At 67.0% G+C, this 57,671-nt stretch carries 40 protein-coding genes (2 of these 40 only partly in view); 19 read left to right on the top strand and 21 right to left on the bottom strand.

From position 1 onward, the window contains the following. Both VER16_RS02515 and VER16_RS02510 read right to left on the bottom strand, forming a co-directional pair. A protein-coding gene (locus VER16_RS02515) for an NAD kinase (protein ID WP_324805302.1) crosses the window boundary here: on the bottom strand, window positions 1–43 show its start. The gene continues 731 nt to the left of window position 1, outside the view; 43 of the gene's 774 nt are visible here — the first part of the coding sequence; its start codon is at window positions 41–43; the stop codon falls past the left edge of the window. A 157-nt stretch (window positions 44–200) separates the two neighbouring features. Then, window positions 201–5,177, bottom strand: a complete 4,977-nt coding sequence (locus tag VER16_RS02510) for an NAD-glutamate dehydrogenase (protein WP_324805301.1) — start codon at window positions 5,175–5,177, stop codon at window positions 201–203. Between the two features lie 275 nt (window positions 5,178–5,452). Between VER16_RS02510 and VER16_RS02505 the strand changes: the two genes are divergently transcribed. The 3 genes from VER16_RS02505 to VER16_RS02495 are packed head-to-tail and all read left to right on the top strand — an operon-like array spanning window position 5,453 to window position 10,557. Then, window positions 5,453–6,109, top strand: coding sequence for a TetR/AcrR family transcriptional regulator (locus tag VER16_RS02505; protein WP_324805404.1), 657 nt, complete (start codon window positions 5,453–5,455; stop codon window positions 6,107–6,109). Continuing rightward, on the top strand, window positions 6,109–7,371 hold the full coding sequence (locus tag VER16_RS02500) for an efflux RND transporter periplasmic adaptor subunit (RefSeq protein ID WP_324805300.1): 1,263 nt from the start codon (window positions 6,109–6,111) through the stop codon (window positions 7,369–7,371). Before VER16_RS02505 ends, VER16_RS02500 begins: the two co-directional genes overlap by 1 nt. A 15-nt stretch (window positions 7,372–7,386) precedes the next feature. After that, the gene (locus VER16_RS02495; protein WP_324805299.1) at window positions 7,387–10,557 is read left to right on the top strand and encodes a multidrug efflux RND transporter permease subunit; all 3,171 of its coding nucleotides are present in this window, start codon (window positions 7,387–7,389) and stop codon (window positions 10,555–10,557) included. Window positions 10,558–10,711: 154 nt separating this feature from the next. Here the strand turns inward: VER16_RS02495 and VER16_RS02490 are convergent, their stop codons facing one another. Together VER16_RS02490 and VER16_RS02485 are read right to left on the bottom strand one after the other, a co-directional pair. Further along, window positions 10,712–10,975, bottom strand: a complete 264-nt coding sequence (locus VER16_RS02490) for a hypothetical protein (RefSeq protein ID WP_324805298.1) — start codon at window positions 10,973–10,975, stop codon at window positions 10,712–10,714. 158 nt (window positions 10,976–11,133) lie between these two features. After that, entirely contained in the window at window positions 11,134–12,447 is a 1,314-nt protein-coding gene (locus VER16_RS02485) for an acyl-CoA dehydrogenase family protein (RefSeq protein ID WP_414716008.1), read from the bottom strand. Here VER16_RS02485 and VER16_RS02480 point away from each other — a divergent pair. The 4 genes from VER16_RS02480 to VER16_RS02465 all read left to right on the top strand — a co-directional run bounded on the left by VER16_RS02480 (window position 12,446) and on the right by VER16_RS02465 (window position 18,432). Continuing rightward, window positions 12,446–13,375 (top strand): metalloregulator ArsR/SmtB family transcription factor, encoded by a 930-nt coding sequence (locus tag VER16_RS02480; protein ID WP_324805296.1) that lies wholly within the window; start codon window positions 12,446–12,448, stop codon window positions 13,373–13,375. The two genes, VER16_RS02485 and VER16_RS02480, sit on opposite strands and share 2 nt — an antisense overlap. Window positions 13,376–13,382: 7 nt before the next feature. Next, window positions 13,383–14,477, top strand: a complete 1,095-nt coding sequence (locus VER16_RS02475) for a homocysteine S-methyltransferase family protein (protein WP_324805295.1) — start codon at window positions 13,383–13,385, stop codon at window positions 14,475–14,477. Further along, entirely contained in the window at window positions 14,474–17,158 is a 2,685-nt protein-coding gene (gene metH, locus VER16_RS02470; RefSeq protein ID WP_324805294.1) for a methionine synthase, read from the top strand. Before VER16_RS02475 ends, metH begins: the two co-directional genes overlap by 4 nt. Window positions 17,159–17,244: 86 nt before the next feature. Then, the gene (locus VER16_RS02465) at window positions 17,245–18,432 is read left to right on the top strand and encodes an MFS transporter (RefSeq protein WP_324805293.1); all 1,188 of its coding nucleotides are present in this window, start codon (window positions 17,245–17,247) and stop codon (window positions 18,430–18,432) included. Window positions 18,433–18,480: 48 nt separating this feature from the next. Here the strand turns inward: VER16_RS02465 and VER16_RS02460 are convergent, their stop codons facing one another. From VER16_RS02460 to VER16_RS02440, 5 genes are all read right to left on the bottom strand, one after another. Continuing rightward, window positions 18,481–19,164, bottom strand: coding sequence for a DUF2058 domain-containing protein (locus VER16_RS02460; protein WP_324805292.1), 684 nt, complete (start codon window positions 19,162–19,164; stop codon window positions 18,481–18,483). 10 nt (window positions 19,165–19,174) lie between these two features. After that, on the bottom strand, window positions 19,175–19,414 hold the full coding sequence (locus tag VER16_RS02455; protein ID WP_108765575.1) for a SlyX family protein: 240 nt from the start codon (window positions 19,412–19,414) through the stop codon (window positions 19,175–19,177). Then, window positions 19,407–20,747, bottom strand: coding sequence for a UDP-glucose/GDP-mannose dehydrogenase family protein (locus VER16_RS02450; RefSeq protein WP_324805291.1), 1,341 nt, complete (start codon window positions 20,745–20,747; stop codon window positions 19,407–19,409). Before VER16_RS02450 ends, VER16_RS02455 begins: the two co-directional genes overlap by 8 nt. A gap of 22 nt (window positions 20,748–20,769) precedes the next feature. Further along, window positions 20,770–21,747: an FKBP-type peptidyl-prolyl cis-trans isomerase gene (locus VER16_RS02445; RefSeq protein ID WP_324805289.1), complete on the bottom strand. Its 978-nt coding sequence runs from the start codon at window positions 21,745–21,747 to the stop codon at window positions 20,770–20,772. A gap of 95 nt (window positions 21,748–21,842) precedes the next feature. Next, window positions 21,843–22,430, bottom strand: a complete 588-nt coding sequence (locus VER16_RS02440) for a glutathione peroxidase (RefSeq protein ID WP_324805288.1) — start codon at window positions 22,428–22,430, stop codon at window positions 21,843–21,845. Window positions 22,431–23,042: 612 nt separating this feature from the next. Here VER16_RS02440 and VER16_RS02435 point away from each other — a divergent pair. The 6 genes from VER16_RS02435 to VER16_RS02410 all read left to right on the top strand — a co-directional run bounded on the left by VER16_RS02435 (window position 23,043) and on the right by VER16_RS02410 (window position 27,386). Beyond that, window positions 23,043–23,402 (top strand): GntR family transcriptional regulator, encoded by a 360-nt coding sequence (locus tag VER16_RS02435; protein ID WP_150455070.1) that lies wholly within the window; start codon window positions 23,043–23,045, stop codon window positions 23,400–23,402. Beyond that, complete coding sequence (locus tag VER16_RS02430) at window positions 23,402–24,277, top strand: ABC transporter ATP-binding protein (RefSeq protein ID WP_324805285.1); 876 nt, start codon at window positions 23,402–23,404, stop codon at window positions 24,275–24,277. The genes VER16_RS02435 and VER16_RS02430 overlap by 1 nt, the downstream gene beginning before the upstream one ends. After that, complete coding sequence (locus VER16_RS02425; RefSeq protein WP_324805284.1) at window positions 24,274–25,299, top strand: hypothetical protein; 1,026 nt, start codon at window positions 24,274–24,276, stop codon at window positions 25,297–25,299. Before VER16_RS02430 ends, VER16_RS02425 begins: the two co-directional genes overlap by 4 nt. 21 nt (window positions 25,300–25,320) lie before the next feature. Beyond that, the gene (locus tag VER16_RS02420) at window positions 25,321–26,208 is read left to right on the top strand and encodes a GIN domain-containing protein (protein ID WP_324805283.1); all 888 of its coding nucleotides are present in this window, start codon (window positions 25,321–25,323) and stop codon (window positions 26,206–26,208) included. Window positions 26,209–26,239: 31 nt separating this feature from the next. Further along, complete coding sequence (locus tag VER16_RS02415; protein WP_324805281.1) at window positions 26,240–26,854, top strand: hypothetical protein; 615 nt, start codon at window positions 26,240–26,242, stop codon at window positions 26,852–26,854. A gap of 106 nt (window positions 26,855–26,960) precedes the next feature. After that, window positions 26,961–27,386 (top strand): hypothetical protein, encoded by a 426-nt coding sequence (locus VER16_RS02410; RefSeq protein WP_324805280.1) that lies wholly within the window; start codon window positions 26,961–26,963, stop codon window positions 27,384–27,386. A gap of 107 nt (window positions 27,387–27,493) precedes the next feature. Here the strand turns inward: VER16_RS02410 and VER16_RS02405 are convergent, their stop codons facing one another. Next, on the bottom strand, window positions 27,494–28,933 hold the full coding sequence (locus VER16_RS02405) for a class II fumarate hydratase (RefSeq protein ID WP_324805279.1): 1,440 nt from the start codon (window positions 28,931–28,933) through the stop codon (window positions 27,494–27,496). 232 nt (window positions 28,934–29,165) lie between these two features. On the opposite strand from VER16_RS02405, the gene purB reads away from it, so the two are divergent. The 6 genes from purB (at window position 29,166) to lpdA (ending at window position 39,246) form a co-directional block, all read left to right on the top strand. Next, complete coding sequence (purB, locus tag VER16_RS02400; RefSeq protein ID WP_324805278.1) at window positions 29,166–30,533, top strand: adenylosuccinate lyase; 1,368 nt, start codon at window positions 29,166–29,168, stop codon at window positions 30,531–30,533. Between the two features lie 629 nt (window positions 30,534–31,162). Beyond that, window positions 31,163–32,578: a cupin domain-containing protein gene (locus VER16_RS02395; protein ID WP_324805277.1), complete on the top strand. Its 1,416-nt coding sequence runs from the start codon at window positions 31,163–31,165 to the stop codon at window positions 32,576–32,578. Between the two features lie 3 nt (window positions 32,579–32,581). After that, window positions 32,582–33,484 (top strand): GNAT family N-acetyltransferase, encoded by a 903-nt coding sequence (locus VER16_RS02390; protein WP_324805276.1) that lies wholly within the window; start codon window positions 32,582–32,584, stop codon window positions 33,482–33,484. 186 nt (window positions 33,485–33,670) lie between these two features. Continuing rightward, on the top strand, window positions 33,671–36,502 hold the full coding sequence (locus VER16_RS02385) for a 2-oxoglutarate dehydrogenase E1 component (protein ID WP_324805275.1): 2,832 nt from the start codon (window positions 33,671–33,673) through the stop codon (window positions 36,500–36,502). Between the two features lie 41 nt (window positions 36,503–36,543). After that, window positions 36,544–37,746, top strand: coding sequence for a dihydrolipoyllysine-residue succinyltransferase (gene sucB / locus VER16_RS02380; RefSeq protein WP_108750050.1), 1,203 nt, complete (start codon window positions 36,544–36,546; stop codon window positions 37,744–37,746). A 63-nt stretch (window positions 37,747–37,809) separates the two neighbouring features. After that, window positions 37,810–39,246, top strand: coding sequence for a dihydrolipoyl dehydrogenase (lpdA, locus tag VER16_RS02375; protein ID WP_324805274.1), 1,437 nt, complete (start codon window positions 37,810–37,812; stop codon window positions 39,244–39,246). A gap of 252 nt (window positions 39,247–39,498) precedes the next feature. Here the strand turns inward: lpdA and VER16_RS02370 are convergent, their stop codons facing one another. The 11 genes from VER16_RS02370 to VER16_RS02320 form a co-directional block, all read right to left on the bottom strand. Next, complete coding sequence (locus VER16_RS02370; protein ID WP_324805273.1) at window positions 39,499–39,768, bottom strand: hypothetical protein; 270 nt, start codon at window positions 39,766–39,768, stop codon at window positions 39,499–39,501. Then, window positions 39,765–39,977, bottom strand: a complete 213-nt coding sequence (locus tag VER16_RS02365) for a hypothetical protein (protein ID WP_324805272.1) — start codon at window positions 39,975–39,977, stop codon at window positions 39,765–39,767. Before VER16_RS02365 ends, VER16_RS02370 begins: the two co-directional genes overlap by 4 nt. Before the next feature lie 161 nt (window positions 39,978–40,138). Next, entirely contained in the window at window positions 40,139–45,691 is a 5,553-nt protein-coding gene (locus VER16_RS02360; RefSeq protein WP_324805271.1) for a fibronectin type III domain-containing protein, read from the bottom strand. Window positions 45,692–45,890: 199 nt separating this feature from the next. Further along, window positions 45,891–47,480 (bottom strand): alkaline phosphatase D family protein, encoded by a 1,590-nt coding sequence (locus tag VER16_RS02355; protein WP_324805270.1) that lies wholly within the window; start codon window positions 47,478–47,480, stop codon window positions 45,891–45,893. After that, the gene (locus tag VER16_RS02350; protein ID WP_324805269.1) at window positions 47,480–49,723 is read right to left on the bottom strand and encodes a TonB-dependent receptor family protein; all 2,244 of its coding nucleotides are present in this window, start codon (window positions 49,721–49,723) and stop codon (window positions 47,480–47,482) included. The genes VER16_RS02355 and VER16_RS02350 overlap by 1 nt, the downstream gene beginning before the upstream one ends. 177 nt (window positions 49,724–49,900) lie before the next feature. Further along, on the bottom strand, window positions 49,901–51,331 hold the full coding sequence (locus tag VER16_RS02345; RefSeq protein WP_324805268.1) for a replicative DNA helicase: 1,431 nt from the start codon (window positions 51,329–51,331) through the stop codon (window positions 49,901–49,903). A gap of 207 nt (window positions 51,332–51,538) precedes the next feature. Continuing rightward, the gene (locus tag VER16_RS02340; RefSeq protein ID WP_200752031.1) at window positions 51,539–52,099 is read right to left on the bottom strand and encodes an NADPH-dependent FMN reductase; all 561 of its coding nucleotides are present in this window, start codon (window positions 52,097–52,099) and stop codon (window positions 51,539–51,541) included. A gap of 64 nt (window positions 52,100–52,163) precedes the next feature. Continuing rightward, window positions 52,164–54,107, bottom strand: a complete 1,944-nt coding sequence (gene asnB, locus VER16_RS02335) for an asparagine synthase (glutamine-hydrolyzing) (protein ID WP_324805267.1) — start codon at window positions 54,105–54,107, stop codon at window positions 52,164–52,166. Between the two features lie 3 nt (window positions 54,108–54,110). Then, on the bottom strand, window positions 54,111–56,390 hold the full coding sequence (locus VER16_RS02330; protein ID WP_324805266.1) for a transketolase C-terminal domain-containing protein: 2,280 nt from the start codon (window positions 56,388–56,390) through the stop codon (window positions 54,111–54,113). 134 nt (window positions 56,391–56,524) lie between these two features. Next, on the bottom strand, window positions 56,525–57,184 hold the full coding sequence (locus VER16_RS02325; RefSeq protein ID WP_324805265.1) for a glutathione S-transferase family protein: 660 nt from the start codon (window positions 57,182–57,184) through the stop codon (window positions 56,525–56,527). Window positions 57,185–57,268: 84 nt separating this feature from the next. After that, window positions 57,269–57,671, bottom strand: the 3' portion of a protein-coding gene (locus VER16_RS02320; RefSeq protein ID WP_324805264.1) for a GNAT family N-acetyltransferase. It continues 140 nt past the right edge of the window; the window shows 403 of its 543 coding nt (coding positions 141–543); the start codon falls outside the window, past its right edge; it ends in the stop codon at window positions 57,269–57,271.

Here is a 57,671-nt window from a genome sequence, read left to right as displayed (position 1 = left end):
CAGTGGTGCTGGCCAGGAAAGCGATGCGGGGGGTGTCGCTCATCGGTGGATCCGGGGAAAGGCTGATCAAGAGCATAACCGAGCGCCGCTGCGCTCGCCGGGCATGGCCCGGCGAACGGCGCCCCCCAACGCAGAACGGCCCCGCTTTCGCGGGGCCGTTCCGGTTTACCCATGCCAGGCGTGGCCTGGCACTACTTCAGTCATGCACCGTGTGCTGCGAGCTGGCCCAGGCGCTGCACCGCGACCGAGACGGTCGGGTAGTCCAGGGTTTTCTGCTCGGCCAGTTCGGCCAGCATCGACAGGGTGAAGCGCAGGCTGCTGTCGTCACGACCGATCCACGCGGCCACCTTCGCTTCTGCACTGCTGCCCTTGGTGCCCAGCACCTGGCCGGCCAGGTTGCGGTGGTGCGCGGCCAGTTCGTCACGCAGCACGCCACGGGCAACCGCGTGCCAGCGACCATTGACCTCCAGCGCGTCGATCTGCTCGAACAGCCACGGCAGCTGCAGGGCATCGCCCAGGCGGAAGTGGATCTTGGACACGTCCACCGGCTTCAGCTTGCGGGTGCGGGCCAGTTCGATGATGTCGAACGCCGGCTCCAGGAAGTGCAGCTCGGCCAGCTGCTGGGCCAGCGCGGACGGCAGGCCCTTTTCCTTCCACTCGGCCACCAGGGCTTCGTAGGTCGGACGCTGCGAATCGGGCAGCACGCCCGAAGCGATGCGGATGTCGTTGAACGGACCCTGGTAGCGGTTGACCGCCTCGGTGATGCCCGGCATCGGGCCCGGGCGCGACAGCAGCCAGCGCACGAACGAACGCTGCAGCTTCCAGATCACTTCCAGTGCATCGATCTGCACCGACTCCGGCAGGGTGCCGTCGAGGGCGTCGATCTGCGCCCACAGCGCGCGCGCATCCAGCGTTTCGCGGCTGATGGTGTAGGCCTTGGCGACCTCGGCGATGGTGCGGCCGGTGTCTTCCTGCATGCGCATCAGGAAGGTGGCGCCCATGCGGTTGATGGTCTGGTTGGTCACGGCCGTGGCGATGATTTCGCGCTTCAGGCGGTGACGCTCCATCGCGTCGGCGTACTTCTTCTGCAGCGGGGTCGGGAAGTAGCGCTGCAGTTCCTTGGACAGGTACGGATCTTCCGGAATGTCCGAATCCAGCAGCTGGGCGAACGCCACCAGCTTGGAATAGGACAGCAGCACCGACAGTTCCGGACGGGTCAGGCCCTGGCCGCGTGCCTTGCGCTGCGACAGCTCGGCATCGGACGGCAGGAACTCGATCTGGCGATCGAGCAGGCCCTGCTGTTCCAGGGTGCGGATGAAGTGCTGCTTGGAACCCAGGCGCTTGACCGCCATCCGCTCCATCAGGCTCAGGGCCTGGTTCTGGCGGTAGTTGTCGTTGAGCACCAGGTCGGCGACCTCGTCGGTCATCGAGGCCAGCAGCTTGTTGCGCTGCTCGACGGTCAGCTTCTTGGCGCGCACCACATCGTTGAGCAGGATCTTGATGTTGACTTCATGGTCGGAGGTGTCCACACCGGCCGAGTTGTCGATGAAGTCGGTGTTGAGCAGCACGCCAGCCTGGGCGGCTTCGATGCGGCCCAGCTGGGTCATGCCCAGGTTGCCGCCCTCGCCCACCACCTTGCAGCGCAGCTCGCCACCGTTCACGCGCAGGGCGTTGTTGGCGCGGTCGCCGACATCGCTGTGCTGCTCGCTGGCGGCCTTGACGTAGGTACCGATGCCGCCGTTCCACAGCAGGTCGACCGGCGCCTTCAGGATCGCGCTCATCAGGTCGTTCGGCGACAGTGCCTTGACGTTCTCGTCCAGGCCCAGCGCTTCCCGCACCTGCGGGGTGATCTCGATCGACTTCAGGCTGCGCGGGAAGATGCCGCCGCCCTTGCTGATCAGCTTCGCATCGTAGTCGGCCCAGCTCGAACGCGGCACGGTGAACATGCGCTCGCGTTCGACGAACGAGGTGGCCGCATCCGGGTTCGGGTCGAGGAAGATGTGGCGGTGGTCGAACGCGGCCAGCAGGCGGATGTGGCGCGACAGCAGCATGCCGTTGCCGAACACGTCGCCGGACATGTCGCCCACACCGACAGTGGTGAAGTCCTGGGTCTGGCTGTCACGGCCCAGCGCACGGAAGTGGCGCTTGACCGATTCCCACGCACCGCGGGCGGTAATGCCCATGCCCTTGTGGTCGTAACCCACCGAACCACCGGAGGCGAACGCATCGCCCATCCAGAAGCCGTGCGCGATGGCCAGGCCGTTGGCGATGTCGGAGAAGGTCGCGGTGCCCTTGTCGGCCGCCACCACCAGGTACGGATCGTCCATGTCGTGGCGCACGACATCCACCGGCGGCACGATCTTGTTGTTGACGATATTGTCGGTGATGTCCAGCAGGCCCTGGATGAACAGCTTGTAGCAGGCCACGCCGTTGGCGAAGACTGCATCGCGGTCACCGTTCACCGGCGGCATCTTGGCGAAGAAGCCGCCCTTCGCGCCGACCGGCACGATGACGGTGTTCTTGACCATCTGCGCCTTGACCAGGCCCAGCACCTCGGTGCGGAAGTCTTCGCGACGGTCCGACCAGCGCAGGCCGCCACGGGCCACGGCGCCGAAGCGCAGGTGGGTACCTTCAACGCGCGGGCCGTAGACGAAGATTTCGCGGTACGGGCGCGGCTTCGGCAGGTCCGGCACCAGGGCCGAATCGAACTTGAAGCTGATGACGTGGCCGTGCTGGCCGTTGCCATCGGTCTGGTAGTAGCTGGTACGCAGGGTCGCGTCGATCACGCCCATGAACGAGCGCAGGATGCGGTCCTCGTCCAGGCTGGACACGCGGTCCATCAGCTTCAGCAGCGCTTCGCGCGCGGCCTGCATCTGCGCATCGCGGTCACCCTTGCGGGCGTCGACGACGGTCTTGAGCACCTTCAGGGTGGCGTCGTCGCCAGCGGCCAGCACATCGAAGTGGGCCTTCAGCTGGGCCTGGCCAGCGGCGATGTCATCCTTGCTTTCGTGGCCGGTGGCCGGATCGAAGCGGGCTTCAAACAGTTCCACCAGCAGGCGGGCCAGCAGCGGGTAGCGCGAGAAGGTGCCTTCCACATAGGCCTGCGAGAACGGCACGCCGGTCTGCAGCAGGTACTTGCAGTAGCCACGCAGCATGGCGACCTGGCGCCAATGCAGGCCGGCGGCCAGCACCAGGCGGTTGAAGCCATCGTTCTCGGCATCGCCGTGCCAGACGCGGGCGAAGGTCTCGCCGAAGGCTTCATCGACGCGGCCGGCGTCGATGGTGCCGGCGGTCGATTCGACCTCGAAGTCCTGCACGTACACCGGGGCGTTGTCGACCGACAGGCGGTACGGACGCTCGGCGATCACGCGCAGGCCCATGTTTTCCATCATCGGCAGCGCGTCGGACAGCGGAATGTCGTCCAGCTGGCGGTACAGCTTCAGGCGCAGGCCATCACCGCTTTCGCGCGGCACGGCCTGCAGGCTCAGGCGCAGGTCGTCCGGGCCGGTCAGCGCGTCGAGCTGGCTGACATCGTTGGCGGCAACGGCGGTGCTGTTGTCTTCGATGTAGCCGGCCGGCAACGCCTTGCCGATGCGGGCGGCGATGCGCAGGCCTTCGGTCTCGCCATGGCGGGTAACCAGCGCTTCACGCAGGTCGTCCTGCCAGTTGCGCAGCACCTGGGCCAGCTTCTGCTCCAGTTCGGCGGTATCGACGTCGAGCATTTCGCCCGGCTTCGGGCGCACGATCAGGTGCACCTGGGCCAGCGGCGATTCGCCCAGCACGACCGAGCTGTCGACGTACTCACCGTGCAGCGCTTCCTTCAGCATCGCTTCGATGCGCAGGCGCACGTCGGTGTTGAAGCGTTCGCGCGGCAGGTACACCAGCGCGGAAATGAAACGGCTGTACTTGTCGCGGCGCAGGAACAGGCGGCTGCGCACACGCTCCTGCAGGCCCAGCACGCCCATGGCGGTGCGCAGCAGTTCGTCCTCGCTGGACTGGAACAGCTCTTCGCGCGGCAGGGTTTCCAGGATGTGGCGCAGGGCCTTGCCGCTGTGGCTGGCCGGGGCCAGGCCGGACTGCTTCATCACGTGTTCGTGGCGCTGGCGCACCAGCGGGATTTCCCACGGGCGACGGTTGTAGGCGCTGGAGGTGAACAGGCCCAGGAAGCGCTGCTCGCCGATGATCCTGCCCTTGGCGTCGAATTCCAGCACGCCGATGTAGTCCATGTAACCGGCGCGGTGCACGCGCGAACGGGCATTGGTCTTGGTCAGGATCAGCGCGTCCTTCAGCCCGGACGTGGTGTTCAGGCCCTGCGCGGCCAACGTCTTGACCGGGCGCGCAGCGGACTTGTCCTTGCCACGCATCAGGCCCAGGCCGGTGTCGTTCAGCGGCGCCAGCACGTCTTCCTTGCCCTGCTTCTCCACGCGGTATTCGCGGTAGCCGAAGAAGGTGAAGTGGTTGTCAGCGGCCCAGCGCAGGAAGGCCTGTGCTTCAGCGCGCGAGGTGTCGTCCACCGGCAGGGTGCGGCTGCCCAGGTCGTCGGCCAGGGCCAGGGCCTTGTCCTTCATCGGCTGCCAGTCGCGCACGATGGCGCGCACTTCGTCCAGCGCCTTGTTGATGGCCTGCTCGATGGCGGCCATGGCTTCGGCCGGCTGGCGGTCGATTTCCAGCAGCATCACCGACTCGGCATCGCCCTCGCCCACCTTGGCCAGCTTGCCGGCCTTGTCGCGGGTGAAGCGCAGCACCGGATGGCCCAGCACATGCACGCCCACGCCCTGCTCGGCCAGCGACATGGTCACGGTGTCGACCAGGAACGGCATGTCATCGTTGATGATCTGCAGCACGGTGTGCGGCGATTCCCAACCGTTGGCCTTGGCGGTGGGGTTGAACACGCGCACGTTGGCCTTGCCGGCCTTGCGTGCCCGTGCGAACTCCAGGGTGTCTGCCGCCAGCGCCGCCCATTCTTCAGCGGTGTGGTGCGGGAACTCGTCCGACTCCATGCGCTTGTAGAAATCGGCGGCAAATGCCATTGCCTCGGCCTGCGCGGCCGCGGGGTAACGCTTGCGCAAGGCCGTGTACACCGGCTCCAGGGAGAAACCAGCGGTCACTGCGACCTCCGACTCAGCTGGCTTGGTCTTGTTTTTCACGGTCTTGGCTGCGGTTTTTTGCGGTTTCATGGCAGAGCGGGGCGCTTGCTCAGTTGGGAAAATGAAATTGTAGCCCTGTTGCAGGAAAAGGCCTTGCTGCAGGACGGAATAATGAAATGCCGGGTTTGCTGCGGTTTAGACGCCTATTCAGTTCGCACGGGTATGGCGTCCGCCACCGGCATCGCGTTACCGGCAGGATCGGCAAACCGTGTTACCGGAATACGCGCGTGAGGCAACGATCGTCAGGACAGACAGGACTATTGGCACGATTCCACAATCCTGAACTGGACGGTATAGTCCACCGCGTGAACCCGGCCTACCTCCCCGCTGCCCTGGATGCGCGCGACCAACGCGTGTTCGATGCCGTGGGCGAACTGCTGGCCCAGCAGGGCATGCAGATCAGCATGGATGCGGTGGCCCAGCATGCCGGCTGCTCCAAGCAGACGCTCTATTCGCGCTACGGCAGCAAGCAGGATCTGCTGCGGCGGGTCATGCAGCGCCATGTCGGTCACGCCACCGGGGCCATGGTCCGTGCACTCCGCACTGACGACCTGCGTGCGAGCCTGATGCAGTTCGCCACCGACTTCCTGGAGCACTTCAACCAGCCGCACGTGGGACAGGCCTGCCGGGTGATTGCTGCCGATGCGGCGCAGTTCCCCGAAGAGGCGCGTACGCTGTACCGGCATGGGGCCGGCGCACTCACGCTTCACCTTGCTGAATGGATTGAAACCGTTTGCATGCGGGGCCAGCTGCGGCATGACGACCCACACTTCATGGCCGAACTGCTGCTGAGCATGATTGCCGGTCAGGATTTCGACAAACAACGCTTCCATACCCCCCACCGTGATGACGCGCAGCGGCGTCGGCGCTGGGCAGAATTCTCCGTTGACAGCTTCCTGCGCGCCTTTGCGCCACTGCCGTCGGCGGCCCCCACTACAAACCAACCCCGGAGTTCCTCCTGATGACCGCCCCACTCCGCACCCTTGCCTTGACGTGCGCCGTTGCTGTCGCGCTGGCCGCCTGCAAGAAGCCGGAACAGCAGACGCCCCCGCCGCCGGAGGTGGGCGTGATCGACGCCAAGCCGCAGACCCTGCCGCTGCAGCGTGAACTGGTCGGCCGCCTGTCGCCGTTCCGCAGCGCCGACGTGCGCGCGCGCGTGCCGGGCGTGCTGCTCAAGCGTGTCTACCAGGAAGGCAGCGAGGTCAAGCAGGGCCAGACCCTGTTCCTGATCGATCCGGCACCGCTGCGCGCCACCCTCAACGCCTCTGAAGCACAGCTGGCCTCGGCCCGCGCCACCTACGCCAATGCCAAGGTGGCCGCCGACCGCGCCCGTTCGCTGGCGCCGCAGCAGTACGTGTCCAAGTCCGACCTGGACAGCGCCGAAGCCGCCGAGCGCACCGCGCTGGCCGCGGTGAAGCAGGCCGAAGCCTCGGTCACCTCCTCGCGCATCAGCCTGGGCTATGCCGAAGTGACCGCGCCGATCAGCGGCGTGGCCAACAAGCAGCAGGTCACCGAAGGTGCGCTGGTCGGCCAGGGCGACGTGACCCTGCTGACCACCGTGGACCAGCTGGACCCGCTGTACGTGAACTTCTCGCTGAGCGTGGACGAGCTGAGCCAGCTGCGCGCGCAGCAGGCCCGTGGCGCGCTGGCCCTGTCCGGCGATGGCAAGGCCACCGTCAACGTCAAGCTGTCCGACGGCACCGCCTACGGCGAAGCCGGCACGCTGGACTTCTCCTCGACCACGGTCGACCCGACCACCGGCGCGGTCTCGCTGCGCGCGGTGCTGCCGAACCCGCAGAAGATCCTGCTGCCGGGCGCCTTCGTCAGCTTCCAGGCCAACCTGGGCGAGCGCAACAACGCCTTCCTGGTGCCGCAGCAGGCCCTGCTGCGTGACAGCGCCGGCGGCTACGTGATGGTGGTCGGCGCCGACGGCAAGGTCGTGCGCAAGAACGTGAAGACCGAAGGCGCGCAGGGCGGCAACTGGATGGTCAGCGACGGCCTGGCCGCCGGTGACAAGGTCGTGGTCGCGGGCGTGCAGAAGGTGAAGGAAGGGGCACCGGCCACGGCCAAGCCCTGGACCCCGGGCCAGGATGCCAATGGCCAGCCCGCCGCTGGCGGTGCAGCCCCGGCAGCCGCTGCTGCAGGCGGCGCCGACAAGGCGCCGGCCAAGCCCGAGGCGGCCGACAAGGCCGAGCCGGCCGCCACTGAATCGAACAAGCAGTAACGGGAACCTTCCGTCATGCCTAAATTTTTCATCGAACATCCAGTCTTCGCCTGGGTGGTGGCGATCCTGATCTCGCTCAGCGGCGTGATCGCGATCCTCAACCTCGGCGTCGAGTCCTATCCCAACATCGCCCCGCCGCAGGTGACCGTCTCGGCCACCTACCCGGGCGCGAGCGCCGACACCACTGAAAAGTCGGTCACCCAGGTGATCGAGCAGCAGCTGACCGGTATCGATCACCTGCTGTACTTCAGCTCGTCCTCGTCCTCCAACGGCCGCGCGCAGATCACCCTGACCTTCGAGACCGGTACCGATCCGGACATCGCCCAGGTGCAGGTGCAGAACAAGGTGTCGCTGGCCACGCCGCGACTGCCTTCGGAAGTGACCCAGCAGGGCGTGGTGGTGGCCAAGGCCAATGCCGGCTTCCTGATGGTGGTCGGCCTGCGCTCGGACACCGGCACCATCAGCCGCGACGCCCTGAACGACATCGTCGGTTCGCGCGTGCTCGACCAGGTCTCGCGTATCCCCGGCGTCGGCAGCACCCAGCAGTTCGGTTCCGAGTACGCCATGAACATCTGGCTGAACCCGGAAAAGATGCAGGGCTACGGCCTGTCGGCCAGCGAAGTGCTGGCAGCCGTGCGCGCGCAGAACGTGCAGTTCGCTGCCGGTTCGCTGGGTTCGGACCCCTCGCCGGATGGCCACTTCACTGCCACCGTCTCGGCGGAAGGCCGCTTCAGTTCGCCTGAAGAGTTCGAGAACATCATCCTGCGGGCCAATGCCAACGGCTCGCGCGTGCTGCTCAAGGACGTCGCCCGCGTGGCGTTCGGCGCCAACAACTACGGCTTCGATACCCAGTACAACGGCCAGGCCGCCGGTGCCTTCGCCATCCAGCTGCTGCCGGGCGCCAACGCCCTGAACGTGGCCGATGCCGTGCGCGCCAAGATGGACGAGCTGCAGCCGAGCTTCCCGGCCGGTGTCAGCTGGTTCTCGCCGTACGACAGCACCACCTTCGTCAAGATCTCCATCGAGGAAGTGGTCAAGACCCTGTTCGAAGCGGTGTTGCTGGTGTTCCTGGTGATGCTGATCTTCCTGCAGAACTTCCGCGCGACGATCATCCCCACCCTGGTCATCCCGGTCGCCCTGCTCGGTACCTTCCTGGGCATGTGGCTGATCGGCTTCACCATCAACCAGCTGACCCTGTTTGCGATGGTGCTGGCGATCGGCATCGTGGTCGATGACGCGATCGTGGTGATCGAGAACGTCGAACGCATCATGACCGAGGAAGGCCTGGCGCCGAAGCCGGCCACGCAGAAGGCGATGACCCAGATCACCGGCGCGGTGGTGGCCATCACCGTGGTGCTGGCGGCGGTGTTCATTCCCTCGGCCCTGCAGGGCGGTGCGGCCGGTGAGATCTACAAGCAGTTCGCACTGACCATCGCCATTTCGATGGCGTTCTCCGCGTTCCTGGCGCTGGGCTTCACCCCGGCCCTGTGCGCGACGTTCCTCAAGCCGACCCACAACGACAACCCGAACATCGTCTACCGTACCTTCAACAAGTACTACGACAAGATCAGCGGGACCTACGTCGGCCACATCACCTCGGCGGTGAAGCATGCGCCGCGCTGGATGATCCTGGCGGTGGTGCTGACCGCGCTGTGCGGCTTCCTGTTCACCCGCATGCCAGGCAGCTTCCTGCCGGAAGAAGACCAGGGCTACGCACTGGCCATCGTCCAGCTGCCGCCGGGTTCGACCAAGGGCCAGACCAACGAAGTCTTCGCGCAGATGCGCGGCATCCTGAAGGACCAGGAAGGCTACGAAGGCCTGATGCAGATCGCCGGCTTCAGCTTCGTCGGTTCCGGTGAGAACGTGGGCATGGGCTTCATCCGCCTCAAGCCGTGGGCCGACCGCAAGGTCACCGTGCCCGAGTTCATCCAGAACATGAACGGCGCGTTCTACGGCATCAAGGAAGCGCAGATCTTCGTGGTGAACCTGCCGACCGTGCAGGGCCTGGGCCAGTTCGGCGGCTTCGACATGTGGCTGCAGGACCGTGGTGGCCAGGGCTACGAACAGCTGACCCAGGCGCGCAACATGCTGCTGGGCAAGGCCGCGCAGGAAAGCGACAAGCTGACCGGCGTGCGTCCGAACGGCCTGGAAAACGCCCCGCAGCTGGCGCTGCATGTCGACCGCGTGCAGGCGCAGTCGATGGGCATGTCGGTGTCGGACGTGTACAGCACCATCCAGCTGATGCTGGCCCCGGTGTACGTCAACGACTTCTTCTACCAGGGCCGCATCAAGCGCGTGACCATGCAGGCCGACGCGCCGTTCCGTACCGGCCAGGAATCGCTGAAGAGCTTCTACAGCCCCTCCAGCCTGACCACCAATGCCGACGGCACCAATGCCATGATCCCGCTGAACACGGTGGTCAAGTCGGAATGGGTGTCGGCACCGCCGTCGCTGAGCCGCTACAACGGCTACTCGGCCATCAACATCGTCGGTTCGCAGGCACCGGGCAAGAGCTCGGGTGAAGCGATGACCGCGATGGAAGATATCGTCACCAACGACCTGCCGGCCGGTTACGGCTACGACTGGTCGGGCATGTCCTACCAGGAAATCCTGGCGGGCAACGCAGCAACGCTGCTGCTGGTGCTGTCGGTGGTGGTGGTGTTCCTCTGCCTGGCCGCCCTGTATGAAAGCTGGTCGATCCCGGTGGCGGTGCTGCTGGTGGTGCCGCTGGGCGTGCTGGGTGCCATCGGCCTGTCGATGCTGCGTGGCCTGCCCAACGACATCTTCTTCAAGATCGGCATGATCACCGTGATCGGCCTGGCGGCGAAGAACGCGATCCTGATCGTGGAGTTCGCCGTGGAGCAGCGTGCCGCAGGCAAGACCCTGCGCGATGCGACCATCGAAGCGGCCCGCCTGCGGTTCCGCCCGATCCTGATGACCTCGTTCGCGTTCATCATGGGCGTGATCCCGATGGCCATCTCCACCGGCGCCGGCGCCAACTCCCGCCACGCCATCGGTACCGGCGTGATCGGTGGCATGCTGTTCGCCACCCTGCTGGGCCTGCTGATGATCCCGGTGTTCTTCGTGGTCGTGCGCCGCATGCTGGGCGACAAGCTGGATGAACCCTCCAAGGAGTTCATGGAACGCCAGCGCGACGCGGAGGCCGCACACCGCCCGGATCGTTGATCCAGCGGTGAGCTGAAATGAAAAGGCCCCGGAGCGATCCGGGGCCTTTTTTTGTTGTTGCCGCGTCGCGAGGCCACGGTAGTCGCCAACCTTGGTTGGCGCCCTTGGATTCGTGCCAACCAAGGTTGGCACCTACCAGAGCAACGACCGTTCCTCAGCGCAGCAGCGCGATCACCGCACACACGGCCACGATCACCAGCGCCACCCACTGCATCGGCACGAAGAAGAAATGATGCGGCGCCGCCTCGCCCTTCTGCCGCGGCGCCCGGTTCAGCCACAGGCCCAGCAGCACGTTCACGCCAGCGCCGATGCCACCGCCCAGCAGCACCTGCTGCAGCGGGATGTTGCCCTTCGGGCCGTCATGCGGGAAGAAGTACGCCAGCAGCAGGATCACCGCGATCGGTGTCACCAGCGTCATGAATCCCCAACCGCGATAGATCATCGTGCAACTACCTGCAGAAAAACGGCCCGCATTGAAACAGATCAGACGGTCGGCGGCCAGGGGCGATGACGCCATCCACGCATGGCGTGGATCTACTGGCCGCGCCGCCGTTGCGGCGGCGCGGCCGCTCGAACTCAGCGCAGGCCGGTCTCGTTGCGGGCGATCACCAGGCGCTGGATCTCCGAGGTGCCTTCGTAGATCTCGGTGATCTTGGCATCACGGAAGTAACGCTCCAGCGGCATTTCCTTGGAGTACCCCATGCCGCCATGGATCTGCACGGCCTGGTGGGTGATCCACATCGCCGCTTCCGACGCGGTCAGCTTGGCGATGGCCGCTTCGTTGCTGAAGCGCTTGCCCTCGCCCTTCACCCACGCGGCGCGCAGGGTCAGCAGCAGCGCTGCATCCAGCTTGCACTTCATGTCGGCAATCTTGGCCTGGGTCATCTGGAAGGTACCGATGGCGGCACCGAAGGCCTTGCGGTCCTTCACGTATTCCAGGGTCGCCTCATAGGCGGCACGGGCGATGCCGATGGCCTGCGAAGCGATGCCGATGCGGCCGGCGTCGAGCACGCCCATGGCGATCTTGAAGCCCTCGCCTTCCTGGCCCAGCACGTCGTCGGCCTGTGCCACGTAGTCGTTGAACTCGATCTCGCAGGTAGCCGAGGCACGGATGCCCAGCTTCGGTTCGGTCTTGCCGCGACCGAAACCCGCCTTGTCGGTGTCGATCAGGAACGCGGTGATGCCACGTGCGCCCTTGTCCGGTTCGCTCATCGCGAACAGCACGATGTACCTGGCCACCGGGCCGGAGGTGATCCAGCTCTTCTTGCCGTTGATGACATAGGTGCCATCGGCCTGCTTCACCGCGCGGCAGCGCATGGCCGTGGCGTCCGAACCGGACTGCGGCTCGGTCAGGGCGAACGCACCGATGGCCTCGCCTTCGGCGATGGCGCGCACGTACTTCTGCTTCTGCGCCTCGCTGCCATGGGTCAGGATGCCGTTGCAGAACAGCGAATTGTTGACCGACATGATGGTCGAGTGCGCAGCATCACCGGCGGCGACCTCCACCATCGCCAGCACGTACGCAATCGGGTCCATGCCCGCGCCGCCGTACTCGGTCGGCACTTCGATGCCCATCAGGCCGTTCTCGCCCAGCAGGCGGATGTTCTCCAGGGGGAATTCGCCGGTGCGGTCATGGTGCTCCGCGCTCGGGGCGATCTTTTCCTGCGCGATGCGCCGCGCCACGTCCTGCAGCATCAACTGCTCTTCAGTAAAGCTGAAATCCACAACACCCTCCCAGGGACATGATGATCGGGATCGCGCACTGCGCGCCCGTGTAGGCCGATTGTACCGGGACCGGGCAACAGCGGCTGACCAGGGTGAGAGGGCGGCTTGACCGCAGCATGCCCTGTCGGCGAATATATCTCTATATCGCGATAGGTAGATATTAATGGATCTGGAAGACTGGTCGACCCGCCTGAAGGTGTTCGCCGACGCCACCCGGGTGCGCCTGCTGGCGCTGCTGGAGCAGGAAGAGCTGACCGTGGCCGAGCTGTCGGCGATCACCCGGCTGGCGCAGCCACGGGTGTCCACCCACCTGGCGCGCCTGAAGGAAGCCGGGCTGGTGCGCGACCGCCGCGCTGGCGTGTCGGCGTATTACCGCTTCGACGATGCCCAGCTGGACCCGGCGCAGCGCGCATTGTGGCATGCCCTGAGCAACGGAAGCGATGATCCGCTGCTGCGCCAGGATGCTGAACGCGTCGCGGCCGTAAAGGCCAGCCGCGCTGCCGACCAGAACTGGGCCGACAGCGTGGCCGGCGACATGGAACGCCACTACTCGCCGGGCCGTACCTGGGAAGCCTTGGCGCGCACCGCACTGCCACTGCTGGAAACCGGCGACGTGCTGGACATCGCCTCCGGTGACGGCGTGCTGGCCGAACTGGTCGCCCCACACGCCAGCCGCTACGTCTGCATCGACACCAGTGCGCGCGTGGTGGCCGCCGCCAGCGAACGCCTGCGTCGGCTGCCCAACGTGGAAGTGCGTGAGGGCGACATGCACGCCCTGCCCTTCAAGGACCGCACCTTCGACCTGGTGGTGCTGATGCACGCGCTGACCTACGCCAGCAAGCCGGCGCAGGCCGTGGCCGAGGCTGCGCGCGTGCTGCGCCCGGGCGGCCGCCTGCTGCTGTGCAGCCTGGCCCGGCACGAGCACAAATCCGCCGTGGAAGCCTACGGTCACGTCAACCTCGGTTTCAGCGACAAGGAACTGCGCAGATTCGTCGACAAGGCCGGCCTGCAGGTGTCCAGCCTGGAAACCGTGACCCGTGAAAAGCGCCCGCCGCATTTCGAAGTCATCTCGCTGATTGCCAACAAGCCCTGAGGTCGCCGTGTCCGCCCTGCCCTGGCTGCATCCCGAACGTGCCCATGCCCTGCTCGCCGCACTGCGCGAGCGCATCCTGATCATCGACGGTGCGATGGGCACGATGATCCAGCGCCATGGCCTGCAGGAAGCCGATTACCGTGGCGAGCGCTTCGCCGGCGGCTACGACCACAGCCACGGGCCCGGCTGCGACCATGCCACGCCGGAAGGCCACGATCTGAAGGGCAACAACGACCTGCTGCTGCTGACCCGGCCGCAGATCATCGGTGACATCCACACCGCCTACCTGCAGGCCGGCGCGGACCTGGTGGAAACCAATACGTTCAACGCCACCTCGGTCAGCCAGGCCGACTACCACCTCGAACACCTGGTGTATGAACTGAACAAGGCCGGCGCCGCGGTCGCCCGCGCGTGCTGCGATGCCGTCGAAGCGACCACACCGGACAAGCCGCGCTTCGTCATCGGGGTGATCGGGCCGACCAGCCGCACCGCCTCGATCAGCCCCGACGTGAACGATCCCGGCTTCCGCAACACCAGTTTCGATGAACTGCGCGATACCTACCGCGAAGCCATCGAAGGCCTGATCGACGGCGGCGCCGACACCTTGATGGTCGAGACCATCTTCGACACGCTCAACGCCAAGGCCGCGCTGTATGCGCTGGAAGAAGCCTTCGATGCGCGCGGCGCGCGCCTGCCGGTGATGATCTCCGGCACCATCACCGATGCCTCCGGCCGCACCCTGTCCGGGCAGACCGCCGATGCCTTCCATGCCTCGCTGGCCCACGCGCGCCCGCTGTCGATCGGACTGAACTGCGCGCTGGGTGCCGATGCCATGCGCCCGCACGTGGAAACCCTGTCCCAGGTGGCCGACTGCCATGTCAGCGCGCACCCCAACGCCGGCCTGCCCAATGCCTTCGGCGAATACGACGAGACGCCCGAGGAAATGGCGGCGACCCTGCGCGGCTTCGCCGAAGATGGCCTGCTGAACCTGGTCGGCGGCTGCTGCGGCTCCACACCGGACCATATCCGCGCCATCGCGCAGGCCGTCGCTGGCCTGCCCCCTCGCGTCCTGCCCGGCGCACAGGAGCAGCAGGCCGCATGAGCACCACGCCCCATACCCGCCTGTCCGGCCTGGAACCGCTGGTCATCACCCCGGACCTGCTGTTCGTCAACGTCGGCGAGCGCACCAACGTCACCGGCAGCGCGCAGTTCCGCAAGCTCATCAAGGAAGGCCGCTACGAGGAGGCCGTGGACGTGGCCCGCCAGCAGGTGGCCAGCGGCGCGCAGATCCTCGACGTCAACATGGACGAGGGCCTGATCGATTCGGAAGCGGCGATGACCCGCTACCTCAACCTCATCATGTCCGAGCCGGACATCGCACGCATCCCGGTGATGGTCGATTCCTCCAAGTGGAGCGTGATCGAGGCCGGCCTGAAGTGCCTGCAGGGCAAGAGCGTGGTCAATTCGATCTCGCTGAAGGAAGGCGAGGCACTGTTCCGCGAGCACGCGCGCAAGGTATTGCGCTACGGCGCGGCGGCCGTGGTGATGGCCTTCGACGAAGCCGGCCAGGCCGATACCTGCGCGCGCAAGGTCGAGATCTGTACGCGCGCCTACCGCATCCTGGTCGATGAAATCGGCTTCCCGCCGCAGGACATCATTTTCGATCCCAACATTTTCGCCGTCGCCACCGGCATCGAGGAACACGACAACTACGCGGTCGACTTCATCGAAGCGACCCGGATCATCAAGCAGACCCTGCCGCACTGCCATGTGTCCGGCGGCGTGTCCAACGTGTCGTTCTCGTTCCGCGGCAACGAGACGGTACGCCAGGCCATTCACTCGGTGTTCCTGTACCACGCCATTGCCGCCGGCATGGACATGGGCATCGTCAACGCCGGCGCGATGCCGATCTATGACGAACTGGAACCCGAGCTGCGCGAACGCGTGGAGGACGTGATCCTCAACCGCCGCAGCGACGCCACCGAGCGCCTGCTGGAGATCGCCGAGCGCTACAAGGGCAGGAAGGGCGCGGCGAAAACCGAAGACCTGGCCTGGCGCGAAAAGCCGGTGGCACAGCGCCTGGCACATGCCCTGGTGCACGGCCTGGATGCCTTCGTTGAAGAAGACACCGAACTGGCCCGGCAGGCTTCCAGCCGACCGCTGGACGTGATCGAAGGCCCGTTGATGGACGGCATGAACGTGGTCGGCGACCTGTTTGGTGCCGGCAAGATGTTCCTGCCGCAGGTGGTGAAATCCGCGCGCGTGATGAAGAAGGCCGTGGCTTACCTGCTGCCGTACATCGAGGCCGAGAAGGCACGCAGCGGCGACACCGCCAAGAGCAACGGCCGGATCATCATGGCCACGGTGAAGGGCGATGTGCACGACATCGGCAAGAACATCGTTGGCGTGGTCCTGGCCTGCAACAACTTTGAGGTGGTCGACCTGGGCGTGATGGTGCCGGCGCAGAAGATCCTCGACGCCGCGCGTGAACACAACGCCGACCTGATCGGTCTGTCCGGCCTGATCACCCCCTCGCTGGAGGAAATGAGCCATGTCGCCCGCGAGATGGAGCGGCAGGGCTTCGACCTGCCGCTGCTGATCGGTGGCGCAACCACCTCGCGCGCGCACACCGCGCTGAAGATCGACCCGCATTACAAGGCGCCGACGGTGTGGGTGAAGGACGCTTCGCGTGCCGTGGGCGTTGCCCAGTCGTTGATCTCGCGCGATCTGCGCGAGGCCTTCGTCGCCGCCAACGAGGCCGACTACGCCGAGATCCGCGCCCGTCACCGCAACCGCGGCGACGCCAAGCGGCTGGTGTCGCTGGAGCACGCACGCGGACAGAAATTCCAGGGCGACTGGACCCGCTACGCCCCGCCTGCACCGAAGCAGCCGGGCCTGCACGTCTTCGATGATTACCCGCTGGCCGAACTGGTCGACTACATCGACTGGACCCCGTTCTTCCAGGCCTGGGAGCTGGCCGGCAAGTACCCGGCCATCCTTACCGACGAGATTGTCGGCAGCCAGGCCAGCGAGCTGTACCGCGACGCACGCGCGATGCTGGCGCGCATCGTCGAAGAGAAATGGCTGCAGGCCAAGGCCGTGTTCGGCCTGTGGCCGGCCAACAGCATCGGCGATGACGTGCGTGTGCAGCACCCGCAGGGCGAAGCCACGCTGCACTTCCTGCGCCAGCAGGTGGACAAGCCGGCCGAGCGCCCCGATTTCTGCCTGGCCGACTTCATCGCCCCGGCCGACAGCGGAAAGCAGGACTGGATCGGCGCGTTCGCGGTAACGGCCGGCATCGGCATCGACGCCCACGTCGCGCGGTTCGAAGCCGAGCATGACGATTACAACGCGATCCTGCTGAAGGCCCTTGCCGATCGCTTTGCCGAGGCACTGGCCGAGCGGCTGCACCAGCGCGTGCGCACGGAATTCTGGGGTTATGACCACGCCGAGACCCTGGACAACGAGGCGCTGATCGACGAGCAGTACCGCGGCATCCGCCCGGCGCCCGGTTACCCGGCCTGCCCCGAGCACAGCGAGAAGCGCCGCCTGTTCGACCTGCTGCAGGCCGAGGCCAACGCCGGCATGTCACTGACCGAAAGCTTCGCCATGCTGCCCACCGCGGCGGTGTCCGGGTACTACTTCAGCCATCCGCAGAGCCAGTATTTCGTGGTCGGCCGCCTCAGCCGCGAACAAGTGAGCGACTACGCGCGCCGCAAGGGCGTCGACCGCGTCCAGGCAGAGCGCTGGCTGGCCTCCAACCTCGACTACGACCCCGAGTGAGACAAAAACGGGACGGAGGGGATCAAGTCGTTTGTGGCACAAACGACTTGATCCCCTCCGTCCCCTTTTTGCTTCATCATTCCGCGATGACCGTTCCTGCTGCCCGCCTGTCCAGCTTCTACCTGTTCTATTACGCGGCGCTGGGCGCATTCACGCCGTACTGGAGCCTGTTCCTGACCGCGCGCGGCATGAGCGTCACCGCCATCAGCGTGATGATGGGGCTGTGGTATGCCACCCGCGTGGTCGCACCCAGCACCTGGACATCTCTGGCAGCGGCCTCACCCCGTCCGATCCGCCTGCTGCGCGCGGGCTGCGTGCTGACGCTGCTCAGTTTCGCGGTGTTCCTGCTGCCGCTGCCGCAGCCGTGGATGTACCCGGCCATGGTGGTGTTCTGCTTCTTCTACAACGCGGTGATGCCGCAGTTCGAGTCGATCACCCTCACCCACCTGGGCAGCGACAGCCATCGCTACGGGCTGATCCGGGTCTGGGGCTCACTGGGCTTCATCGCCATCGTCACCCTGTTCGGCTGGCTCATCGAAGGCGATGGCGGCGGCAGCCGCGCCGGCCTGCTGCCGTGGATGATGCTGCCCCTGTTCGCCCTGCTGGTGGTCTCCGCTTTCAGCAACCAGTACGCGCGTGACATCAGCAAGGCCGAGGGCGATGCCAGCGGCTTCTGGCAGATCGTGCGCCGCCCACCGGTACTGGCGTTTTTCCTGGCCGCGTTCATGGAACAGCTGTCGTTCGGACCGTACTACACGTTCTTCTCGGTCTACATGGACCACCACGGCTACCGCACCTCCACCCTCGGCCTGCTGTGGACCATCGGCGTGGTGTTCGAGGTCGGCGTGTTCTTCACCATCGGCCGCTTCTTCCGCCGCCATGACGCCAGCTGGATGCTGCTGATCGCCCTGGTCAGTTCCTGCCTGCGCTGGGCGGTGACCGCGCTGCTGCCGGAAAACCTGGCGGTGATGCTGGTCGCGCAGACGGCTCACGCGCTGGGGTTTGCGGCGTTCTTTGCAGCCGCCATGCAGATGCTGGCCACCTACTTCCCGGGGCGGCTCAACGGTCACGGCCAGGGTCTGCTGTATGGCTTCTCGTCCGGCGTCGGCGGCGTGCTCGGTGCGCTCATCGCGGGCCAGCTGTGGACCATCGACAATGGCCGCACGGCATTCCTGGCCGGCAGTGGCTTTGCCCTGGTCGGCGCGCTGCTGTGCTTCTTCGCGCTCAGCCTGCCGCTGATCCGCGCACGGCGCAGCGCCACACGCACGCGGTAACGAAAACGCCGGGCACTGCCCGGCGTTTCCGTCATCCTGCACAAGCGCTTACCAGACCAGGTCGTCCGGCACCTGGTACTGCGGATCGGCGTACGGATCTTCCTCGGCCGGCGCGTTCGGATCGACCTTCAGCGCCACCGACGCGGCGAACACCGCCTCGGCCTGAGCCAGCAGCTCGGCCGTCACCAGCAGGTAGCGGCCATTGAGCTGGACCACGCCCAACTCGCCCGCATTGAGTGCGGTCAGCTGCGCGGCGGTCACGTAGATGCGCTTGATCTTGCCGCCATATGGGAAGTGGCGGGCAATATCGGCCGCTTCGTCATTGAGCCCCTTGTCCTTCAGCAGTTCTTCCAGCTTGGCCTTGGCCTCGCGGCGCTGGCGCGCTTCTTCCTGCTTCAGGCGCTCGGTCTCGATGCGCTCTTCCTTTTCCTTCTGCGCGCGGATGGCGTAGGCCTTGGCCAGGTCCATCTCTTCGGCGCTGCGCGGCTTGCGCGGGCCCTGCTGGCCCGGGCCACGCGATGGGCCGGGCTTGCCGGCTCCCCCATGGCCATGGCCACCACGGCGCTCGCCGGGCTTGTGGTCGCCCTTGCCTGCGCCCTGCGGCTTTGCGTTGCCATTGCCACCCTTGCCCTGCGGGCGGCCATCACGGCGGGGGCCATCATTCTTGCGCTCGGGCTTGGGCGCCGGCTTGAAGCCCAGGCCCATCAGCTGGTCGCGGAGGGTATCGCTCATAAGGTTCGGATCAGTAGTGCGGCGGCGGCGGTTCGCTCGCCGGATCGGAAGAATTCAATGCGTTGCGGACCTTGCCCAGATCCTCCAGCAGCACGCGCAGCACATCGGCATTGCGGGTGCCCTGCATGCGGGCATCAGCCAGCGCATCGCTCAGTTCGGCCAGCGCGTGTTCCTGGAAGGACACGCGCATCTCCAGTTCGACCAGGCGCGCTTCCAGCGCCTGCTCGCGTTCACTCGGCAACTCAGACATGCAACGAACGTCCCCGGCCAATGCCGTAGTAAGCCAGACCGGCAGCCTCGACCTCGGACGGGTCGTACAGGTTGCGGCCATCAAACACCACCGCATCCTGCAGCTGCGAACGCAGCGCCTGGAAATCGGGGCTGCGGAACTGCTTCCACTCGGTCACCACGACCACCGCGTCGGCGCCCTGCAGTGCGTCTTCGGCACTGCTGCAGAACACCAGATCATCGCGCTGGCCGAAGATGCGCTGCGCTTCGTGCGTTGCCTCCGGATCGTAGGCTCGCACCGTCGCACCGGCCTCCCACAGCTGGGCCAGCAGCCGGCGGCTGGAGGCTTCGCGCATGTCGTCGGTGTTCGGCTTGAACGCCAGGCCCCACACGGCAAAGGTGCGGCCACGCACGCCGGCCGTACCGTAATGGCGCTGGATCAGCTCGAACAGGTGGCCCTTCTGCGCCTCGTTGACCGCTTCCACCGCATCCAGCAGCTTCGGCTGCAGGCCGTACTGCTGCGCGGTGCGGGCCAGCGCCTGCACGTCCTTGGGGAAGCACGAGCCGCCATAACCGGCGCCCGGGTAGATGAAGTGCCAGCCGATGCGCGGGTCCGAGCCGATGCCCTGGCGGACCTGCTCGACGTCCGCACCCACGCGCTCGGCGATGTTGGCGATTTCATTCATGAACGAAATCTTGGTCGCCAGCATCGCGTTGGCCGCGTACTTGGTCAGCTCGGCCGAACGCACGTCCATTTCCACCACACGGTCGTGGTTGCGGTTGAACGGGGCGTAGAGGCGGCGCATCACCGCCACCGATTCGGCGCTGGAGGCACCGATGATGATGCGGTCAGGACGCATGCAGTCGGCCACCGCATCGCCTTCCTTCAGGAATTCGGGGTTGGAAACGACATCAAAAGCGATGTCCGCACCACGCGCCGCCAGTTCATCGGCAATGGCCGTGCGGACCTTGTCGGCGGTGCCCACCGGCACCGTCGACTTGTTGACCACCACGGTCGGCACGCTGATGTGGCGGCCGATGGTGCGCGCCACGGCCAGCACGTACTGCAGGTCGGCGCTGCCATCCTCGTCCGGCGGCGTGCCGACGGCGATGAACACCACCTGGCCGTGACCGATGGCCGCTGCGGCATCGGTGGTGAATGCCAGCCGCGACGCGGCATGGTTGGCCTTCACCATCGGCTCCAGGCCCGGCTCATAGATCGGGATGACGCCCTGGTTGAGGCCATCGACCTTGGCCTGGTCGATGTCCACGCAGACGACCTGGTGGCCGGCATCGGCCAGGCAGGTACCTGTCACCAGACCGACGTAGCCGGTACCGAAAATCGCAACGCGCATGTCCGTGCTGACTCCTGGGCGCTTACGGCAGAACGCCCAGCAGCTCGACGTCGAAGGTCAGCGTGGCGTTCGGGCCGATCGGGCCACCCGGGGTGCCGTTCTCGCCATAGGCCAGTTCGCCGGGAATCCAGAAGCGGTACTTGGAACCGACCGGCATCAGGGCGACGCCCTCGGTCCAGCCCTTGATGACCTGGTCCAGGCCGAATTCGGCTGGGCCGCGGCCAGCGGAGCTGTCGAACACGGTGCCGTCCAGCAGCTTGCCTTCGTAGTTCACGCGCACCTTGCTGCTCGGCAGCGGGCGCTCGCCGCTACCCGGGCGGATCACCTGGTACTGCAGGCCCGAGGCCGTGGTCACCACGCCCGGCTGGGTCTTGTTCCTGGCCAGGAATGCATTGCCTTCCTGACGGTTGGTCTGTGCGGCCTGGGCGGCCTTGGCCTGCATTTCAGCCTGCTTGGTGCCCATGAACGACTGGATCGTGGCCTGTGCGTCAGCCTCGGTCATCTTCGGCTGACCCTTGCCCAGGCCGGTGCTGATGGCCTCGAACAGCGAGGCGGCATCGATATCGTCCTTCAGCTGCGCCAGCGACGGGCCAACCGAGTACGAACCGATCATCTGCGCGACCTTGACGCGGTCGACCTTGGCCGGCTGCGAGCCCGGGGCCATGCCCGGAACCTGCTGGCCGTTGCGGGCCATCACCACCTGGCGCAGGGCCGCATCGGTGGCCTTGGCCTGGTCCTGGGTGATCTGCGGCTGCAGGCCTTCGAACGAACGCTCGACGGCGGTACGCAGGGCAGCCACGTCGATTTCATCGGCGATCGGCGCGAACGACTTGGCCACATCCAGACCGATGGCGTAGCCGAGCTTCTGCTTGGGGGAATTCAAGGTTGCGGTCTCCTTGGCGGCCGCCGGTGCGGCCGGTTGTTGCGACAGGGCGACACCGGAGGTGCCCATCGCCAGAATCAGAACCGACGCCGCTGCGCCGCGCATTCCCATCTTCATTCGCTGCATTCCTGGAAGTGTCTGGGCGCCGACGTCGGCGCGAAACGATCATTGTCGCACGCACGCCGGAGATGTCGAGGCGTGCGTGCCTTCATTCAATGCACGGCCGGTGCGGCCAGTGCCTTGTCGATGGCCGCCTTCAGCTGCGGATCATCCGGGGTGACCTTGCTGGCGAACTGGGCGATGACCTTGCCATCGCGGCCGACCAGGTATTTGTGGAAGTTCCAGCCCGGGGCGACGCCGGTGGCGGCGGTCAGGCGCTGGTAGAGCGGGGTGGCCTCCGCACCGATGACGTGCACCTTCTCGAACATCGGGAACTTGACGCCATAGGTCAGCGTGCAGAAATCCTGGATCTGCTTCTCGTCACCAGGCTCCTGGCCCTTGAAATCATTCGACGGGAAGCCGAGCACGGCAAAGCCCTTGCCGGCGTACTGCTTGTGCAGCGCTTCCAGGCCTTCGTACTGCGGGGTGTAGCCGCACTTGCTGGCGGTGTTGACCACCAGCAGCACCTGGCCGTGGTAGCGCTTTTCCAGATTGACCTGCTGCTTGCCGGCCAGCGGGCGGTAGCTCACATCGAGCAGGTCGGCGGCCAGGACGCTGGCCGAGCCGGCCAGGCCGAAGGCCAGGACGGTCAACAGGGACAGGCCGCGGAGGCGGCGCGGGAAAGCAGTCGGCAGAGGCATGAGGGTCGTTCCGCAGTAGCTGTTTCAGGGCCCCGGCCAGCTCGGGCCGGGAATCGGCCGAACTATAGCACCGGGGCCCGGAGCGCCCGCCGTTGCAGGGCGTACCGCACTTTGCACGGCGTGGCGGCTGCCGCCGGAACGCCCGGCCAGCGCACCTTTGATGACATAGCATCGATGTTGCTGAATGGAAGCAGGCCGGATCGTGCTGGCTGTGCGAGCCCTGTTTTCCAGTCAGATCAATCACTTGAAGTGATATTTCGGAACTGTGACCACCCCTGCCATCAGTTGGGTGGTAGCGGGGCTTGCACGACAGCGTGCCGGTGTTATAGTTGCATACAACACCAGTCACCTGAGACAGGGGGAAACCATGAACATCCGGATGCGACACCGCCATACCGCCCCAGCGGTCACGGCCGTCTCGACGTTGTTGGCCCTGCTCTGGCTGGCCCTGCCGGCGCCCCCGGCGCCCTCCTCCCCCGACACTCCGCAGGACGCAGCACCCTTCACGGCCGGGAACGCCGAACCTTCTCCCCCTCCCCCGCGTCGGCTGCACAGCTCCCTGTCCATGCCGTACTTCTCGTTCGCACAGCCGCTGACCCCACGGAGCTGAACATGAGCGACATCCAGTGGAGCGACGGCGCTCCCATCTACCGCCAACTGAAGGAGCGCGTGATCGCCATGATGCTCGACGGAATTCTCAAGCCGGGCGACGCCCTGCCTTCGGTGCGCCAGGTGGCCGCCGATTACCAGCTCAATCCCATCACCGTTTCGCGCGCTTACCAGGAACTGGCCGATGAAGGCCTGGTCGAGAAGCGCCGCGGCCTGGGCATGTTCATGACCGAGGCAGCCGCCACGCAGCTGCGCAGCAGCGAGCGCGAACGCTTCCTCAATGAAGAATGGCCGGCCGTCCTGGAGCGCATCCAGCGCCTGGGCCTGAGCCTCGACGAATTGCTGCCCCAGGGGAAGATCTGATGAGTACCGTAGCAAGCGACGCCGTCATCACTGCCAAGGGCCTGCGCAAGGCCTACAGGAACACCGTTGCCCTCGACAACGCCAGCTTCTCCATTCCGGCAGGCCGCATCGTCGGCCTGATCGGGCCCAATGGCGCCGGCAAGACCACCGCACTGAAGGCCATCCTCGGCCTGACCTCGGTGGAAGGCGAGCTGTCCGTGCTCGGCCGCGACCCGCGCGCACACCGCGATGAGCTGATGAAGGACATCTGCTTCATCGCCGATGTGGCCGTGCTGCCGCGCTGGCTGAAGGTGCGCGAGGCCATCGATTTCGTGGCCGGCGTACACCCGCGCTTCGACCGTGCCCGCTGCGAACGCTTCCTGGCCAACACCAAGCTGCAGCCGAAGCAGCGCGTGCGCGAGCTGTCCAAGGGTATGATCGTGCAGCTGCACCTGGCCCTGGTGATGGCCATCGATGCCCGCATCCTGGTGCTGGACGAGCCGACCCTCGGCCTGGACATCCTGTACCGCAAGGAGTTCTACCAGCGCCTGCTGGAGGACTACTTCGACGAACAGAAGACGATCATTGTCACCACCCACCAGGTGGAAGAGATCGAGCACATCCTCAGCGACGTGATGTTCATCCGCGATGGCCGCGTGGTGCTCAGCGCGGAAATGGACGAGGTGGGCGAGCGTTACACCGAACTGCTGGTAGGTGCCGACCAGCTGGACACCGCCCGCGCACTGAAGCCGATCGACGAGCGCAGCCAGGCCTTCGGCAAGACCGTGCTGCTGTATGACGGCGTGCCGCGCAGCCAGCTTTCCACCCTGGGCGAGACCCGCAACGCGGGCCTGGCCGATCTGTTCGTCGCTGTCATGAAGGGGACCTACGCATGAATGCCGTCAACCATCCGGTCAGCCCCGCAGGCACCCTGCGCTGGCTGCTCAAGCGCGAATACTGGGAAAACCGCGGCGGCTTCTTCTACGCGCCGCTGATCGCCGGCATCGTCTCGCTGCTGATGAGCGCGGTGGGCATCGGCCTGGGCCTGTTCGCCCTGCACCGCGCCGCCCGCGACGGCGGCCTGCACATCGACGGCGAGAACGTGAACATCAACGGCCTGGACCTGGCCCTGCTGACGCAGAAGATCAGCGCCAAGGACATGGCCGACCTCGGCAACGGCCTGGATCTGACCTTGCTGCTCAGCTCCACCTGGCCCTTCCTGGTGCTGGCCTTCGTGGTGTTCTTCTACTGCCTGGGCGCCCTGTACGACGACCGCCGCGACCGCAGCATCCTGTTCTGGAAGTCGCTGCCGCTGTCGGACACCCAGACCGTACTGTCCAAGGTGATCAGCGCCCTGGTCATCGCGCCGCTGGTGGCCACCCTGGCCGCCGTCGCCACCATGTTCGGCTTCCTGCTCATCATCAGCATCGTCGCGGTCACCCACGGCGGCAGCGCGACCACCCTGATCTGGGGCCCGGCCAGCCCGCTGACCCTGAGCGCAGGGCTGCTGACCGCCATCCCGGTGTACGCGCTGTGGGCCCTGCCGACGGCAGGCTGGCTGCTGCTGTGCTCGGCCTGGGCCAAGAGCAAGCCGTTCCTGTGGGCGGTCATGCTGCCGCTGTTCGCTGGCATCATCGTCAGCACCACCAAGCTGATGCATGTGTTCGACATGACCACCGGCTGGTTCTGGCAGCACATCGTCGGCCGCCTGCTGCTGGGCACGGTGCCGGGCGTGGACCTGGTCTACCGCCTCGCCGCAAGCGACGACGCCAAGAACGTCGAATCGCTGACCGCGCTGATGAGCCCGGCCGAGCAGCTGAAGACCCTGGCCATGCCCGACCTGTGGATCGGTGCAGCGTTCGGCGTCGTTTTCATCATCCTGGCCATCGCCCTGCGCAAGCGCGCCGGCGAAATCTGATCCCTTTCCGGAGAGACCACCATGCGTACCCTGCTCGCCTGTAGTGCCCTGTTGCTGCTGTTGCCGCTGTCGGTGCAGGCCGCCGACGCACCGAACTGCAAGTTCTCCGCGCCGCGCTCGCTGAAGCTGGACGCGGCTGGCGCCAAGGCCGTGGTGTTCGAAGTCAACCAGCACGACCTGAAGGTGACCGCCAGTGCCGGCGGTGGCCAGCTGGACGGCCGCGCCTGTGCCTCCGACCAGAGCTGGCTGCAGCAGCTGGTGCTGGAGCAGCGCCGCGAAGGCGACAAACTGGTGGTCAGCCTGCGCCGTGACGGCCGCTCCGGCCTGACCATGGGCAACAGCTATGCCTGGCTGGACATCCGCGGCAGCGTCCCGGACAACCTGCCGCTGCAGTTCCGCATCGGCTCCGGCGATGCCAGCGTCGACAACGCACAGTCGCTGAGCATGGACATCGGCTCCGGTGACGGCATCGCCCGTGGTACCCGTGGCAGCGTGCATGCCGCCGTCGGCTCGGGTGACCTGGACATCGAGGGCGCCGCCTCGCTGAACCTGCTCTCGCTGGGCTCGGGCGACGTCAAGGCCCGCACCATCGGCGGCGACGCCGTGGTCGGCAGCGTCGGCTCGGGTGACCTGAAGATCAGCGACGTGCGCGGCAACGCGCGACTGGAAACGGTGGGCTCGGGCGACATCGGCTTCCGCCAGGTGAAGGGCAACGTCGAGATCGGCGTGGTCGGCTCCGGCGACGTGGACATCGACCAGACCGGCGGCAACGTGCACGTGCGCAGCCACGGTTCGGGCGACATCAGCGTCAATGGCGCCGGCGGCAGCCTCACCGTCGACCACAGCGGCAGTGGCGAGGTCCGCCATCGCGACATCGGCGGCAAGGTCACCCTGCCGCGCGGCAAGTAAGCCATCCATCCATTGCCTTGAGGGGAACACCATGAACCTGCTGCGCCTGATGCCTGCCGTCCTGCTGTGCCTGCCGCTGATCGCCTGTGGCGACACCTCGTCCTCGTCGTCCTCCACTGACACCTCGGCGGGCAAGGCGGTGGCCGAAGCCACCGGCGAGATCGGCAGGACCGTCAAGGAAGCCACCGACAAAGCCCGCGAGGAGATCGCCAAGGGCAACATCAAGATCTCTTCAGACAAGCAGCCCCGTGCCGAGATCACCCCGGATGGCCGCTTCCTGATCGCCGGCAAGGAAGTGGAAACGACCCCGGCACAGCGTCGCCAGCTGCTGGATTACCGTGGCCATATCGCCGGCATCGCCCAGGACGGCATGGAGATCGGCGTGGCCGGTGCCAAGCTCGGTGCCAGCGCCGCCAGCGAAGCGATCAAGGGTGTTTTCAGTGGCGACACCGACGGCATCGAGAAGCGCATCAATGCCGAAGCCGAGAAGATCGAGGTGCAGGCCAAGCAGCTGTGCAACCGGCTGCCGGCGATGCTGGCCAGCCAGCAGGCGTTGGCCCGCGACCTGCCGGCGTTCCAGCCCTACGCGACCATGGACCAGAGCGACATCGACGACTGCGACACCAACAAGGTCGTCAACCGCTGAGCCTGTGACATTTCGCCGCACCTGGCCGGCAACCTGACCCGTTGCCGGCCGCGCCGGGGCGCCCGGGCTTACAATGGCCGCCCCCGATGCACCCGATTGAACCGCCATGAAGAAGCTGTTGCTGCTGCTGGTCGCCCTGCTCTGCCTGGGCCTGGCCGGCTGCGACCAGGACTACCGCAACCACCGCGCCGAGCGCGGCAAGCCCAAGATCTCCGTCAGCGAAAGCATGGTGACCGTGCGCCGCCAGCCGGCGCCGAACATCATCATCCTGCCCGACGGCACGATGAAGATCGACGAGATCCAGATCCCGCTCAACGATGGCCAGCGGCAGATGCTGCAGACCATGTTCGGCAAGCTGCAGGTCCTTCGCCAGAACACCCTGGTCGCCGCCCCGGCCGACCCCGACATGCAGCCGGTGAAGATCCAGCCACCGGAAGGCATGGAGGTGATTCCGCCGGACCTGGTGCAGACCATTCCGGAGTTCAAGGATTACACCGAGACCTTCGGCAACATCGTCGCCGACCGTCGCTGACACGAAAAACGCCGCCCCGAAGGGCGGCGTTTCTCATTTCCGTAGAGTCGAGCCATGCTCGACTGACCGGGTTACGTCGAGCACGGCTCGACGCTACAAGGGACCGATCAGCCGCCGGCGCCACCACCACCGGCCTGGATGCCACCGGCGGTCAGCGCGGTCGGGTCCAGCAGGCGGCGCAGTTCGGCTTCGCCCAGGCCACTGTCTTCCAGCGCCACATCCAGCACCGGGCGCTGTTCCTTGTAGGCACGCTTGGCGATGGCTGCAGCCTTCTCATAGCCGATGATCGGGTTCAGCGCGGTCACCAGGATCGGGTTGCGGGCCAATGCTTCGGCCACACGGTCCTCGCGCACCTTCAGCCCGGCAATGGCACTGTCGGCCAGCAGGGTGGACACGTTGGCCAGCAGGCCGATGCCATCAAGCAGGTTCACCGCAATCAGCGGCAGGGTCACGTTGAGCTGGAAATTACCGGTCTGGCCGGCCACCGTGATCGCCGTGTGGTGACCGATCACCTGCGCGCAGGCCATCACCGTCGCCTCGGGAATGACCGGGTTGACCTTGCCCGGCATGATCGAGCTGCCCGGCTGCAGGGCCGGCAGTTCGATCTCGCCCAGCCCGGCCAGCGGACCGGCATTCATCCAGCGCAGGTCGTTGGCGATCTTGATCAGGGCCACCGCCAGCGCGTTGAGCTGGCCGGACAGTTCCACGGCATCGTCCTGCGATGCCAGGCCTTCGAACTTGTTGTCGGCGCTGTCGAACTTGAACCCGGTCTGCTGCTTGAGGGCCTTGGCCACCTGTGCGCCGAAGCGCGGGTCGGCATTGATGCCGGTGCCGATGGCCGTCCCGCCCAGCGGCAGGCGGCGCACGCGCTTGAGGCTGTCCTCGATGCGCTCCTGCGCCGACGCCAACTGCGCCGACCACGCACCGAACTCCTGTTCGAAGGTCAGCGGCATCGCATCCATCAAGTGGGTGCGGCCGGTCTTGACCACCTTGCGCAGGCTGCGGCCCTTCTTGTCCAGGGTCCTGCGCAGGTGCGCCAGCGCCGGCAGCAGCTGTTCGTGCACGGCCAGCACGGCCGACACGCGCAGCGCGGTCGGGATCACGTCATTGGAACTCTGGCCCTGGTTGACGTGGTCGTTGGGATGCACCGCGGTCTTGCCCGCCTTGCCGGCACGGTTGGCCAAGGTGGCGATCACCTCGTTGGCGTTCATGTTCGACGAGGTGCCCGAGCCGGTCTGGTAGACGTCGATCGGGAAATGCGCGTCCCAGTCACCGGCTGACACTTCGGCGGCGGCCACCTGGATGGCCTTGGCGACGACCTTGGGCAGGTGGCCCAGCTCGGCGTTGACGCCGGCGGCGGCACCCTTCACCAGGCCCAGCGCGCGGATGAAACCGCGCGGCATGCGCTGGCCGGAGACCGGGAAATTCTCGACGGCGCGCTGGGTCTGCGCGCCCCACAGGGCGTCGGCAGGTACCTGCAGCTCGCCCATGCTGTCGTGCTCGATCCGGAACCCGGGCGTCTTGCCCTTGCTTGCAGCTTTGCTCATTGCATCAACTCCGCACTACTTCTGTTGGGGAAAGGGAAGCGGCGGCTGGCAGCGGGTCGCTTCCCGGGGCTGGCGGCTGTGCCAACGATACTCCCTTGCCCGCAGCATGGGATCCCACGGGTGGTCCACACCGTCCGATCGGCGGCGCCGGGCCATGCCCGGCGAGCGCGAAGCGCGGCAGCCCGCAGCGTCGTAGAATATGCCCCCCGCCGCTCGCCCCAGCCCTGCCGACATGTCCGATTACGCCCTGCTCGCCCTGTCCCCGCTCGATGGCCGCTATGCCGGCAAGGTCGACGCCCTGCGCCCGATCTTCTCCGAATACGGCCTGATCAAGGCCCGCATCACGGTCGAAGTCGAGTGGCTGCTGGCGCTGGGCGCCGAGCCGGGCATCGTCGAGCTGGCCGCGTTCTCGGAGGCCGCCACCGCCCGCCTGCGTGCCCTGGCCGCCAACCTCACCCCGGCCCAGGCCGCGCGCGTGAAGGAGATCGAGCGCACCACCAACCATGACGTCAAGGCGGTGGAGTACTTCATCAAGGAACAGCTGAAGGACGACGCCGAGCTGGCCCCGGCCCTGGAATTCGTGCATTTCGCCTGCACCAGCGAGGACATCAACAACCTCAGCTACGGCCTGATGCTGGAACAGGCCCGTCGCGAAGTGCTGCTGCCGAGCCTGGACGGCATCGCCGCCACCCTGCGCATCCTGGCCCACGCCCAGGCCGCACAGCCGATGCTGTCGCGGACCCACGGCCAGACCGCCTCGCCGACCACCCTGGGCAAGGAGCTGGCCAACGTGGTCGCCCGCCTGGAGCGCCAGCGCCGGCAGATCGCCGCGGTCGAGCTGACCGGCAAGATCAACGGTGCGGTGGGCAACTACAACGCCCACGTGGCCAGCTACCCGGCCGTGGACTGGCCGGCCTTCGCCGAACGCTTCGTGACCAGCCTGGGCCTGGTGTTCAACCCGTACACCACGCAGATCGAACCGCACGACAACATCGCCGAGATCGGCGATGCCGCGCGCCGCGCCAACATCATCCTCATCGACCTGGCCCGCGACATCTGGGGCTACATCTCGCTGGGCTACTTCAAGCAGCGCCTGAAGGAAGGCGAAGTCGGTTCGTCGACGATGCCGCACAAGGTCAACCCGATCGATTTCGAGAATGCCGAGGGCAACTTCGGCATCGCCAACGCCCTGTTCGAGCATTTCAGCGCGAAGCTGCCGATCAGCCGCTGGCAGCGTGACCTGACCGATTCGACGGTGCTGCGCGCACTGGGCACCGCCTTCGGCCACGGCCAGGTGGCGCTGGATTCGCTGGCCAAGGGCCTGGGCAAGCTGGAAGTGAACCCGCAGCGCCTGGATGCCGATCTGGACGCGGCCTGGGAAGTGCTGGCCGAGGCCGTGCAGACGGTGATGCGCCGCCATGGCCTGCCCAACCCGTACGAGCAGCTGAAGGCGCTGACCCGTGGCCAGGGCATCACGGCGGAGTCGATGCGGGCGTTCGTGGAAACGCTGGCGCTGCCGGAGGATGCCAAGCAGTCGCTGCGTGAGATGACCCCGGGCAGCTACACGGGTCTGGCTGAGGCACTGGCGAAGAAGATCTAAGGGTTTTTCCTTGCGGCGGCGGCCGCGGGCGCTGCCTGCGGCAGGCTTTACTGCCAGGGCAACGGCAAGGGCAACGTCAAAAGCGGCTCTGGGTTATGCCGCCCCACCCCTGACAGTTTCCCGGTGACGGATGAGTAGATCCACGCCATGCGTGGATGACGTTGTCGGGACGGAATTTGAAAGAGGGACGCGGCTTCGCCGCGTCCCTCTTTGTTTTTGGGCGCTGTTGTAGAGCCGAGCCGATGCTCGGCTGCCTTTCGCATGAACAACGGCACGAGCAAGCGCAGCGCGCGACCCGCGTTGCTTTTGATTTTCTTCTTCCATTCCGTGGCGGGCCGCGCAGGAAACTGTCAGGGGCCGGGTGGGTGGGCTGCGCGGGGGCGTGAGCCGCATGGATGCGGCGACCGAGCTTACATGGACGTACTTGCAGCGTCCCCCGCGCAGCCCACCCGCCCGGCCAAGCGCGGCTTTTGCTTGTGAACCCACACCGCCACGAGGGGCTCCGCCGTTGGCCGGATCCCCCCGCGACAATCCCGCGCACGTGCGCAATGCCCGCGAACGGCGGACAATGGAGATCTCAGGCGGCCCGCCACGCCGCCCCTCCCGCTTTCCGCTGCAAGGAATCCCCCATGGCCGCCCGCAAGTCCTCCGCCCCCCTGATCGAAGTCACCGCCCGCCCCGGCAAGCCGCTGGGCATGGCCCCGGCCACCTTCCTGCGCGACTTCTGGCAGAAGCGCCCGCTGCTGATCCGCAACGCCTTCCCCGATTTCCAGACCCCGGTGCAGCCGGAAGACCTGGCCGGGCTGGCCTGCGAGGAAGGCGTGCTGGCGCGCCTGATCCAGCACGACAAGGCGCAGGATGGCTGGCGCGTGCGCAGCGGTCCGTTCCAGGAAGACGTGTTCCCCGCCCTGCCCGACCATGACTGGACCCTGCTGGTGCAGGACGTCGACAAGTGGGACCCGGACGTGCGCGCCCTGATCGAACACTTCAGCTTCCTGCCGCGCTGGCGCATGGATGACGTGATGATCAGCTTCGCCGCCACCGGTGGCTCGGTCGGTGCCCACGTCGACCAGTACGACGTGTTCCTGCTGCAGGCCCACGGCCACCGCCGCTGGCAGATCGATGCCAGCGAATCGATCAAGGGCAAGCGCCCGCCGCTGGGCTTCCGCCCGGATGTGGAACTGAAGCTGCTGCAGGTGTTCAAGCCCACCCACGACTGGGTGCTGGCGCCGGGCGACATGCTGTACCTGCCGCCGAACGTGCCGCACCACGGCGTGGCCGAAGATCCCTGCCTGACCTTCTCCTTCGGCATGCGCGCGCCGGCCTCGGCCGAGCTGATCAGCGACTACCTGGACACCCTCATCGCCGATGCCGACGAGAACATCCGCTACCAGGACCCCGACCTGAAGGTGCCGGCCGACCCGAACGAAATCGATACGGTGGCGATGGCGCGCGTGATCACCGCGCTCAACGCCATCCGCATGAACGACCCCGACAAGCTGGGCGACTGGTTCGGCCGTTTCATCACCACCTACCGCGCGGCGGGCGAAGTGATGGCCCACCAGGCCGCACCGGCACCGGAAGAAGTGGTGCAGGCGCTGGCCTCGGGCCTGCTGCTGCAGCGCCACCCGTGGGCACGCCTGGCCTGGCGCCGGGCCAAGCGCGGCGCCAGCCTGTATGTCAGTGGCCAGGATTTCGCCCTGCCGGTGAAGGACGCGCAGCGTCTGGCCGGTGCCGAGCAGCTCGACGCAGCGGCCTACCGTGGCCTGTCCGACAAGGGCCGCGCGGTGCTGCAGCAGCTGCTGGTCGGCGGCGTGTTCCAGCTGATCGACCCGAACGAGGTCTTCGACGCCGAGGACGAGGACGAAGGCGAGGACGCCGCGGTGCTGGGCGAAGTGGTCGAAGGCCACGACCAGGTGGCCGAACTTGACGACGAAGTGGTGTCCGACGACGTGCACACCGTGACCGTGCACGACGACGGCATCGAGGTCATCGTCAACTTCGAAGACCACGACGAAGACGACAGCGACACCGGTCGCGCCTGAGCCATGGCAACGATCCGGGTCCAGCAGGTCAGCCACGCCGATGCCCACGTCGCCATCCATGACGTGCGGCAGCGGGTGTTCGTGCAGGAACAGGGCATCGCCGCCGAACTGGAGCGTGATGCACTGGACCCGGTCTGCGCGCACGTGCTTGCGCTGGATGCCGATGGCCAGCCGGTCGGCACCGGGCGCCTGGCCCCGGATGGCCGGATCGGCCGCATGGCGGTGCTGGCCAGCCAGCGCAGCCAGGGCGTGGGCGAGGCCCTGCTGGAGGCCCTGGTGCAGGCCGGGCGCCAGCTCGGCCTGGCCGAGGTGCACCTGCATGCACAGCTGCCTGCGCGGGATTTCTATGCCCGCCAGGGCTTCCTGCCCGAGGGCGAGGTGTTCGAGGAGGCCGGCATCGGTCACCAGCAGATGCGCCGCCGGCTGGGCGTGGCCAGCGCCATCGACAGCCGCGCCGAGGCCGTGGCCATCACCACCGCCATCATCCACCGCGCCCGCCGCCAGCTGTGGCTGCACAGCCGCCAGCTCGACCCCGGCCTGCTGGATGCCGCGCCGGTGCAGGCGGCCCTGCGCCGCTTCGTCACCGCCCGCCACGACAAGCAGCTGCGGGGGATCGTGCACGATGCGGCCGCGATTGCGGCTGCCGGTCCCCCGCTGCTGGCCCTGGCCCAGCGCCTGCCCAGCGTGATCCAGTTCCGCGAAGTGAGCGATCCCATCGACCGTGCGCTGGCCTCGGCATGCCTGGTCAACGATGCGGGCGACTTCTACTTTCGTCTCATCGGCCATCGCCTCGACGGCGAGGCCGGCATTGCGCTGGCGGCACGTTCGCAGCCGTTCGAGCAGCAATTGCAGCGCATCTGGGACCGTTCGCGCGATTGCAGCGAACTGCGCGCGCTCGGCATCTGAGCGCGCTGTCCCGGACAAACCTGTCTGGGAGCGACATCGGGGGGCGTGCAATGCCGCTGGCGGTGCCCCTTCGTGTCCGGATGGGGGTACAATTTGGCCGTTTGAACGCGCCCGTGCAGGGCTATTCATCTTCCTGCAGGGTCCTTCTGAAGCCATACCCCACAAAGCGAATCAACACCCTCCATCGTGGACAATCAACTGAAGCAGTTTGCGCAATCTTCGCAACTCGCCGGCGGCAACGCCTCCTATGTCGAGGACCTGTACGAGCAGTACCTGGTCTCCCCGGATAGTGTCGATCCCAAATGGAAAACCTACTTCGACGGCTTCAAGGGCCGCGAAGCAGGTGACATTCCGCACTCGGCCGTCATCTCCCACATCGCGGACGCGGCCAAGGATGCGCTGAAAGCCGGCACCGGTTCCGGTGCGGGCGACGAGCGTGAGCGCAATGTCGGTCGTCTGATCACCGCCTACCGTTCGCGCGGCCATCTCGATGCGCGCCTGGACCCGCTGGGCCTGACCACCCCGGTCAACACCCCGGACCTGGGCCTGCCGTTCCACAGCCTGTCCGACGGCGATCTCAACAGCGAGTTCAGCACCGGCGGCGTCGGCGGCCAGCCGCGCATGAAGCTGCGTGACCTGCTGGCGCGCCTGAAGGCGACCTACACCGGCTCGATCGGTGCAGAGTTCATGCACATCGCCGAAGTCGAGCAGCGCCAGTGGATCTACAAGAAGCTGGAACTGGCCGGTGGCAACTACCAGCTGGACGCTGACACCCAGCGCCGCACGCTGGAGCGCCTGACCGCCGCCGAAGGCCTCGAGCGTTACCTGCACACCAAGTACGTCGGCCAGAAGCGCTTCTCGCTGGAAGGCGGCGACTCGCTGATCCCGATGATGGACACCATCATCCGCAGCGCCGGCAAGGACGGCGTCAAGGACGTGGTCGTCGGCATGGCCCACCGTGGCCGCCTGAACGTGCTGGTCAACACCCTGGGCAAGAACCCGCGCAAGCTGTTCGACGAGTTCGAAGGCAAGTTCGAGCACGACGAGCACGCCTCGGCCGGCGACGTGAAGTACCACATGGGCTTCTCCGCCGACGTGGCCACCGAAGGTGGCCCGGTGCATCTGGCGCTGGCGTTCAACCCGTCGCACCTGGAAATCGCCGACCCGGTCGTGGCCGGTTCCGTGCGTTCGCGCCAGGAGCGCCGCAAGGACACCGCCCGCAAGCAGGTCATGCCGATCCTCATCCACGGCGACGCGGCCTTCTCCGGCCAGGGCGTGGTCATGGAGCTGTTCCAGATGTCGCAGGCCCGCGGCTTCGCCGTCGGCGGCACCGTGCACATCGTGGTCAACAACCAGGTCGGCTTCACCACCTCCAACCCGCTGGATACGCGCTCCACGCGCTACGCCACCGACGTGGCGAAGATGATCGCCGCCCCGGTGCTGCACGTGAACGGCGATGATCCGGAGGCGGTCGTGTTCGCCGCGCAGCTGGCCTTCGAGTTCCGCCAGAAGTTCGCCAAGGACGTGGTCATCGACCTGATGTGCTACCGCCGTTGGGGCCACAACGAGGCCGACGAACCGGCAATCACCCAGCCGCTGATGTACCAGGTGATCCGCAAGCACCCGACCACCCGCGAGCTGTATGCCGAGCAGCTGGAAAAGGCAGGCGTGATCGCCGCCGGCGCCGGCAAGGCGATGGTCGATGCGTACCGCGACAAGCTGGACGGTGGCGAAGTGACCACCGAGCTGGCCAAGGTCGAGAAGACCCCGCCGACCAGCCCGCTGTTCGTCGATTGGCCCAAGCTGCTGGAAGGCAAGCTGTCCGATGAGATCTCCACCAAGGTGGACAAGGACAAGCTGGTCGAACTGGCCAAGCTGATCAACACCGTGCCGGAAGAAGTGCAGCTGCACTCGCGCGTGTCGAAGGTGTACGACGACCGCCGCAGGATGGCCGCTGGCGAGATCCCGGGCGACTGGGGCTTTGCCGAGAACCTGGCCTACGCCACCCTGCTGGACGAGGGCAATGCCCTGCGCCTGGTCGGCCAGGACGTCGGCCGCGGTACCTTCACCCACCGCCACGCGATCCTGCACGACCAGAAGACCGACAACTACTACCTGCCGCTGCGGCAGCTGGTGGATTCGCCGGAGAAGGCCACCATCATCGATTCGCTGCTGAGCGAAGAAGCCGTGATGGCCTACGAGTACGGTTTCTCGACCACCGATCCCAACACCCTGTGCATCTGGGAAGGCCAGTTCGGCGACTTCGCCAACGGTGCCCAGGTGGTGATCGACCAGTTCATCGCCGCCGGCGAAGCCAAGTGGGGCCGCATTTCCGGCCTGACCCTGCTGCTGCCGCACGGTTATGAAGGTCAGGGCCCGGAACACAGCTCGGCGCGCCTTGAGCGCTTCCTGCAGCTGTGCGCGCTGGAAAACATGCTGGTCGTGGTGCCGTCCACCCCGGCGCAGGCCTTCCACATGCTGCGTCGCCAGCTGCACCTGACCACCCGCAAGCCGCTGGTGGTGATGTCGCCCAAGTCGCTGCTGCGCCACAAGCTGGCCGTGTCGACCCTGGACGAACTGGCCAACGGCGAGTTCCAGCACCTGATCGGCGATGCCAATGCCGATGCCAAGAAGGTCAAGCGCGTGGTGCTGTGCTCGGGCAAGGTCTACTACGACCTGCTGGAAGACCAGACCAAGCGTGGCCAGGACGACGTGGCGATCATCCGCGTGGAACAGCTGTACCCGTTCCCGCGTGCGCTGCTGGCTGCCGAACTGAAGAAGTACGGCAAGGCCACCGACGTGGTGTGGACGCAGGAAGAACCGCAGAACCAGGGTGCGTGGTACCAGATCCGCCACCACCTGCAGTTCTGCCTGGCCGATGGCCAGAACCTGCACTACGCCGGTCGCGCACGCTCGGCTTCGCCGGCTGCCGGCCACATGGCTGACCACGTCCGCGAACAGCAGCAGCTGATCGCCGATGCACTGGTCAACCCGTTCAACGACACGTTCGCTGAATAATTCCTCCCCCTATTTAGAAGACAAACCAGGAAGCTCCCGCAATGGCCACCGAAGTCAAAGCCCCGGTACTGCCCGAATCCGTCGCCGACGGCACCATCGCCACCTGGCACAAGAAGGTGGGCGACGCCGTCAAGCGCGACGAAAACCTGCTTGACCTGGAAACCGACAAGGTCGTCCTGGAAGTGCCGTCGCCGGTCGATGGCGTGATCAAGGAAATCAAGTTCAAGGAAGGCGACACCGTCACTTCCAGCCAGGTCGTGGCGATCATCGAGGAAGGCGCCGTGGCTGCTGCCCCGGCTCCGGCCGCTGAAGCCGCTCCGGCGGCCGCCGCTGCACCGGCCGCTGCCGCTCCGGCCGCTGCCGCTGCGCCGGCCCCGGCTGCCAAGTCGGCCGCCGATTCGCTGCCGCCGGGCGCCCGCTTCACCGCCATCACCGAAGGCGTGAACCCGGCCGACGTCGACGGCACCGGCCGCCGCGGTGCGGTCACCAAGGAAGACATCGTCAACTTCGCCCGCAACGGCGGCGCCGGCAAGGCCGGTGGCGCACGTCCGGAAGAACGCGTGCCGATGACCCGCATCCGCAAGCGCATCGCCGAGCGCCTGATGGAGTCGAAGAATTCCACCGCCATGCTGACCACCTTCAACGAAGTCGACCTGTCCAAGGTGTCGGCGGCGCGCAAGGAACTGCAGGACGAGTTCGTCAAGGCCCACGGCATCAAGCTGGGCTTCATGAGCTTCTTCGTGAAGGCCGCCGCCAACGCCCTGCAGCGCTTCCCGCTGGTCAACGCCTCGATCGACGGCGACGACATCATCTACCACGGCTACTCGGACATCTCGATTGCCGTGTCCACCGAGAAGGGCCTGGTCACCCCGGTCCTGCGCAACGTCGAGCGCATGTCGTTCGCCGACATCGAAAAGACCATTGCCGACTACGCCAAGAAGGCGCGTGACGGCAAGCTGGGCCTGGACGAACTGCAGGGCGGCACCTTCACCGTGACCAACGGCGGCACCTTCGGTTCGCTGCTGTCGACTCCGATCATCAACCCGCCGCAGAGCGCCATCCTGGGCATGCACGCCATCAAGGAGCGTCCGATCGCCCAGAACGGCCAGGTCGTGATCGCGCCGATGATGTACCTGGCCCTGTCCTACGACCATCGCATCATCGATGGCAAGGACTCGGTGCAGTTCCTGGTGGACATCAAGAACCAGCTGGAAAACCCGGGCCGCATGCTGTTCGGCCTGTAAGAGACCTCCCGCCCCTCCGCGCCTGCGCGGAGGGGTTCTGGTATAGCAACAAGGACTATTTCAATGGCTGAACAATTCGACGTCGTCGTCATCGGTGCCGGCCCGGCCGGTTACCACGCTGCCATCCGCGCGGCACAGCTGGGCCTGAAGACCGCCTGCATCGACGCAGCGCTGGGCAAGGACGGCAAGCCGGCCCTGGGCGGCACCTGCCTCCGCGTGGGCTGCATCCCGTCCAAGGCGCTGCTGGATTCCTCGCGCCAGTTCTGGAACATGGGCCACATCTTTGGCGACCACGGCATCAGCTTCAAGGATGCCAAGATCGACGTCGAAGCGATGGTTGGCCGCAAGGACAAGATCGTCAAGCAGTTCACCGGCGGCATCGGCATGCTGTTCAAGGCCAACAAGGTCGCCGCCTACTACGGTTTCGGTGAACTGCAGCCGGGCAACGTGGTGAAGGTGAAGCAGCACGACGGTTCGGAAGTCGAGCTGAAGGGCACCAACGTCATCATCGCCGCCGGTTCGGATTCGATTGAACTGCCGTTCGCCAAGTTCGACGGCGACACCATCGTCGACAACGTCGGCGGCCTGGACTTCACCGAAGTGCCGAACCGCCTGGCCGTGATCGGCGCCGGCGTGATCGGCCTGGAACTGGGCAGCGTGTGGAAGCGCCTGGGTGCTGAAGTCACCATCCTGGAAGCACTGCCGGAGTTCCTGGCCGTGGCCGACGCCGAAGTGGCCAAGACCGCTGCCAAGGAATTCAAGAAGCAGGGCCTGGACATCCGCCTCGGTGCCAAGGTCTCCAAGACCGAGATCACCGGCAAGGGCAAGAAGAAGGAAGTCGTTGTCACCTACACCGACAGCGAAGGCGAGAAGACCCTGACCGTGGACAAGCTGCTGGTGGCCGTCGGCCGTCGCGCCGCCACCAAGGGCCTGCTGGCTGAAGGCACCGGCGTCAAGGTCAACGAGCGTGGCCAGATCGAAGTCGACGCGCACTGCCACACCGGCGTCAACGGTGTCTGGGCGGTCGGTGACTGCGTGCGCGGCCCGATGCTGGCACACAAGGGCTTCGAGGAAGGCATCGCGGTTGCCGAACTGATCGCAGGCCTGCCGGGCCACGTCAACTTCGACACCATCCCGTGGGTCATCTACACCGAGCCGGAACTGGCATGGGTCGGCAAGACCGAGGCCCAGCTGAAGGCTGAAGGCATTCCGTACAAGGCCGGCAGCTTCCCGTTCGCCGCCAACGGTCGCGCCGTGGCGATGATCGAGCCGGCAGGCTTCGTGAAGATCCTGGCCCACGCCGAGACCGATCGCATCCTCGGCATGCACCTGGTCGGCGCCAATGTCTCCGAGCTGGTGCACGAAGGTGTGCTGACCATGGAGTTCAGCGGTTCGGCCGATGACCTGGCCCGCATCTGCCACGCCCACCCGTCGCTGTCGGAAGTGATCCACGACGCGGCGATGGCAGTGAGCAAGCGCGCCATCCACAAGGCGAACTGACCGTTAGCTGGTAGTGCCGGCCGCTGGCCGGCATCACCCGGATACAGGAAACCCCGCTTCGGCGGGGTTTTTTGTCTGTGCGGCAAGGTCAGCTCAACAACGTTGCAGCGCCATCAGGATCTACGACCGAGAGTGAACCGCGCCGTTGTAGAGCCGAGCCCACGCTCGGCTGGCCCGTGCAGGAAGCAGCCGAGCATGGGCCCGGCTCTACAAGAGCTGGCCGCCTGATACGGGGCGAGCACAGGCTCGGCACTACACCTTTCCATTCCGTTTCTTCGGCGGTTCATCGCACAGCGTGTGTTTGACCACGGTGTCACCCACTTTCCACTCCTTCACCACCCGGCAACGCTGCTTGGCACCGCCTGCCTCCGAAGCCTTCGCCGCGGCCGCATCCGCCTCATCGGCCCCCGCCACCTGCTGGCGCTCCAGCCACGCCGAAGACGGTGTCGGCACCGCTGCCGGCGGTTCGGCCAGCGCCGGGCCCGCCAGCAGGGCAAGCCCGACCATCAGCAGCGTCCTCATGCGACCGCCGCGCGACCGCCCAGCAACCGTGCCGGCAGCATGAACAGCGCGCGCAGGAAGGCGAACAGGGCCGAGAACGTGACGCCGACCAGTCGGAACGGCAGGCTCAACAGCCACACGAACGGCCAGGCGACCAGCGCCAGCAGCGCCAACGGCCAGCACAGCACGAACAGCAGGCACCACACGCCCAACGCGAACAGGGTCTTCATGACGGTCTCCTTGGGCGGCACCCTGCCGCCAGTGACCACCGTGCCGCGCACGCGCGGCCGCCGCAAACGGATTGCGACGAAACCGGGATGGGGGCGATGAAACCCGGGAAAGCCGCCGGGCATGGCCCGGCGCTACCTGTGGCCCGGCCGCGCGGGCGGGCTCAGCGGCCGCCGTTGCTCAGGCGCAGGCCGACACTGCTGGAACGATCACTGCCGCGCGCCTGTTCATGGCCCAGCAGCAGCGAGAGGATCCAGCCGCGGGCGACGGACACGTCCACACCGGCCGACAGCGACAGCAGATCGTCGTTGTAGCTGCGCATCGCCAGGCGGTAGTCCTGCGGCCGCGCCCACTCTGCGTAGTTCAACGTCGCTTCGCCACGATCCTGCAGGGCCTGCCGGTACTCGATGCTCCAGAACGGGCGCAGGCGTGCCTTGGCCGTCTCGACCGCGCTGCCTTCCAGGCCGAACGCCAGCGCACGGCTGTCGACAACGTGGCGGCCGTAGGCCAGATCCAGTTCACCCAGCCCATGCTCCCGATAGGCATCCAGCGTGCTGCGGCTGCCATCCACCCGTGCGTAGCCGCTCATGCGCATGCCCGACAGCACCTGCTCATAGCCCAGCGCCAGCGAACCGAACCACTGCGAGCCCTCGCGACGGGCCACCGCGATCGCACCGGCATCGCGGCTCCAGCGCTGCAGGTCGAAGCGCAGGTCGCCGGTGGCCAGCACCGCATCGACGAACACGTGTTCGTTGCCGCGCCACAGGCCATACAGCGCCAGCGAACGCTGGTCAGCCTGCAGGCGGGTGCGTGTATCATCCTGCTCGCTGTCGTTGCGGCCGATGCTGCCGGCCACACCCCACAGCGCGCTGTCGCCGAGGCGACGATCCACGCCCACGGTCAGGCCGTCGCTTCGCAGGTCGTACCGCCCTGCCCCGGTCGGGCCACCCCGGCCGTAGGTGGCCGAGCCCGAGGCCCAGGTGCCCCAGCCCGCCGGCAACAGCGCGCCATCGTGCGGCATTGCCTGACCCAGCGGCAGCAACGCCGCGTCCGGTCCACGCGCGCCGGTCGACACCGACAGCGTATTGCTGTCCGCGTTGCCGCCGGAGCGCACCTGGCGCAGGCGCTCGCGGATGTTGGCCTGTTGCGCGTTGGCGAAACGCACGCTGGCATCCACCTGCGCCTGCAGCAGCCCGGTCACGCCCGGATCGCGGGTCGGGTCCGGGCGCACGTTCACCACCAGCGCCAGCTCGACACTGGCCGCGGCATAGTTGCCCGCAGCCGCCTGTTCGGCGGTGATCACCGCGCGACCCTCGCCATGCACATGAACGGTACGGCCCTCGATGCTGGCCACCGCCGTATTGCTGCTGCGGAAACTGAAGGCGCCGGGGCTGGCACTGGTCGGCAGCGGCAGTTCGAAGCTGCCCTGTTCCAGCAGCCGCTGCAGATCCGCACTCCATGCCAGGGACGGCACCGCCACGGCGATCTCGACGACGTATTGCAGCTGTGGCGCGGCCTCGTGGTTGGCGTCACCGTCCTGGTCCACGGTCAGCACGCAGCGCCCCGCTGCCAGCATGGCCACGCGGGTGCCACTGACGCTGCAGACGGTGGGGCTGCTGCTGGCAAAACGCAGCGGCTGCCCCGACGCGCCCCCCTGTGCGGCAACCTCGAAGCTGCCGCCCTCGCTGTAGACCGGCGTTGCCGGGTTCACGATGATGCCGGTGATGGCCTGTGCAGCCTGCGCGATCTTCAGCTGGTAGCGCGCCACGCCACTGAAGCCGTACGCATCGCTGACCTCCACGTCGAAATCGAACACCCCGGCGACCGTTGCCACGCCCTGCAGCTGACCGTCACTCGACAGCAGCACGCCCTGCGGCAGTGCCCCGGCCATCAGCCGGAAGACATACGGCGCAGTGCCGCCGCGCGCCTGCAGGCGCAGATTGACCGGACCGGCCTGGGTGGCCGTCGGCAGCGGCGCTTCGTCTTCCTCGATCTGCGGTGCGGCCACATCCAGCACGAACGTGCGGCGCGCACGGAAGGGACCATCGCCGGTACTGCTGTCGGTTACCTCGACCTCGATGTCGAAACGACCTGCGGCCACCGGCGTACCGGCCAGGCGCCCGCTGCGGTCCAGGCTGACGCCGGTCGGCAGACGGCCGGCGACGATGGCGTAGGTGTAGGGCGCGACGCCACCGCTGCTGGACAGCTGCGAGGCCAGCGCGGTGCCCGCCACGCCCTGCGGCAGCGCGGCCGACTGCAGCACCACGGTCGGGGTGCCGATGGTGATGGTGATCGTGGCCGGTGCCGACGTACGGAAGGCATCGCTGACGGTGTAGGTGATGCGGTCGGTGCCGGCAAAGCCTGCGGCTGCGGTATAGCGCAGCGTTGTGCCCTGCACGTCCACCTGGCCATGCTGCGGCGCTGCTGCCAGCTGCACGCGCTCGGCCACGCCAGTCACCGACAGCGGCAGCACGATGTCCGCTGCGCCGTAGGGCACGGCAATCGTGGAATCAGCCACCGATAGCTCAGGCAGCGGCACCACGGCAGCCGAGGCGGCCGAGGCCATGCCGTTGCCGTATTCGCTGCGCGCAGCCACCACGAAGCGATAGGCGGTGCCGTTGACCAGGCCGCGCACGGTGATCGGCGATGCCATTCCGGTTGTGGTAACGCCACCCGGCTGCGCGGTCACCATGTAATCGATGATGCTGCCGCTGCCGGATTGCGGCGCGTCGAAGTACACCTGCACCTGGCCATCGCCGGCCACACCACGTACACCGGTGACGACCGAAGGCAGATCGACACCGACGCGTACCCCGGCCGTCGCACCGACATGGACCAGCGCGGTGCGAGCCTCCGTGCCCTGGCCGTTGCGCAGGCTGCCAGCGGCGGCCTGCAGCGATTCCACCTCGATGCCATCCTCGTCCCGGTCATCCGCCAGCACGGTGTACTGGAAGCGCAGGACGCTGCCCTGCCCCTCCGTGACCTGGGAGGTGAGCAGTGCGACGCGATGCAGGTTGCCGATACGCAGCAGCAGCTGCGGCGCCACGCCGACCTGCAGGACCTGGTCGAACTGCACGGCGAAGGACATCACCTGCCCCGCCAGGTAGCGGCCTTCGGCCGGCACCTGCACCCCGGTCACCACGGGCGCGTCCTGCACGATGAGGGCATCGGACGGCAGCGATGCCGGGCCGGCACCGGCACTGTTGAAGGCCGTCACCACGAAACGATGCGCAACACCGGGCGGAAGGCCATCGATGCGCAGCGGACTGCCGCTACCTCGCACGATCTGGCCACCCGGCAAGGCCTGCAGCTGGTAGCTTTCCACCGCACTACCGCCGTCGAATGCCGGCGCCTCGAAACCCACGTCCACGCGCCCCGCCGCCAGCACGACCGAGGTGATGCGCGGCGCGCCCGGCACCACCGCCAGCACCGCGAAGGAGCGGCTGGCACGCGGTGCGGCCTGGGTCGCGGCATCACCCGGCTGGTCAGCATCGATGCTGCAGGTACCGACCGCGAGCAGCGTCACCCGGCCATCGGCGGCCACGCTGCAGACCTGCGGGGTGCGGCTGGCCAGAGACACCGGCAGACCGCTGCTGGCGCTGGCCAGTACCTGCGGCGTGCTGCCGAAGGGCTGCGCGTCCAGCGCTTCGAACGTGATCAGCTGCTGCGCCATCGGCACCACGGCGTCCGATGCGATGGAGGCGGCGCCCAGTCCCGCCTGCGTACGGGCGGTGACCGTGAAGCGATACGCGGTGCCATTCTGAAGGCCGCTGAACACGGCGGGCGAACCGGCCGCCTGCTGCTGCAATCCACCCGGCTGGGCGGTCAACAGGTAGTCCAGCACCGGGCTGCCACCGTCCTGCGCAGGCGCGGCGAACTGCAGCGTGGCCGCGCCATCGCCTGCAACCACACCGATGATCGACGGCGCGCCGGCCGGCTGGGCACCGACGACAATACCGTCGGTGGCGCCCACGCCCACCAGGGTCAACACCGCATCGACAGCCTCATTGCTGCGGATGCTGCCACCGGCCAACTGCAGGCCGTCGATGCCGATGCCATCTTCATCGCTCTGGCCGGGCAGCACGGTATAGCTGAAGAGCAGCTGGTTGCTGCCCGAGCCCGAGCGGTAGTGGGCAACCACGCGCTGGCCGCCGATGGACAGCAGCAGCTCCGGCACCCCCTGCACGCTCACTGCCTGGTCCAACGTCAGCTGGAAATCAAGCGTCGCGCCTGCCAGATAGCGACCGGCAGGCGGTACCTGCAGGCCGGTCACGCGCGGCACGGCCGGCATCGTCACCGGGTCGGAGCCGGCAGAGAACGCACCCGGTCCCGTCGCGGTACGCGCACGCACGGCGAAGGTATAGGTCTCGCCGGCACGCAGTCGGTTCACCCGCACGGGGCTGGATCCACCCGTGACCACCGCGCGCGTCGGCAATGTCAGCACTTCATAGCTGGTGATGCTGCTGCCACCATCACTGGCGGGCGCATCGAAGTAGACGTCGACGCTGGTCGCGCCGATGCGTTCGACGCGAAGCAGGGTCGGCGCAGATGCCTGGGCAGCCACGACGCTGAAACTGCGCTCCACCGGCTGCGCGGCCCGCGTACCCGCGTTGCCGGGCTGCAGCGCGCGCACCGTGCAGGTGCCCAGCGCGGACAGGCGCAGGCTGCTGGCGCTTTCCAGCGCACAGGTCAGCGGGGTCAGGCTTTCAAACCCCACGGCCAGACCGCTGCTGGCCGTGGCATCCAGTGCCAGCAACGACCCGAGCGGCTGGTCGCCCGGCGCGTCGAACTGGATCGTCTGCGCGCTCATCGGCGTAACCGGCGCACTCGGCTGCGACGGCGCGCTGCCGTGGCTGCCGTTGTAGGCCATGACCTGGAACTGCACGGGCGTGCCATTGGCCAGCCCCATGACCGTGATCGGCGACTGCGTGCCGAAAACCAGTTCCCCTGTGGATGCCAACACGGCGTACTGCGTGACGGGCGCGCCGCCGGTCTGCGCAGGCGCAGTAAAACTCACTTCCACCTGGCCATCACCGGCAACGGCCATCACCCCGGTGGGCGCATCGGGTGCGATGGCCGCGATGTTGCCAGAGAGCGGCTCGTGGGCGCTGGCGTTCGTCGCGTCGGTGACCTGTACGGTGACGCCGAAGGGGCCAGCGAACTGCGGCGTGCCATGCAGCCGACCATCGGTGTCCAGCAGCAGCCCGGCCGGCAGCGTGCCCTCACGGATACTGAAGCTGTACGGCACAGTGCCGCCGCTGGCGGTGAGATTGACATTCACCGCGGTGCCCACGGTGAACTGCTGCTGCGCCGGCGGCGCCAACTGCAGCGGTTGCGCGACGGCGGAGATGCAGCGGATCTGGACCGGGCTGATGTAATTTCCCGTGGAGATCCGCATGTACAGGCCGTAGGTCACCAGGAAGCTGCTGGCAACCGTTGCGGCATGCGGTCCCGCAGAACCGGTATGGCTGCGGTAATCGTAGGCCACCTGGGAGAAATTCTGGGCGCGCAGGTTGACCATTTCGGCCGACGGCGCCGAACCACCGATGCCCGCACCACTGTCGGTAAAGCTGAGTTCCAGCGATTCGCCTGCCAGAAATACGCCTGGCGCAACCGTCCGGGTATCGCTGGTCGTGGTACCCAGCGCATTGATTGCATCGCAGGCCGCCGACGCCGCCTGTGCCACCCCCGCACCTGCCAGCAACTGCAACAGCACCACGCACATCCAGACGACGCCGCGTCCCAGCCCACTCTTCCCTGCTACCGCCGACATCGATCCGTTCCCCATGAATGAAGGGGGCGCACGCGCCGCGCCATCGCCGCGCGTGCAGCAATGGGTCATGGACGGTGGTGTTTCCCCCTGGTACCGGTGCGGTAACGGCAGGTCACAGGGGAACTTGAGCGCCGGCCGGGAATTACACCGGCACGGCCCCCGGTCGGCCGTGGATGACCTGGAAGCGCGCTGCGGTCCGCACCTCGGCATCGGCACGCAGCACGCTGTCGGCAAAGCGCAGTTCGGCGTCCACGGCCTGCCGGTTCAGCTGCAGCTTCCACCAGCCGCGGCGGTCGCCGTCGAAATAGCGGATGTGCGGGTTCTGCGGAATCGACGGTCCGTAGTACGGTCCATACGGCGTATCGTCGCCGCCACTGCTGATCGCCGGGGCAATGAATTCGGTGGCCAGCACGGGCGAGCTGGCTGCGTTGAAGTCCAGCTTCAGGTCGTTGACAAAGGTGGAGTGCCAGTCGCCGCCGAGCACGATCGCGTTGCCCGTCCCGCCTGTCTGCAGGGCCTGCAACAGACGGTTGCGCGCAAGCGGATAGCCGTCCCAGGCGTCGTTCCAGAAGCGCTCGCGCGAGGTTCCCGCATCCAGTTGCAGCTGGGCCATCAGCAACTGCTGCACCACTACGTTCCAGCGCAGCCCCTGTGCCGCCACCATCGACTGGGCGAACCAGGCTTCCTGGCCGACACCGAGCATGCTCATGCGCGGGTCCAGCGCGGCTTCGCAGCGCGCCGATTCGCCCACCCCGCAGGGATTCGCGGGACGGAACTGGCGGCAATCCAGCAGGCTGAGCTGTGCGAGATCACCGTAGCGCAGGCGCCGGTGCACGCGCAGGCCACCATTGCCTGCCGGCGTGCTGCGCATGGGCAGGTGTTCGTAGAACGCGCGGTAGGCCGCCGCACGACGCACGATGAACGCCTCCGTCGATACGCCGGGCTTCTCCGGATGGATGCCGGAGTAGTCGTTCTGCACCTCGTGGTCATCCCAGATCACCGCGAATGCATGCGCGGCATGGGCCGCCTGCAGGTCCGGATCGAGTTTGTACAGCGCGTACTGGTCGCGGTACCGCTCCAGGCTGACGGTCTCGCCGCTGAAGCGCTCCGCATCCAGCGTGCGACCGCGTGCATTCTGCAGCGGGCTGTATTCGTACAGGTAGTCGCCGGCGTGCAGCACCAGATCGACATCACTGCGCGCGATATCGCGCAGTACCGGGTAGTAGCCACTGTTCCAGGCCTGGCAGGTGCACAGCGCCAGCCGCAGCTGCTCAAGCTGCGTGTCAGGCAGCGGCGCGGTGCGGAAATGACCGACCGCGCTTTCTTCATCACCATCGCAGGCGAACCGGTAGTAGTAGTCACGGCCCGGGCGCAGGCCGTTGACTTCCACGTGCACCGAATGCGCCAGCTCCGGTACGGCAGCTGCAACGCCACGCTGCACCAGCCGGCGCATGCCGGGGTCTTCGGCCACGTACCAGCGCACCGGCACCGCCCGCGCGGGCATGCCCCCGCCATTGAGCGGGTCCGGCGCCAACCGCGTCCACAGCACCGCGCCCTGCGGATCCGGATCGCCAGCAGCGACACCCAGCGTGAACGGATCGCGGCCAAGCCGCGGCCGCGGGCCGGCCGCAGCCAGCCCCGGCATCGCGGCCAGTGCGATCGCTGCCCCCGTGCCCTGCCACGCCAGGCGCAGCAGGCGGCGACGGGTTTCCGGATCGACAGGTGCGCCCATCAGAAGCGGACGGTCGCGGTTGCCATCACCTGCCGCGGTGCGCCGACCTGCATGGTGGCCAGGCTGCGGGTCGGGTCACTGGCGTAGGTGCCATTGGTGTTGATGGACGACAGGTAGCGCTTGTCGGTCAGGTTGGTCAGGTTCAGTGCAACCGTCAGGTTCTGCGCCGGACCCACCGCACCGAAGTCGTAGGCCACCGACGCATTGACCAGCCAGTAAGTGGGGACCGAGAGATCATTGGTATAAGTCACGTAACGCTTGCCGACGTGGTTGGCCGACAGGCGCATGTCCCACGGGCCCGGGGTCCAGGCGAGCGTGCTGGCGAACATCCATTCCGGCGTATCGACGGTCTTCCTGCCGCGGGTCGGCACCACCTCGTTGTTCACGTAATCGTTGTCGTAGGTGCTGTCATTCCACGACAGCGCATTGGACCAGGCCAGGTCCTGCATCGGCTTCAACTGCAGCGTGGCTTCGGCGCCGCGGCTGGTGACCGAGCCGACATTGGAGAACAGCGCCGGGCAGCCAAGGATGCCCACGCACTGGGCGATCGCCAGCAGGCGGTTGTCGAACTTCACGTCATACACCGCGACCGAGGCTTCATAGCCGCGGCCGTAGCCGCGCCAGCCCAGCTCGATCGTGCGCGACTGTTCCGGCTTCAGGTTCCCTGCGCTGGCATCGAAGTCGGCCTGCGGCACGTTGAACGGGCTGCCGACGCCCAGTGCATAGGCAGCGACATTCTTTGCGAACGAACCGAAGACCTCGTTGCCGTCGTTGAGCTTGAAATTGAAGCCGGCCTGCGGCAGGAGGCCCTTCTTCGCGGTCAAACTGCTGTTGTTCGCATAGTTGCCCATCGGCGTACGCACGCGGGTGCGGGTGTGCGGCGACTTGGCGCCGACGTCGATGGTCAGGCGATCATCGAACAGGCGGAAGCGGTCCTGCACGTAGAACTGGCGGGTGATGGTGGTGTACTGCTGGTTCCACACGCGCTGGTCCGGATTGCGCAGGAAGAAGTCATCGGTGATGGGGCCATCGATGTAGTAGAAATTGCGCTGCACGCTGTGGCCGTTGTCCTCGTACCAGAGGCCGGCTTCCAGTTCGTGGCCACCGACGTTCCAGGTGAACGCAGAGGTCACGCCGGTACGGTCGATCGCGTACTCGGTAGTACGGATCGAAATCGGAATCTCCCGGCTGGTGCCCGGGTTGGAGGGATTGGAGGGGCTGAACCAATGGCCCTGGCCGCGATTGCTGTGGTTGTAGACGTTGACCTTCAGCCGCATCGATTCGTTGAGGCCGAAATCACCAGCGATGCTCGACAGATCGTCATTGCGCAGGCCATGGCCGGAGTAGTAAGCGTCCCATGGGCTGTTGACGCCGCCACTGTACTGGCCGTTCGCCGCCGCGACCGCGCGATCCCAGTCCGGCGCGTAGTTGTCCCAGTTCCAGCCGAGGCGATCGATCATCTCCAGCGACAGATCCTGGTAGTCGGCCTCGACCCGGCGCGATCCGTTGAACAACGCGGTGATCCTGCTGTCCTCGCCGAAGTGATAGGTGGCCTTGCCATTGAACTGCTTCGACTCCTGCGATCCCTTGCCCTTCCACTTGTCGCCCTCGGAGTACGCGCCGGACAGGTAGGCGGCGAACCCCTGGTGCTCGCCCGTCTCCAGTCGCGCATAGCTGCGGCGCGCACCGTCACTGCCGAAGCCCTGCGCCAGCACCACGCCATACTCGGTGGACGGATCGATCGAATAGAACTGGAACACGCCACCCAGGTTGCTGGTGGACGGCGTACCCAGCGCGCCGATGCCGGTGGACACTTCCGCACCGCCCAGGTTCTCGCTGATCACCGCGCGGCTGATGTGCAGGCCATTGCTGTTGCCGTAGGACATGTTGCCCAGCGGGATGCCATCGAGGGTATAGCCGAGGCGGTTCTGGTTGAAGCCGTGCAGGCTGATGCTGGTGGACCATTCATAGGCACCGGTGGCGTCGGCCGACTCGAAATGCACGCCCGGCTTGCTGGCCAGCAGCTTCAGCGGGTTGGCGCCTGGCGGCAGCACCTTCATGTCCTCCGCGGTGACACGCTGCACCTGGCGGGCCTCGCCACGGCCGATCACCGAGACCGAATCAAGGGTCGTGGCCGACGGTGCTTCGGTGTCAGGCGCGGTTTCAGCCGAAGCAAGCGACGGCAGCGATGCACAGACCAGCAGGGCAAGCAGGTTGCGGCGGAGCGGAGCATGGGACGACATGGAGGCGGATTCCTTGGGCACGCTGGACACCGAAAGGCGGCGTCGAAGAGCAGCAGCGGCGGAATCGTAGAAGCAGCGCGTTACATGCCATTTACACGCGACGTACTGGAATTCGCAATGCAGGCGCCCAACGGCGAAGAGCCGAGCATGGGCTCGACTCTACGGTGGGCACGGGACTTACTCGAACGAACCGACCGAATCGTGCGACAGGTTGTCGAAGCGGGTGTATTCGCCGAAGAATTTCAGCTTGCACGAACCGGTGGGGCCACCACGGTGCTTGCCGATGATGATCTCGGCCAGGCCCTTGTCCGGCGAATTTTCCTTGTTGTAGTAATCGTCGCGGTAGATGAACACGATCATGTCCGCATCCTGCTCGATTGCGCCCGATTCGCGAAGGTCAGCCATCACCGGGCGCTTGTCGGTACGCGTTTCCAGCGATCGGTTGAGCTGCGAAAGCGCGATCACCGGCACGTTCAGTTCCTTGGCCAGGCCCTTCAGCGATCGCGAGATCTCCGAAATTTCGGTCGCGCGGTTTTCGCTGTTGCCCGGCACGCTCATCAGCTGCAGGTAGTCGATCACGATCAGGCCCAGGTCGTGCTCGCGCTTCAGGCGGCGGCACTTGGAGCGCAGGATCTCCGGCGACACGCCCGGCGTATCGTCGATGAAGATCTTGGTTTCCTTCAGCATCTTGATCGCGCTGGTGACGCGGCTCCAGTCCTCGTCTTCCAGCTGGCCGGTACGCAGGCGCGAGGCGTTGATGCGGCCATTGGAGGAAATCAGGCGCATCGCCAGCTGCGATGCGGACATTTCCATCGAGAACACGGCCACGCCCTTCTTCGACTTGATCGCCGCGTACTCGGCGATGTTCAGCGCGAAGGTGGTCTTGCCCATCGCCGGACGCGCGGCAAGGATGATCAGGTCGGTCGGCTGCAGGCCGGCGGTCATCGCATCGAAGTCGGTGTAACCGGTCGGCAGGCCGGTGATGTTGCCGCCGTTCTCGAAGCGGTTGCGCAGTTCCTCGAACGCATCCTTCAGCGCGCCGGGCATGGCCACGAAGTCGGTGCGGCCGCGCGCGCCCTGCTCGGCGATGGCGAACACGCTCTTTTCAGCCGAAGCCAGCAGTTCACTGCTGTCGCGGCCTTCGGGCTGGAAGCCGTCGTTGACGATGTCGGTGCCGACCTGGATCAGCTGCCGCAGCACCGCCTTGTCACGCACGATCTCAGCGTAGGCCACGATGTTGGCCGCCGACGGCGTGGTGCTGGCCAGCTCGATCAGGTAGGCGCCATCGCCGACCAGCTCCATCCTGCCCTGCGATTCGAACCACTCGCCCAGGGTCACCGCATCGAACGGACGCTCGCGCTCGGACAGCTCGCGGATCGCCCGGTAGATCATCTGGTGGTCGCGGCGATAGAAATCGGTCTCGGTCAGCTGGTCGTTGACCCGGTCGTAGGCTTCCGGGGCCAGCATCAGGCCACCCAGCACCGCCTGTTCGGCTTCCACCGAGTGCGGCGGCACGCGCAGCTGGTCGATGCGCGACTCGTCGCGTTCGCGGTCGAAGCCATCGCCGCGCTCTTTGCGGTTGGAACGGAAGCCGGAACGGGCGGACATGCTGCGGTGTTTCCTGCGAAAGTGGGCCAGACGAGTGTAGGCATGCGCCGACCCCGGCGCATGGACAAGCCTGTGGATAAGCCGTGGACGAACGGGGGATATCCGCCGCTGTGCGACGTAGCTGCCCGGCCTATGGAGACCCATTATCGCATGGGGTCGGATCCCTCTGCGCAGCAGAGGGCTCTGACCCCAGCCCCGAAAGCGGCGTCAATCGCCCTTGGCATGCACCGCGATCAGCTTCAGGAAGCGGTCCACGTAGCCCTGCAGGAACTTATGCGTGCCCTCGTTGTGGATCGTGCCGTCGGCGCCGATCAGCTCATCCTTGAAATGGATGAACGCCTCCGGCTGGCCGAGCACGTGCATGTCCAGGAAGGCCAGGCTGTTGCGCAGGTGCTGCTGCGCCACCGCCGTGCCGATCTGGCCGATGGACGCGCCGATCACCGCCGCCGGCTTGCCACCGAAGGCGCTGTCGCCATACGGCCGCGAGCCGATGTCGATGGCGTTCTTCAGCACACCGGGCACCGAGCGGTTGTATTCGGGGGTGACGAACAGCACCGCGTCCGCGCCGCGTACCTCGTCCTTCAGGCGGGTGCCCTGGGCCGGGTAGCTGCCGTCGAAATCCTGGTTGTACAGCGGCAGATCGTCGATGCGCACGTACGTGAAGCGCGCACGATCGCCGGCCAGTTTTTCCAGGGCCAGCGCGAGCCTGCGGTTGCAGGATTCCTTGCGCAGGCTGCCAACGAAGACCGCGATGGTGGGAACGGGCATGGCGACACACTCCTGACGGGGAAAGGACCAGCCTAGCGGCCGGCCCGACGCGCCCCGGTGAAGATCAGCCGCGTTCCACGCTGGCCCGCACCTGCCGCCAGTGGTCCTGCCAGGCCTGGAGCATCAGCACGTTCCACAGGTGGGTATGCCACTTGCGCTGGCCGCCCAGGAACTGCTGCCACAGCGGCTGCACGGCGGCCGCCGACAGCACGCCTTCGCGTTCCAGCCGCGCCGGCTGCAGGAGGTCATCGGCCCACGGCCGCAGGTCGCCCTTCAGCCATTCACTCACCGGCGCACCGAAACCGCGCTTGGGACGGTGCACCATCGACTGCGGCACGTAGCGGCCGAGCACGCGCTTGAGCAGCACCTTGCTGGTGTCCTCGCTGCGCTTGAAGTCCAGCGGCAACGACCATGCGAATTCAGCAACGCGCCAGTCCAGCAGCGGCGCCCGTGCCTCCAGGCTGACCGCCATCGAGGTGCGGTCGACCTTGCACAGCAGGTCGTCGGGAAGGTAGCTGACGAAATCAGCCAGCATCATCGCGTCGGCCGGGGTGCCGGCACCGTGCAGCGGGTCGGCCAGGTCGTAGAAGCTGCCAGCCTCGCGCGCACCGATCACTGCCGCCGCCGGGTCGCGCCAGCGCGAGATGCGGTTGCGGTAGACATCGCCGATGCCGCGCGCGCCGGTCTCGGCCAGCAGCGCGGCCAGGCCGCCGGTGCGCGACGCCTCGCCCTGCTGGTGCGCACGCGCGCCCATCCAGCGCCGCAGCGGCGCCGGCACGCGGCCCAGCATCTGCCAGTTACGCAGCGCACGCACGTAGCGGGTGTAGCCGAAGAACAGTTCGTCGCCACCGTCGCCGGACAGCGCCACGGTCACGCCCTGCCGCGCCAGCCGCGCGACCAGGGCAGTCGGCACCTGCGAGGCGTCGGCGAAGGGCTCGTCGAACATCGCCGGCAGCTGCGGCACCACCGCCAGCGCATCGGCGCCACTCACGTACAGCTCGGTGTGGTCACAGCCCAGGTGGCCAGCCAGTTCCTTGGCCAGCGGCGCTTCGTCATGGTGCGAGCCGCTGAAGCCGATGCTGAAGCTGTGCACCGGCTGCGTGCTCTGCGCCTGCATCAGCGCGGCCACCAGCGACGAATCGGTGCCACCGGACAGGAACACGCCCACCCGCACGTCGGCCACCATGCGCAGCGCCACGGCATCGCGCAGCAGGCCGTCCAGCTGTTCCTCGGCCTCCTCGATGCGGCCCTGGAACGGTGCGGCCAGCGCCGCCTGCATGCGCGCGCGCGCATCCCAGTACGGGCGCTGGGCCTGCTCGGGCCGGTGCGCGGACGCACCGGCGGCCACCATGGCCGCATCCAGCCGCAGCACGCGGCCCGGCATCAGCTTGTAGCAGCGCTGGTGGATGCTGTGCGGGGCCGGGATGTAATCCAGGCGCAGCAGCAGGGTCAGCGCATCACGGTCGATGTCGTTGTCGAAGTCCGGGTGCTGCCACAGCGCCTTCAGCTCCGAACCGAACACCAGGGTGTCGCCGGCCCAGCCGTAGTACAGCGGCTTCTTGCCCACCCGGTCGCGGGCCAGGTACAGGCACTGCTCGTGGCGGTCCCAGAGGGCGATGGCGAACATGCCGTTGGCGCGCTGCAGGGTGTCCTCGACGCCCCACTGCAGGATCGCGGCCAGCAGGACCTCGGTATCGGAATGGCCACGGAAGGCATGGCCCAGCGGCTCCAGCTCGGCGCGCAGCGCGGCGAAGTTGTAGACCTCGCCGTTGTAGGCCATCACGTAACGGCCGTCGGCCGAGGCCATCGGCTGGTGGCCCAGCGGTGACAGGTCGAGGATGCTCAGGCGGCGGTGGGCCAGGGCGATGCCGGCGCTGGCGTCGACCCAGGTGCCGCCGTCATCCGGCCCGCGGTGGTGCAGCGCCTGGCCCATGGCCAGCGCCTGCGCCTGCAGCACCTCGTCCGGCGACTGCGGCGCCGGCAACAACATTCCCGCCAATCCACACATGCATCAGGGTTCCTGCGCCAGGTCGAGGGCGGCGCCAATCACCGCATTGTCGCTTGGAAGCCCGAACATTGCTGCCCCCGCCAGCGGCGTATAGGTATCGGCACCGCAGACCCGGCGCAGCGGCAGGTGGCCATGGCCGGCCTCGACCAGGGCGGTGACCACGCCCTCGCCCACCCCGCCACTCTGCCGGCCCTCATCCAGCACCAGCACCCGACGCGCCGTGGCGGCCTGGGTCGCGATGAAACCGGCATCCAGCGGCACCAGCCAGCGCAGGTCGACTACCCGCACCTGCCAGCCGGTCTGCGCCTGGATGGCTGGCACCGCGCGCAGCGCCATCGGCACGCCATTGCCATAGGTGAACACCACCAGGTCATCGGCGTCGGGCGCGTAGACCCGGCCCTCGCCCAGCACCAGCGCCTGCCCCGCCGCCGGGTAGTCGAACAGCCACTGGCCATCGCCGGGCGCGTGCAGGTCCTTGCTCATGTACAGCGCGATCGGCTCCAGGAACACCGCCACCCGGCCGTCCACCCGGGCCAGCGCCGCCAGCGTGCGCAGCATCATCACCGCGTCGTCGCCGCGCGACGGGCAGCCCACCACCAGGCCGGGAATGTCGCGCAGCGCGGTGATCGAGTTGTCGTTGTGGAAGTGGCCGCCGAAGCCCTTCTGGTAGCCCAGGCCGGCCACCCGCACCAGCATCGGGTTGCGGAACTGGTCGTTGGAGAAGAACTGCAGCGAACAGGCCTCGCCGCGCAGCTGGTCGATGGCGTTGTGCAGGTAGGCCAGGTACTGGATTTCCGGTATCGGCAGCAGGCCCATGTTGGCCAGGCCCTGGGCCATGCCCAGGATCATCGTCTCGTCCAGCAGGGTGTTGAACACCCGGCGCGGCCCGAAGCGGCGCAGCAGGTCCTTGGTCACGGTGTAGACGCCGCCCTTCTGCGCCACGTCCTCGCCGAACAACAGCGCCTGCGGATACTTGCACAGCAGTTCCTGCAGGGCGTGGTTGATCTGCACCGCCAGATGCCGCGGCGGCTGCCGCTCGGGAAGCGCATCGGCACCGCCGTACAGGGCCTCGCGCGCCTCGGTCGGCACCGGGCGCTGCGCCTCGGCCATCACCGCCGCCGGCGTGTATGGCGCCAGCGGTGCGGCCACTTCATCCAGCGACTGCAGCTTCGGCCGCCCTTCGGCGTCGGCCGCCGCCGACAGGCAGCGCGCGCGCAGGGTCTCGTAGGCGGCCTCGATGCCCGCCGCATCCATCCAGCCCGATTCCAGCGCGATCTGCGCCGAACGCAGCAACGGGTCCTGGGCCTCGGCCGCGCACAGGTCGGCCAGCGCGCGCCATTCCACTTCGAAGTCGGTGCCGGCATGGCCCATCAGCCGCGTGGTGCGCAGGTGCAGGAAGGTCGGCCGACGCGTGCGCCGGCAATGCTCCACCGCGGCCTGCACCTGCGCATGGCCCGCCGCCAGGTCCAGGCCATCGGCGTAGTAGTAGTCCAGCCCCGGCTGGCGGCTGAAGCGCTCGGCGATCCAGCCATCCGGGGTCTTCACCGAAATACCCAGGCCGTTGTCCTCGCAGACGAACAGGATCGGCGCCGGCAGCTTCTGGTAGGCCGACCACATTGCGGTGTTGAAGGCGGTCTGCGCGGTAGCGTGGTTGGCCGAGGCATCGCCGAAGGAACACAGCACGATGCTGTCGGCAGGGATCGGCAGCGGCTGGCCCAGGCGCTTGCCGCTTTCGATGGCCAGCGCGGTGCCCAGCGCCTTGGGCAGGTGCGAGGCGATGGTCGAGGTCTGCGGCAGCACCCACAGCGGGCGGCTGCCCCATACCTTGTGGCGGCCACCGCTGGCCGGGTCGTCGGCGCTGGCGGCGAACGAAAGCGCCGCGTCACGCAACGGATCCAGGCCCGGCACCTGCCGTGCGCGCTCGGCCATGAAGGCGCCGGAGCGGTAATGCAGGAACGCCGGATCGGTATGCCGGCAAGCCCGTGCCAGCAGCGCGTTGCCTTCGTGCCCGGACGAGCCGATGGTGTAGAAGACCTTGTTCTGCACGCGCAGCACGCGTGCCATCAGGTCCAGCTGGCGGCTGGCCAGCTGCGAATCGAACAGCTCGGCAAACGCCGCTGCGGTCAGCGTGCTGCCCGGCAGGATCGGCGCATCCGGCGCCGGCTTCGGGCGCGGCAGGCCGCGCCAGCCACGCACCGCCTCGAGGAAATTGACGTCGCACACTTCGGCGCGGTTGAGCACGCGCATGCGTGCGGGGATCGGATCGGGAACCACAGCAAACATCGAACACCCTCCGTGTCGTTGTTGCATTCCGCGGTTTCGCGGCCCAGCTTCCGTAGCGTCGAGCTAGCTCGACTGCCGCTGGGTAGAGTCGAGCTTGCTCGACTGGCTTGCAGAGCAGTCGAGCAAGCTCGACTCTACCCGCGCCCTTCCAGGCGTGCACGTACCTCGGCCGTAACCGCCGGCATCGCCACGAACCGTGGCTGCTCGCGCACCCGCTGCAGCCAGGCGCGCACTTCCACGAACGGCTGCAGGTCGATGCCACCGTCGGCGGCAACATCGGTATAGGCAAACAGCGCGATGTCGGCAATGCCGTACTCGTTGCCGGTGAACCACGGCGCCTGCCGCAGATGCTGCTCCATCACCGCCAGCGCCGTGGCCGCGCGCTCGTGCAGGCGCGGCAGTTCGGCCCGGCGCGGGGAATCCAGTGCGGTCCAGCCACGGATGAAGCGCGCCACCGCGACGCACGGTTCGTGGCTGTACTGCTCGAAGAACATCCAGCTCAGCGCCTGTGCGCGCTCCCAGCCATCGCTGGGCAGGTACGGCGTGCCTTCGGCCAGCCAGAACAGGATCGCGTTGGATTCAGTCAGCACGCGGCCATCGTCGCGCACGATCAGCGGCACCTTCGCGTTCGGGTTGAGGGCCAGGAATTCAGGCGAATGGGTCTGCCCATGCGCACTGTCCACTTCCACCCAGCGGTAACGGCTGCCCAGCTGTTCCAGCAGCAGCCGCACCTTGTGGCAGTTGCCCGACACCGACATGCCATGCACCGTCAACGGAACGCGCTCGTCCACCATTGCCTGCTCCCGAAAGCCCCGGCCGACGGCCGGCTGCGTGCAGTCTGGCAAGCATGCCGGCCGATGCCAAGCGCGGATGCAGCATCAGCGCCCGCGCTGCTGCCAGTGCGCGCGCGACTGGCCCCAGATCTGCAGCGGCTCTCCTTCATAGGGCGGCGGCAACTTGCCCATGCGCAGCAGGCTGCTGCCGATCTTGCGGGCGACCACCCTCGACTTCTCGTTGTCCTCGGCGATGGTGTGGATCACCTCGTCCCAGCCCAGCGTTTCGAATGCCCAGTCGATCGCAGCCACGGCGGCTTCGGGGGCATAGCCACGGCCCCAGCTTGCGCGGCGGATGCTCCAGCCGACCTCGGGGCCCGGCCAGCCCAGCGGCTGCCACGGGCCCATGCGGCCGACCCATTCGCCGCTGGATTTCTCGATGACGCTGAACATGGAATAGCCGAACAGCTGCCAGGCCCCGGCCAGGCTGCAGAAACTGCGCCAGGCC

The sequence above is a fragment of the Stenotrophomonas sp. genome (assembly GCF_035634915.1).
In the GTDB taxonomy this organism is placed as follows: domain Bacteria; phylum Pseudomonadota; class Gammaproteobacteria; order Xanthomonadales; family Xanthomonadaceae; genus Stenotrophomonas.
This window is presented reverse-complemented; position numbering and strand designations above follow the sequence as displayed.

Coding starts and splice junctions, on each gene's coding strand:
- VER16_RS02510 (WP_324805301.1), bottom strand. CDS start 5,177: ATGAAACCGCAAAAAACCGCAGCCAAGACCGTGAAAAACAAGACCAAG.
- VER16_RS02500 (WP_324805300.1), top strand. CDS start 6,109: ATGACCGCCCCACTCCGCACCCTTGCCTTGACGTGCGCCGTTGCTGTC.
- VER16_RS02495 (WP_324805299.1), top strand. CDS start 7,387: ATGCCTAAATTTTTCATCGAACATCCAGTCTTCGCCTGGGTGGTGGCG.
- VER16_RS02490 (WP_324805298.1), bottom strand. CDS start 10,975: ATGACGCTGGTGACACCGATCGCGGTGATCCTGCTGCTGGCGTACTTC.
- VER16_RS02480 (WP_324805296.1), top strand. CDS start 12,446: ATGGATCTGGAAGACTGGTCGACCCGCCTGAAGGTGTTCGCCGACGCC.
- metH (WP_324805294.1), top strand. CDS start 14,474: ATGAGCACCACGCCCCATACCCGCCTGTCCGGCCTGGAACCGCTGGTC.
- VER16_RS02465 (WP_324805293.1), top strand. CDS start 17,245: ATGACCGTTCCTGCTGCCCGCCTGTCCAGCTTCTACCTGTTCTATTAC.
- VER16_RS02460 (WP_324805292.1), bottom strand. CDS start 19,164: ATGAGCGATACCCTCCGCGACCAGCTGATGGGCCTGGGCTTCAAGCCG.
- VER16_RS02455 (WP_108765575.1), bottom strand. CDS start 19,414: ATGTCTGAGTTGCCGAGTGAACGCGAGCAGGCGCTGGAAGCGCGCCTG.
- VER16_RS02450 (WP_324805291.1), bottom strand. CDS start 20,747: ATGCGCGTTGCGATTTTCGGTACCGGCTACGTCGGTCTGGTGACAGGT.
- VER16_RS02445 (WP_324805289.1), bottom strand. CDS start 21,747: ATGAAGATGGGAATGCGCGGCGCAGCGGCGTCGGTTCTGATTCTGGCG.
- VER16_RS02440 (WP_324805288.1), bottom strand. CDS start 22,430: ATGCCTCTGCCGACTGCTTTCCCGCGCCGCCTCCGCGGCCTGTCCCTG.
- VER16_RS02435 (WP_150455070.1), top strand. CDS start 23,043: ATGAGCGACATCCAGTGGAGCGACGGCGCTCCCATCTACCGCCAACTG.
- VER16_RS02430 (WP_324805285.1), top strand. CDS start 23,402: ATGAGTACCGTAGCAAGCGACGCCGTCATCACTGCCAAGGGCCTGCGC.
- VER16_RS02425 (WP_324805284.1), top strand. CDS start 24,274: ATGAATGCCGTCAACCATCCGGTCAGCCCCGCAGGCACCCTGCGCTGG.
- VER16_RS02420 (WP_324805283.1), top strand. CDS start 25,321: ATGCGTACCCTGCTCGCCTGTAGTGCCCTGTTGCTGCTGTTGCCGCTG.
- VER16_RS02415 (WP_324805281.1), top strand. CDS start 26,240: ATGAACCTGCTGCGCCTGATGCCTGCCGTCCTGCTGTGCCTGCCGCTG.
- VER16_RS02410 (WP_324805280.1), top strand. CDS start 26,961: ATGAAGAAGCTGTTGCTGCTGCTGGTCGCCCTGCTCTGCCTGGGCCTG.
- VER16_RS02405 (WP_324805279.1), bottom strand. CDS start 28,933: ATGAGCAAAGCTGCAAGCAAGGGCAAGACGCCCGGGTTCCGGATCGAG.
- purB (WP_324805278.1), top strand. CDS start 29,166: ATGTCCGATTACGCCCTGCTCGCCCTGTCCCCGCTCGATGGCCGCTAT.
- VER16_RS02395 (WP_324805277.1), top strand. CDS start 31,163: ATGGCCGCCCGCAAGTCCTCCGCCCCCCTGATCGAAGTCACCGCCCGC.
- VER16_RS02390 (WP_324805276.1), top strand. CDS start 32,582: ATGGCAACGATCCGGGTCCAGCAGGTCAGCCACGCCGATGCCCACGTC.
- sucB (WP_108750050.1), top strand. CDS start 36,544: ATGGCCACCGAAGTCAAAGCCCCGGTACTGCCCGAATCCGTCGCCGAC.
- lpdA (WP_324805274.1), top strand. CDS start 37,810: ATGGCTGAACAATTCGACGTCGTCGTCATCGGTGCCGGCCCGGCCGGT.
- VER16_RS02370 (WP_324805273.1), bottom strand. CDS start 39,768: ATGAGGACGCTGCTGATGGTCGGGCTTGCCCTGCTGGCGGGCCCGGCG.
- VER16_RS02365 (WP_324805272.1), bottom strand. CDS start 39,977: ATGAAGACCCTGTTCGCGTTGGGCGTGTGGTGCCTGCTGTTCGTGCTG.
- VER16_RS02355 (WP_324805270.1), bottom strand. CDS start 47,480: ATGGGCGCACCTGTCGATCCGGAAACCCGTCGCCGCCTGCTGCGCCTG.
- VER16_RS02350 (WP_324805269.1), bottom strand. CDS start 49,723: ATGTCGTCCCATGCTCCGCTCCGCCGCAACCTGCTTGCCCTGCTGGTC.
- VER16_RS02345 (WP_324805268.1), bottom strand. CDS start 51,331: ATGTCCGCCCGTTCCGGCTTCCGTTCCAACCGCAAAGAGCGCGGCGAT.
- VER16_RS02340 (WP_200752031.1), bottom strand. CDS start 52,099: ATGCCCGTTCCCACCATCGCGGTCTTCGTTGGCAGCCTGCGCAAGGAA.
- asnB (WP_324805267.1), bottom strand. CDS start 54,107: ATGTGTGGATTGGCGGGAATGTTGTTGCCGGCGCCGCAGTCGCCGGAC.
- VER16_RS02330 (WP_324805266.1), bottom strand. CDS start 56,390: ATGTTTGCTGTGGTTCCCGATCCGATCCCCGCACGCATGCGCGTGCTC.
- VER16_RS02325 (WP_324805265.1), bottom strand. CDS start 57,184: ATGGTGGACGAGCGCGTTCCGTTGACGGTGCATGGCATGTCGGTGTCG.